The sequence below is a fragment of the Haladaptatus sp. AB643 genome (genome assembly GCF_024136975.1).
Classification (GTDB): domain Archaea; phylum Halobacteriota; class Halobacteria; order Halobacteriales; family Haladaptataceae; genus Haladaptatus.
Map to the genome: position 1 here is coordinate 1 of NZ_JAMYJW010000013.1, position 54883 is coordinate 54883.

The window sequence follows — 54883 nt, forward strand, 5'->3', positions numbered from 1 at the left end:
AAGCGTTGCTTGGCGGTCAACCGGACGGAGTCCGGTGAAACCGTGAACCAGCGGTCGTCCGAAGGTCGCTGCCGATACCGTGCGAGAGATGACGAAGGGAGCGACAGCGACGAAAGGAATCGGCTGGGGAGGTGTGTGGGCGGTGGCGGTTGCGGTCTTCATTGCCGCTCGGCTACTGAAATCACAACAGAACCAGAAAATCGGTTACGTAGCGAGCATGGACTTTCAATGCTACCGTTTCGCAACTGCAATCACAAAACAACCCAACCCGTCTCTCCCAACCTATTCCCGACTCACTTGACTCGCACTCGCTCGCCGGGAGGCTTCCAACACAAATTCTTCAGACAGCGCATCGATTTCCCCGGCCTGCACGCGCCAGAGGTTGGCGTACAGTCCGTCGTTGTCGAGCAACTCTTCGTGCGTGCCGCGCTCCACGATTTCCCCTTCCTCCACGGAGAGGATGGTGTCCGCGCCCTTCACCGTCGAGAGGCGGTGGGCGATGATGAACGTGGTTCGGTTCTCGGTGAGTCGGTCGAGACTGCGCTGGATGAGCATCTCCGTCTCCGTGTCCACCGCGCTCGTCGCCTCGTCCAACACGAGCAGTTCGGGGTCTGCCAGAATCGTCCGAGCAATCGAGATGCGCTGGCGCTGACCGCCCGAGAGTTTCAGGCCGCGCTCGCCGACCCGCGTGTCGTAGCCGTCCGGGAGGTTGGTGATAAAATCGTGTGCCTCGGCGGCCTTCGCGGCGGCCACGATGTCGTCGCGGGTCGCGTCGAACGCCCCATACGAAATGTTCTCCTCCACGGTGCCGTCGAAGAGGAAGGTGTCCTGCCCGACGTAGCCGATGTGCCCGCGTAGGCTCTCGACTGTGAGTTCCCGCACGTCGTGGCCGTCCACCCGAATCGCGCCGCCCGTCACGTCGTAGAGGCGCGGGAGGAGTTTGCAGATGGTGGACTTCCCGGCACCGGTCGGGCCGACGAGGCCGACCGTCTCGCCGGGGTCGGCGGTGAACGTCACGTCCGAGAGGACCTCGTGGTCGTCCTCGTACGCGAAGTCGACGTGGTCGTATTCGACGCGGCCGTCCACGGAGTCGGCATCCAGCGCCACGGCGTCCGGGTCGCTCGTGATGGCCGGTTCGATGGAGAGCAGACCAAAGATGCGTCGTGCGGAGGCCTTGGCGTCCTCGTAGCGGTCCACCACCTCGCTCATCTGCGTGAGCGGTTCGACCATGCGCTGGGTGAGGATGAGAAAGGTGACGAGGTCGCCAATGCGGAGAGTACCGCCCGAAAAGCCGAGCGGCGGGCCGGAGAGGAGCCACAGTCCCCCGACGACGAACGTCGCGGCGAACGCGATTGAGGTGAGCAACTGCATTCCCGGTCGATAAATGAAATTCATCCGGAGCGCCTGCCAATCCCGGCGGAAGTAGTCGTAGGAGACCTTCCGAACGCGCTCGTCCTCGAACGACTCCGTTCCGCTGGTTTTGATGACCTCGATTCCGGCGAGGTTGTTCTCCAGTCGCGTGTTCAGGTTCCCGACCGACGACCGAACCCCCGAGTAGAACTTCTCGATCCGCTTCATGAACCACCACGTGAACAGCGCCGCGACGGGAATAACGGCCATCGTGACGAGCGCGAGTTGTGGACTGGTCAGGAAGAGAATCGCGCCGATGCCGACGATGAGGACGAACAACTGGACGGCGCTCCCCATCATATTGTCGAGGAACAGTTCGAGGCGGTTCGCGTCGTTGTTCAGGACGCTCATCAACTCGCCCGTCTTGTGGTCGTCGAAGAAGGTCATATCCAACCGTTGCATCCACTGGTAGGTCGAGGTCCGCACTTCGTGTTTGACGCGATGGGAGAACAGGTTCAGACTGGACGACCGTGCGAAGTTACAGAACGCCGCGAGCACCATCGCCACGCCCATGATTTCGGCCGAGAACCAGAACTGGCCCATCTGCGTCGTCGGAATCCACGACTGAGGGACGAAATAGAGCGAGTACGCATTGCTATTGAACGACTTGGCGAACACCGAATCGATAGCGACGCCGAGCACGAGCGGCGGCACGAGCGACAGCAACCGCGACAGCAGGCTCGTCACCAATCCGATGATGAACCAATGGTAGTGATCCTCCCCGTATTCGGTGAACAACCGAACCATCGGTCGTTCCACTTCCTCCCCCAACTCCTCCGGGTCGACCTCGTCGGCACTCATTCCGTGAACGGTTCAGAAGGAATTCATAAAGAGTCATGGGTCTCGGCAGGCTGGGAAACGCAAGACATAGCTCCCGCCCGTCCCGAAATCCGAATCATGTCGTGGAAGCTGCTCGTCGTCGCCGGACTGTTCGAAGTCGCGTGGGCCATCGGCCTCGAATACTCCGAGGGCTTCTCGAAACTCTGGCCCTCCGTCTTCACCGTCGTCGCCCTCGTCGTCAGCATGGCCTTGCTGGCGAAGTCCCTCCAGACGCTCCCCGTCGGCACCGCCTACGCCGTCTGGACCGGTATCGGAGCGGTCGGAACCGCGACGCTCGGTATCGCCCTCTTCGACGAATCCGCCGACGTTCTGCGGATACTGTTTATCGGGGTGATCGTGGTGGGAATCGTCGGCCTGAATCTCGTCTCCGGCTAACCCCACGAGATGATTTGTCCGGAGCAGTGCTGTTAGCAACCTCGATCATGGCTTAGAAAAATCGGAGATTTTTGAACACGTTGGAGCGAATCGGCTGGAGAGGTGCGTGGTCGTTGCGGGCGGTGCGGTGGTGGTGCGGTGGTGGTGCGGTGGTGGTGCGGTGGTGCGGTGGTTTCGTTGCCGCTCGGAAATCGCAGTCACGACAGAGCCAAATCCCGTTTGTAGCGAACGGTCAGAAGTTCTCGAAACCAATCACTGGGCAACTGTAATCACAAAACTCCCCAAGCAGACACGCCCGAGCCGTCCCTATTTTCGGAGAATCAACCGAAGCACGTCCTCGTCCGCGAGTTCGTGTTCCACGCCGACCTGCTGTTCGTCGTGCTTGGCGCTCGGACCGCTGACGCGGGCGAAGCGGAATCGCTGACCCAACTCGCCGCCGAGGTGGTTGCAGGCATCCTCGATGGTACTGCCCTTCGGGAGGACGAGCGGCTCCTCGTAATCGACGCCGCGTCCGGGTTTGTCCATGTAGATCCGCATGAGGCCGAGCTCTTCCCAAATCTTTTCGCGGAGCGCGTCGAGTCCCTTCTCCTTCTCGGCGCTGATGAACACGGCTTCGTCCGGGTCGATGTCGTGGTCGCGGAGTTCTCCGCGGACTTTTTCGGCGTAGTCGTGCTCGATGAGGTCCACCTTGTTCACGGTCACCATCGACGGGAGGTAAACGCGGTTGTCCATGATGCCGTCGATGAGGCGGTCGATGTCCACCTTTTCGCGCAGGGTGACGTTCGCGTTGACGTACCCGCGCTCGCGGAGGACTTCCTTGATCACGTTCTCGGAAATGTCCTGGTCCGCACTGGACGTGACACGGATGCCACCGCGGCCCTTCTTGGCGATGGAGATGCTGGGCGGCGTGGAGTCCAATCGGATCTTGTTCTCGTAGAGCTCCTCCTGCAAACGTTCGTACTGATCTATTTCGAAGACGGAGAGGACGAAGACGACGAGGTCGGCCGCACGAACCACGGAGAGGACTTCCTGCCCGCCGCCGCGGCCGTGGGCGGCACCTTCGATGAGTCCGGGCACGTCGAGGAGTTGGATGTTCGCGCCGTTGTACTGCAACATTCCGGGGTTTACGTTGAGAGTGGTGAAATCGTACGAACCGACTTCGCTCTCCGCGGCGGTGAGCGAGTTCAACAGCGTCGATTTGCCGACGCTGGGGAAACCGACGAATGCGACGGTTGCGTCACCCGTCTTCTCGACGGCGTATCCCTCTCCGCCACCGGCGGAGGACTGGTTCTGTAGCTTCTCCTTTTTCTCCGCGAGTTTCGCCTTCAGCCGACCGATGTGGCTCTCGGTGGACTTGTTGTACGGCGTGTCCGAGATTTCCTCGCGGAGTGCTTCGATTTCCTCCTCCAGTCCCATTAGGAACACGTCAGCCGTGACTGCCGAAAAACTTGTTCCTTCTCGTCAGCGGGATTTTGTCCCTTAATTCGACACGTTAATACGTTTCGGCCTGTCACATGATGTGAAGTCAAATGCCGGATCCTGCCCGTCTCCGCGATAGCACGCAAATCGTCCTCCACCGCGACACGCTCGATGGGATCCGCTGCGAACTCGAACACAACTTCATGCTGACGATCGTTTCGGCGAGCGGCGAATGCGACGAGTGGCTCCGTCTCATCGGCAGTCCGGTCGAGATCAAGAACGCGAGTCGATTTTTGGGACGGCACGGCGTCAGCCTGCCGTAAACGAGCTACAGACGCCGTTCGTTTCCTCCCGCAGACCTAGGGAACCGTTCGTACCCGCGGAGAGCCGATCCCACCGTTCTCCAGCACCCGAAAAGAAATCCTTAAAACTCCGGCGAGATTTCGGATACGTATGGTAGATACGATAGAAGTACTCGTCCCCGGTGGACAGGCCAACCCCGGCCCACCACTCGGCCCGGAACTCGGCCCGACGGCGGTCAACGTTCAGGAAGTCGTCAACGAGATCAACGAGCAGACGGCTGCGTTCGACGGCACGGAAGTGCCGGTCACCGTCTTCGTCGAGGACGACGGCGGCTTCAGCCTCGAAATCGGTGTCCCGCCGACGGCGGCGCTCGTCAAGGACGAGGCCGGATTCGATACTGGCAGCGGTGAACCCCAGAAGGATTTCGTCGCCGACCTCTCCATCGACCAAGTGAAAAAGATCGCCGAACAGAAGAAACCCGACCTCCTCGCCTACGACACGAAGAACGCGGCGAAGGAAGTCGTCGGAACGTGTGCCTCGCTCGGTGTCACCATCGAGGGCGACAACGCACGCGAGTTCAAAGCCAAAGTGGACGCCGGCGAGTACGACGACGCGCTCGCGGCGTAAACTGGATTCTTCTTCATATCCACAGCAGTATCGCGGAGTAGCCACCGGCACCGAGTGCGAACGCCCAGAAGCGACTGCGCCGTTCTTCCGGGAGTTCTTCTTTGATTACGTTGAGGATGACGCCACCGGCGAGGAACGCAAAGAGGGTGTTCACGACGGCTTCGTCCACGTGCGTGGCGATACCGATCCCCCAGCCAACGACGACGGCGGCGGCGAGCACCCAGCGGCCGACCCGGTCGTAGGTGTCCCGGTGGTGGTCCCGAAAGCCGTAGTCGTTGACGATGAAGTGAAGCGCCATGGCCGTCGCGTACAGCAGGAGGCTGATGATTCCCGGTTGCTCCCGATGCACGAGCAGGTAGCCGATGAGCGCGTTGTACGTCGTGAACGCGCCGACGTGAATCCAGAAGACGCTCATGGTCGTCCCCGGTCGGGTGGTCCTTTTCGGATCGATAGAACGATTCTCGTATCCCGATTCCTCCGCGAGTCGTTCCAATCCGTAGAACAGCGCGAATCCGCCGAGCGCGACGAGGAAGACGTGGCGCTCGAAGAATCCGGCGAGGAGCGGAACCGATTCGAGTATCGTCCCGCCCTTGAGGTCGGGGAGGACGTGGACGAAGACGTAGGCGACGGATGCCCCGCCAGCGATCGAGAGCCAGTAGTTTCGCGGTATCCCTCGAAACGCGCGTACCTGCCCGGCGCCGAGGTGCACGGACGCGAGCGTGATGGCCACGAGGCCGGTGAGAAGCGTCGATGTCGTCATCGCTGTCTGCACGTGATTCGTGCCCAAACCGCAAACCAATGGTGGCTCGGCGGGGTATTTCGCCGAAATGGTTCGACGGGTTTAAGTTCCGCATGCGTCAAATTCGGGTGAGACAGGCATGGCCTGTTTCACTGACCCGTAGGAGCATTCCTGCGTACTACGGAGGTGAACGATGGCAAATAATGAGATAGAGCAAGCAGTCTCTCGCGCACTCGAGGACTCACCCGAGCGGAATTTCCGCGAAACGGTGGACCTCGCAATCAACTTGCGCGACCTCGATTTAAACGATCCGTCGAATCGTGTCGACGAGAGTATCGTACTCCCGTCCGGAACCGGCCAAGATACCAAGATTGTCGTCTTCGCGGAGGGTGAGACAGCCCTTCGCGCAGAGGACGTCGCGGACGACGTTCTCTCGGGCGACGAACTGGAAGACTTGGGCGATGACAACGACGCGGCAAAAGACCTCGCGGACGAAACGGACTTCTTCATCGCCGAGGCGTCGATGATGCAAGACATCGGTCGATACCTCGGTACCGTTCTCGGTCCGCGCGGTAAGATGCCGACGCCGTTGCAACCCGACGACGACGTCGTCGAAACGGTCAACCGGATGAAAAACACCGTCCAGCTTCGGAGCGGTGACCGACGAACGTTCCACACGCTCGTCGGCGCCGAAGACATGTCCGCCGATGACATCTCCGAGAACATCGACGTTATCGTTCGGCGTCTTCACTCCAATCTGGAGAAAGGACCGCTCAACGTCGATACTATCTACGTGAAAACGACGATGGGACCGTCGGTGGAGGTTGCCTAAAATGTCCGCAGAAGCCGAACACAAGACAGAGCACATTCCGGAGTGGAAGCGCGAGGAAGTCGCTGAGCTGACGGATTTCGTCGAGAACTACAACAGTGTCGGCGTCGTCAACATCACCGGCATTCCGAGCAAACAGCTCCAGAACATGCGCCGCGGTCTTCACGGAAGCGCGGAACTTCGCGTCAGCCGTAACACGCTGGTGCAGCGCGCGCTCGACGCCGTCGGCGATGGGTTCGACGACCTGGAGGAGTACATCTCCGGCCAGATCGGCCTCATCGGGACGAACGACAACCCGTTCGGCCTGTACAAGGAACTGGAAGCCTCGAAGAGTCCGGCACCGATCTCGGCCGGCGAGATCTCCCCGAACGACATCCTCATTCCCGAGGGTGACACGGGTGTCGACCCCGGACCGTTCGTCGGCGAACTCCAGCAAGCCGGAGCATCCGCACGGATCATGGATGGCTCCATCCACGTGACCGAGGACAGCCTCGTCGCGGAGGAAGGCGACGAGGTTTCGCAAGAACTCGCGAACGTCCTCGCCGAACTCGGCATGGAGCCGAAAGAGGTCGGTCTCGACCTGCGCGCCGTCTATTCGGACGGCGTCATGTTCGAGTCGGACGAACTCGCCATCGACGTGGACGAGTACCGCACGGACATCGAGACGGCTGCGGCCTTTGCCCGCAACCTCTCGGTCAACGCCGTGTACCCGACCGAGCAGACCGCACCGCTGCTCATTTCGAAGGCCACGGGCGAGGCCAAGAGCCTCGGCCTGCAGGCCGAAATCGAGAGCCCGGACGTCGTGCCGGACCTCGTGAGCAAAGCGGACGCACAACTGCGCGGACTTGCCGCACAAATCGACGACGAGGACGCGCTGCCTGAGGAGCTTCGCGGTGTCGAAGCACCTGCAACGGGCGACGCGGCCGAGGAAGAAGAATCGACTGACGAAGAAGCAACTGAAGCCGAGCCTGAAGACGATGACGACGACGATGATGACGACGAAGACGCAGGCGCAGGTCTCGGCGCGATGTTCGGATAATTACTAACCATGGAATACATCTACGCAGCACTCATCCTGAACGAATCGGGCGAAGAGATCAACGAAGACAACCTCACGGACGTGCTCGACGCTGCTGGCGTCGACGTCGAAGAGTCCCGCGTCAAGGCGCTCGTCGCCGCACTCGAAGACGTGGACATCGAGGAGGCCGTCGAACAGGCCGCCGCCGTCCCCGCTGGTGGTGCCGCTGCACCTGCCGGTGGCGACGACGAAGGCGCTGCTGACGAAGCCGAAGAAGAGGAAGCCGCTGAAGAAGAAGAAGAAGACGACGAGGACGAGGACGCCGGTGGCGAGGGCCTCGGCGAACTCTTCGGCTAAACGCGACGACTTCAACTCGAACACTTTCTTTCGGACGCCGCGTGGAGAGCGACGGCGTTCGCGGACGTGACTGTCGGGATGGTTCTGCGGTTTCGATGTGATTGCTGGGGAGTTGACGTTCGTCTTCGAAAGTTGGGGGTGGTGTAGAATTCTATTCCCGCAGATACGCCACGACTTCGTCCGGGTCCGCCGATAGACCGCCGCCCTGTGCGAACGTCGGACTGCCGCCACCGCCGCCGCCGAACTCGGCTGTTACGTCGTCCACCACGTCGCCAGCATCGACTTCTCCCGCAGTACCGACGACGATGAACGTGGAGCCGTCTTTTCCGGCAAGCGCGACCACGTCGGCCGTCTCACCCGCGAGTTCCCGCACCCTGTCGCTCAGTTCGTTCGGTCCGACGCCGTCGATGGTTCCGACCAGCCACTCGTGACCGTTCCGGACGACGGTCTCCTCCGCGAGTTCCGCGATGGTTGCCCCGACGAGTTGTGATTTCGCGTCGGCCAACTCGGCTTCGAGCGCATCGATTTCGTCGGTAAGTCGGGCGATTTCGTCGGGCAAATCCCGAACGCCGGTTCCCGCGATTCGTGCGGCATCCAGCGCGCTCAGTTTTTCCTCCGTCCGCGTACGGATGGCTGGCGGGCCGACGGAGAACTCCACGCGCGTCATGCCCTCGCCGGGGTTCGACCGGTCGAGGATCGTCACCGGGCCGATTTCGCGGGTGTTCTCGACGTGCGTGCCGCCACAGGCCGCCACGTCCCAGCCGTCGATATCGACCACGCGAACCGTGTTCGAACCGCTCAGCACGCCCTCTTCCGTTTTGGTGTTGAACGCGATTTCCTCCCGCTCCAGCGCTTCCTCCTTCGGGACTTCCTCCCACGAAACGGGTATCGAGTCCCATACCGCGCGGTTCGTCAGGCGTTCGAGTTCCGCGAGAACCCCGTCGCCGATGTCCGTCGAGGTCTGGAAATCGACGCGGATTTTCTCCTCGCCGATGTCGAAGCCACCGTAGCCGAGATCGTCCAAGATTCGTCGACCCGCACCGTACAGGACGTGGCTCGCCGTGTGCGAGCGCATGCAGTAGGTGCGAAACTCCTCGTCGATCTGGCCGCTGATTTCGTCCCCCTCGGTGAAGTCGGGCGTCGTTTCGAGGCTGTGAACCACTTCGCCGTGTCGTTTCTGTACGTCCACGACCGGAATCCCGTCGAGCGTACCCCTATCGGCCGGTTGGCCGCCGCTTTCGGCGTAAAAATACGTCTCCGAAAGGATGATATCGGTGCCATCGACGTCCGAAACGGTCGCCTCGAAGCTCGTTCGATACGGCTCTGCTGGCGCGTGAGTCATACCCGTTCGTGCGAAACGGGCGGACAAAAACGCTACGCCGACTCCGACAACGTCAGGTCGAGGCGTTCCTCCAGCGCCTCGATGACCGACCCGCCGACGCTCGCGCGGTTGGCTCGGCTCTGTTCGACTGCGAGCAGGTCGTCTTCATCGATTCCGAGTTCGTCCGCGAGTTCACCGGACTGCAGTCCGGCCTCCTGTCGCGCCTCGACGACGCGGTCGCCGTAGTCGGAGACGAGATACGGGAGCGGGTCGCTGTCGTAGCTCGTCCCCTCCTCTTCCCAGTGGCGTGCATCTCCCTTGCGGGCGTCGTCCATGCGCGCCGTGCGCTGGGCGGCGCGACGCTTGCGGTCCTGCTCGCTCAGCTGATTTCCGCCAGTTTCCCGCTTTTCCTTCGGTTCCGCGGCGTCGTTGTGGCTCGCACAGTCCTTGCAGACCTGCAGGGTCGCGCCTGCGACGCTCGCCTCGCTCAGCGAGTCGGAGGCTTTCCCGCAGAGTTCACAGGAACCGCCGCTACCGTTTCCGGACGAATTCCCGGTCGAGTATTTTGCCATACCCCCGTTAGGAAGGGACTACATTTCAATATCGCGTTTGATTTCCGGAGCAAAGTGCGCCCGAACGCTTATCCACGGCCTCGTCGTGGTCGTTCCGGGGTATCGAAGATGCTCAGCGCACGAAATCGACTCGATGGGAAAGTGGTGGCAGTGGAAACGGGCGACGTGACCGCGGAAGTGATTCTGGACGTCGGTGACGACGAAGTCGCCGCCGTCATCACCCGCGAATCGGCCGAGAACCTCGAAATCGAGGAGGGGATGGAACTGACCGCCGTGGTCAAGGCGACAGACGTCATGGTCCGGTCGGACTGAAACTCATCGCTCCATCGACGCGGCGATTCGTTCGACGGCGCGAACGAATCGCCAGAATAGGTACAATCCGATGAGCGGGAAAACGATACGGAACCACGCGAAGAACCGCTGATTGATGAAAATGCTGTATAGGAAGGTGAGGATTGCGACGCCGATAATCGTCCAAATGAGGTACCGTTCATCGAAATTCTCGGACATATTTATGTCGAATATCAAATCGGATATATAGATGCCGATGCGAGAACGATTATCGGATATCCTGACTTCGGGTCGAAACGGTCCGTGGTAAGTTTGGAACGCCCCCACGAGAATCCGAATCAGGTATTTGATGGGGGTCTCTCCGTAGGAGTACATCATGGAACCAGAAACGTCCGACCGAAAGGACGATCACATCGAGATTATACTCGAAGAGGACGTCGAGACGCCCGGCAGCGGGTTTTCCGACGTGCAGTTGATTCACGAGGCGCTCCCCGAGATTCATCGTGACGACATCGACACGTCCATCGAGTTCTGTGGTCACGAACTCGCCGCCCCCATCGTCATCGAGAGCATGACCGGCGGCCATCCGAACACGACGAAGATCAATCGAGCGTTGGCACGGGCCGCGGGGGAGACCGGGATCGCGATGGGTGTCGGAAGTCAACGTGCAGGGTTGGAGAAACCCGAGGATGAAGCACTCATGGAGTCGTTCACCGTCGTTCGGGACGTCGCGCCCGATGCGTTCCTCTACGGCAACATCGGTGCGGCACAGCTCGCGGAGTACGGGGTCGAGGGCGTCGAACGGGCGGTAGAGATGATCGACGCCGACGCGATGGCGATTCACCTCAACTTCCTGCAGGAAGCCGCACAGCCGGAAGGCGATATCGACGCGCGGGATTGCCTCAAGCAGGTCGAAACGGTCGCGTCCGAGTTGAGCGTCCCCGTCATCGTCAAGGAAACGGGGAGCGGGATTTCGAACGCAACCGCACAGCGGCTTACCGACGCCGGTGCCGACGTCCTCGACGTTGCAGGCAAGGGCGGAACGACGTGGTCCGGCGTCGAGGCGTATCGAGCGAGTGCGGTCGGTGCGGACCGTCACGCAAAGATCGGGAACCTGTTCCGGAGTTGGGGGATTCCGACCGCCGTCAGCACCGTCGAAGCCGCGGACGCACACTCCTGTGTCGTCGCCAGTGGCGGCGTCAGGTCCGGGCTCGATATCGCCAAAGCGATCGCGTTGGGCGCACAAGCGGGCGGCCTGGCGAAACCGTTCCTCCAACCGGCGGGCCGCGGGTCCGAAGCGGTTATCGACCTGATCGGCGACCTCCGCGCGGAACTGACGACCGCGATGTTCGTTTCGGGGGCGAATTCCGTCGCGGAGTTACAGGAGACGGAGTACGTCCTCCTCGGTCGGACCAAGGAGTTCATCGACCAACGTCGAGACGGTGGACAATAGAGCCGTGAACTCCGACGAGAGCGGGACGTATCGAGTGACCGAGGCACACGAGTCCGAGTTCCCCGACCCGATCACGGTTTCGAAGGGCAACGAAATCGAAGTGAGTGAGCGGGATATCGAGTGGGACGGTTGGCTCTGGTGTGTCGATTCGGCGGGCACGGCGGGGTGGGTCACATCGCGGAACCTTCGAAAAACGTGATAGTTCGGCCGGAATCGACAGACGGTTTACCCGCTTGGCGCTACGAGGAGTATGGACGAGTTCGGCTACACGACGGACATCGAAGTACGCTATCGTGACCTCGACACGATGGGACACGTCAACAACGCCATCTACGTGACGTTCCTCGAACAGTCGCGAGTCGATTACTTCGAGGACGTTCTCGGCATCTCACCCACCGACATCTCCGGCGTCATCGCCCATCTCGAAATCGATTATCTCCGGTCGATAACGGCCGAGGACGACGTGACCGTCGCCATGCGCGTCACGGACATGGGAACCACCAGCGTCACGATGGAACAGGAGATTCGCGCGGGGGGCGAACCGGCCGCCACCGCCGAAATCGTGCAGGTCGTGTTCGACGAGAACGGGGAGGAACCGCGACCCATCCCATCCGAGTGGCGCGACAGGATCACCACGCACGAAGGACTCTGACGGCTATCGCTACGTTTTGGGAGTTTCCGTTTCGAAAATCGAGCTAGCCGGTGCTACCGGACGATACTTCGAGAGAAAACTAACCAGCCGAGGCTGGTGAGAAGTTGTTTTCGGTAGGAATTGTGCGTGGGTGATGTCCTCGAAGGAGATCACCTGCATCGTGTTCGGCGGTTACACCGCCTCACGTGTTCGCGGCAAAGCCGCGCATGCGATGCGTGGGACCGGATTTGAACCGGCGGACCCCTACGGGACAGCGCCCTCAACGCTGCGCCGTTGGCCTAGCTTGGCTACCCACGCCCGCTGTGTCTGTCTGCACTCAATGGTAGATGGTGGGCTAATAAAAGGCCTTTCATTTTACTCAGCAACGGCATAGGTTCGCATAGATGTGACAGAGTACGTCCAATACGCTAATTATTGGTCCGAACGATTCTGAATTGATGTCGATTGGCTTCATCTCCCGGCTGAGAAATACACGTGTGGACTACGTTTGCCCGGAGTGCGCCCGCGCGTTCAACCTTCCCTGCGAACGCTGCCCCGCCTGTGACTGTGACCGACTGTACAAAATAGTGAAATAGCGTCGATCGCTTCTCGATGCGATAGCTATTCGTGGCAGTTCGTCCCTTGCTCGTGAATCCATTGAGAGATAGCCGTTAATATTTCTCTAAATTTTTGAATTCTGTATTATGTGGAAAATAATAAAGTATTTATTATCTAAATTATAATTTGATGTCTGATAAAATCAGCAGAGAAGAAAGGACGGACGCGTCGGGCGACAGCAAATTCACACGCCGTGGAATGATGGCACTCACGGGGCTAGCGGGTCTCGGAATCGCAAGTACCGGGATGGCGAGCGCGGCGCAGTCGGGCGACCTCGACATGAACGGGTATCAAATACTGAACGTTAACGACATCAAAGCAGCCAGTAATACGGCCTACTCTTCGTGGATGTCGTCCGGCAGTGGAAGCGGTGCAGTTCAATTGTGGGACAAAAGCGCCGGAACGTATTTCTTACGTGCACAGGAGGACGGCAGCGGCAGTGCTGGACCGATCAACGTCAATTCGTCCATCGAGGACGGACTTGACGTGGACAACCTCTCTATCTCCGGATGGAACGTAGTCGATTTGGTCGAAAAGGGTGCTGACCCGAGTGGCGGTACGTCCATCAACAGCCTTCTCGACCAGTATGCGGGCGACAACACGCTCATCGTACTCCCCGACGGGGAGTACAAGATGGATGGACCGTTTAATCACGACCAGTTCACGAACTTCGGGTTGGTCGGGAAAGGGGACGCGATTCTAAAAGCGACGGGGAACATCACGACACCACTCCTCGGGTTCGGGTACACTGATGACACGAAAACGCGCGAGACGCTGCGTTTGGAAAACCTGACCATCGATATCACGAACTCCGGTTGTCGACCACTCTTCTGTTTGGCCGAGAAGAACATGCTCGTTGAAAACGTCGAAGTCGTCGGAAAACGCCAGGATGGGGTCGGCAACATCGACAGCAACATCTTCGGGATGACCGCTTCCGACGGCTACGGCCGCGTGAACATCCGACTCCCCGATGGTGGGGAGTATCGCTCGGGCAAATCGAGAACCAGCCAGTTCATCGGCGTCGCGGCGGGCGGCGGTCGAAACGTCGGAACACTCGTCTTCGACGGCTGTTACCTCGCGAACTTCCTCAACAACGGCTTGTACCTCAAAGCACACCCGGGGCAGGTGTATGTCAAAAACTGCCACGTCAAGAACTGCGGCCTCACTTCGATTCGACTCGGTGACGGTCATTCGGCACGTGACTGCTTGATAGAAATCGATGACGAAGCGGCGAAATCGAACACGAACGTCCCGTCATCGAGCGACTTTAACCCCGCCGCACAGGCGATTTGGGGAGAGCTCGGAAACACGGTCTACGAGAACATTACCATCGTGCGGAACAACGGCGGTAATCGACTCATCCGCAACGGAACCGACGCCGATGCGTTCATGCGATGCTCGAACCTCAACGTCGAGGATAGCGGTACCGGGGACGTTTTCGAACTCGTATACGATGGCGAAATCGTCATGGAAAACTGCGTCTTCGAGAAGAAAGCGGGGAGCAGTTGGACATCCCAAGTAGAGTCGCCCAACGCTCGCGTCACGATGCGGGATTGCAAATATACGACGACGAAAGACAGCACCAACCGGCGAGGGATTCTCGTCAGGGATAGCGAGCGATTCGTCGCCGAGAACTGCTACTTCGACGCGCAGAACTACACGCTCCAGCCGGTCGATAATCGTAGCTCTGCGGAGATGTATACCCGTATCGTCGGCTGTGAGGTTAACGGCCGCCTCAACATTAAAGGCCCGAAAGTCGCGGTTGTCAAGGACTGTGACTTCTCGAACGGCAACCTCACGTTCGGCGAACACGCCGATACGGAGTTCGTCCGGGACAACTATTCGGCGTAGATACGGCTTCGCAGCAGAGAAGAGCAACTGAAAGACGATTTTTCGAGAAATACGCGAACGCCTGCTGTCAGTGGTAACTGGTATGCAGACGGAGGTTCAATCCGCGCGTGTGAATACGACTGTCCGAAACAACGTCCCGACGCTGACCGCGCTCCTGAGCATCGTCTCGCTCGCGCTGGTGTTCGGTGCGGTACTGGGTGTCGTCCCCGAACACGCCATTCCGCGCGCGCCGAACTCGTTTCTCGCCGCGATTCCTCACCTCAACGCCGCAATCAGCGTGGCGGCCATCGCCATCATCAGCGCGGCGTGGCACGCGATTCAACAGGGTCACCTCCTGCGCCACCGGACCGGGATGATGACCGGCCTCGTCCTGTTCGTCGCCTTCCTCGGTCTCTACCTGTACCGGGTGTCGCTCGAAGGACCGACCGAGTTCCCCGGGCCGAAGGCCGTCAAACAGTTCGTCTACCTGCCGATACTGGCGATACACATGGTTCTCGCTATGGTCTGTATCCCGCTGCTCTACTACGTACTGTTGCTCGCGCTATCCCATCCCGTGAGCGAACTCCCGAACACCAATCACCCCCGCGTGGGACGGATCGCGGCGTCGTTGTGGCTCACCTCCTTCGCGTTGGGCGTGGTCGTTTACGGATTGTTGTACGTGGTGTACTGATTCGAAGATTCCCTCGAATTCGTGGGTTTTAGCGCCGAACGTACCACACGAAACCGAACTAGCCACACGATATATCCACTCCCGACCCGTACATCTCGTTCATGCCAATACCGGGATACGACCCGGACGATTTGGACGAACTGCTCGCGGAGCGACTCGAAGCGCGCGGTGGTCCCTCCCTCACGCCACGACAGTGGCGCGAGTACGAGAACGGAGCGAACCTGTTCGATGTCCTGACAGAATCGGAGATCGAGCGGTTGCTGCACGAGGAATAACGCCGTCGTGTCACGCGTTTGGACGAACTCCGGAAACGAAAAAGCGGTCACAGTACAACTCGGCTAATCGTGGAAACACCCCGACGCCAATGCCCGCAACCACCACGGAAACCACGATGGATACCAGTGGCAATCCCATCGTCTTCGCCACCGAACCGCCCCCGTAAGCCACGACGGCGAGGACCGTGTTGAAGTAGAGAAGGCGAAGGAGCAACAGGGAGGGCGTCAACGACACCCAACCCGGTGTTTCGGTCCCCAACGGAGAGAGCCACCCGCCACGAATCAGGGCCACTTCGACGACCATCGTTGTCCACGCGACCAACGCCGACGTTTTTACTCCGAAAAATCGGTTGGGAATGGAGACCATCACGAACCAGAGGAACGGGACGAGCGGAACGGAAACGTCCGCGAACGCGTAGACGATATCGTCCAGAAAGCGTCCGAAATTACCCTTCTCCTTGGTGTTCGTCTTCCCGTGACCGAACCAACCGCGGCGGCGGCGACTACGGGCGGGACGTGTCGCACGACACGGATGGTCGTTTCTGCCGGATGAAGACGGCATAGATTCGCGAATTACACGGCGGGAACGGTAAAAGTACGTACTACATCGTTAGAGCGGCGTCAGTCGCTCGCACCCTCGATAACAGGTCGCTTCACGTCGCGGTCGGTCTCCTCGTCGTCGATGTCGTAGGGATAGCTTCCGGTGACACAGCCGAGACAGAGGTCGGTCTGCGAGACCGAAAGCGCGTCGGCGATGGCTTCCTTCGAGAGGTAGGCGAGGCTGTCGGCGGCGATGGTCTCCCGTATCTCCTCGACGGACTTGTCGGAGGCGATGAGTTCCTCCCGGGTGGCCATGTTGATGCCCATGTAGCAGGGCGCGACGATGGGCGGCGCGCCGATTCGCATGTGGACTTCCTCGGCCCCGCAGTCCTTGAGCAGTTGGATGAGTTGGGTCGAAGTGGTCCCGCGGACGATGCTGTCGTCGATGATGGTGACGGTGCGCCCCTCGACGGTCGATTTGATGGGGTTGAGTTTCAGACGGACCGCGCGTTCGCGTTCGTCCTGTGTGGGCATGATGAACGTCCGGCCCACATAGCGATTTTTCATCAGTCCCTCCGCGAACTCGACGCCCGACCCGTCCTCCTGTGCGGCCTCGGCGTATCCGGAGGCGAACGCGCGCCCGGAGTCGGGAACGGGCATCACCACGTCGCTCTCGATGCCGCTTTCGTCCCAGAGCTTTCGCCCCAATTCGCGGCGCACCTCGTACACGAGGTTGTCGTCGATGATGCTGTCCGGACGGGCGAAGTAGACGTGTTCGAAAAAGCAGTGGGCGGTTCCTTCCGGTTCGACGAGTTGGTAGGTGTCGTAGCCCTCACCGTTCGGCTGTAGCACCACGAGTTCGCCGGGACGCACGTCGCGGACGAGTTCGCCGTCGATGGTGTCGATGGCCGCCGATTCGGAGGCGACGACGTAGCCGTCATCGACCTTGCCGATGACGAGTGGTCGATTACCTTCCGGGTCGCGAACGCCGAGCACCGTCTCGTCGTGCATGATGGCGAGCGAGTAGGAGCCGTGAATCCGGTTCATCGTTCGCTTGACGGCCCGAACGAGGTCCTCTTCGAGGAGGTTGCGCGCGAGGTCGTGGGCGATGACTTCCGTGTCACCGTCGGACGTAAAGGCGTGGCCCTTCCCCGCGAGTTCGTCGCGGATCTCTTCGGAGTTGACGAGGTTGCCGTTGTGCGAGAGCGCGAGCGATCCGCTCTTGAACGAGACGGTGAAGGGTTGTGCACAGCTCTTGTCCACGCTTCCGGCGGTCGGATAGCGAACGTGACCGATTCCGGCGCTTCCCTTCAGATCGTCGATGTCCTCCTCGGTGAAGGCGTCCCCGACGAGGCCCATCGAGACGTGGTCGTGTTGTTGGAAGCCGTCGTGTGTGACGATGCCTGCCGACTCCTGCCCGCGATGCTGGAGGGCGTACAGCGAGTAGTAGAGGGGGCGAGCAGCGTCCCGACCGGCGAGTGACGCGCCGACGACGCCACATTTCTCGGTCGGTCCGCCGAGGTCTCCATCCCGGCCACTTGACATGGCTACCTGTAGCGGGGGACAGTAGTAAAAACCCTCGTTATCGTGCCGTATTTCCCAGCCCGCAGGCGAGAAATATGCACATCCGTGAATACCGATTCGGGAGACGAAGCCGCCGGCTCGTCGGTGAGAGGTTTAAGAGGGAGAAAATCAACAGCAGGCGATTAGTTGTCGCCGGCTCGACTCTGCCACTCGTAGTCGCGTCGTTTGCTCGATTTACCGAAGCCGCACGACGAGCAAACACCTTTTCTCACGTGATACGATTTCTCACCGCAACGGCGGCATTTCACGTGCGTCGTTTTGTTCTTCTTGCCCTGGCTTGGAGTTCCTGCACCAGTCATGGAGTAATCGAAACGACGTTATCGCCGCGTATAATGGTTGTGTCTTCGTCTTCGATGACGAGGTTCATGTGCTGGTCGTAGCCCGTAAGCGTACCAGTGTACTCCTCTCCACCTTTCAGCTGTACTGTCACTGCCGAGTTCAACGACGCTTCGAGAACGTCGAGTGGTCGTCCGCTCATATCAACAATCCCAGTGTTTGTGTTGATAAACGTACCGGAACGGAAATCGCGTGGTTGCGGTCAGATATCGACCGAAAATCCGTCTCGACCGCTCGCCCCTACCGCAAATTCTGCCAGCAGGTCGGCCGACGCGTCCAAATCGTCCGTGTCGATGACTTCGACGGGCGTGTGCATATAGCGGTTCGGGAGTCCGAGGTTGAGCGACGGGGTGCCGCCACGGGCGGTGAAGAAGGCGTCCGCGTCCGTTCCCGTGTGGATCCCGGCGGCTTGCAGTTGAACGGGGATTTCGGCGTCCTCGGCCGCCGTGCGCACTGCGGCGACGACTTCGGGGTGGTTGGCGCTCCCGCGTGCGACGACCGGCCCGCCGCCGAGGTCGATGGTGAGGTCGGAGAACTGCTCTTCCCCATCGACGTCGGGGCTGTCCATCGCGTGTGTCACGTCGATGGCGACGATGGCGTCCGGATTCAGATCGAACCCGACCATCTTCGCGCCCTGCAATCCGAGTTCCTCTTGAACCGTGCTCACGGCGTACACCGTCGCGTCCACGTCGCGTTCGGCCGCCCGGCGGAGCGCCTCGGCGGCGACCCACGTTCCGACGCGGTTGTCGATTCCCGGCCCGGCGACTCGCGTCCCACGCAGGTCCTTGATGGTCGCCTCGAACGTGATCGGGTCGCCCACATCGACCAGTTCCTCGGCCTCCGCTTCGCTCTCGGCACCGATATCGACGTGTTGTTCCACGATGTCCTCGAACTCGTCGTCTTCGGGGTCGCGCAGGTGGATCGCGCGTTGGCCGACGACGCCGTTGACCACGCCGTTAGCAGTGTGCACTTCGACGTGTTGGCCCTTCGTCACGGTTCGGTCGGTGCCACCGATCCGGTCGATACGGAGGAAGCCGTCCTCGTCGACTCCGGCGACGATGAGACCGATCTGGTCGGCGTGGCCCGCAAACGCGATTTCCGGTCCGTCCCCTTCGACGACGGCGACGGCGTTGCCATACCCGTCGGTTCGAACCTCGTCCGCGAACTCGGAAACGTACTCGACCCACACGCGTTGGCCTTCCACCTCGAATCCGGACGGACTGGGTGTCGTCAACAGAGAATCCAAAAACCCGCGTTGCTTTTCGTCCATATCCGTGAACGGGCGATGGTCCGTCTTCAACCCCCCGAATACCACGAGGTAATGTATGAAAAAATATGTTGACCCAGAATCAATAAGGGGATGAACGTTGAGGAGTGGTGCATGGGGTTTCTAGAACTACACCTTCACGAACCGAACTTCACACTCAACACGGGCGAGGCGGAATCGTCGGGCATGTTCGGATGGAAAAAGCACGAACACGGAAAGCACGGCAAACACAAACACGGAAAGCACGGCAAACACAAACACGGAAAACACGGCAAACATGAAGCGCACGACGAGGGTTCGTCGGTAACGGAGAAACTGGCACCAATCCTCTTTCTCGTCGTGGCCGCTGCGGTCGCACGACGGCTTCGACACCGACGGGAGTGACTGGACAGAAGGATTTTGTCGGCTCGAATACAACGTAGTGGTGTGAATCTTTACCGTAGCGTCCGTGCCGTCACCGGCGCATCCGGAACCGGCCCCATCGATTGGACGGCGGTGGCCGACGCGGCGAAGGCGGCGACGGACCCCGGCTCGATAGACCTCTCACCTGCGGAGCAGGACGGCTATGCGACCGACGTGCGCGACGCCCGAAACCGCGTCCGTGAAGTCTCCGGCGTCTCCTTCGACGTTCCGAGCACCGTCGAAATTCAGAACCGTCACCACTGGATCGACGCGAACATCGCCACATTCGAACGCGTGATGGAACCCATCGAAGAGTACGGCCCCGACGTGCTTCCCGGGATCGCTCGCGTCGTCAACACGGGAACCATGACGTTCATGCTCTCCCTCCTCGGCAACAACGTCCTCGGCCAGTACGACCCGCTCCTACTCGCCGAAGGTGACGACCACGCGCTTTACTTCGTCCATCCCAACATCGCCCGTACCGCGGAGGAGTTGGAAGTCGATGCCGACCGCTTCCGCCGTTGGATCGCCTTCCACGAGGTCACGCACGCCGCCGAATTCGGCGCGGCACCGTGGCTCTCGGATTATCTCGAATCGGAGATGGAATCCGGCATCGAGGCCCTCGCCCACGGGGAAGTGGACCGCGATGCGTTCCAGCAACTCGACACCGCCATGACCGCCGTCGAGGGCTACGCCGAACTCCTCATGGACGAGGCCTTCGACGACGAGTACGAGGACCTCCGCGAGAAGATCGAAGCCCGACGGAAGGGAATGAACCCGCTCTCGAAGCTCATGCGTCGCATGCTCGGCCTCGGCATGAAACGCCGACAGTACGAGCGTGGGAAGGCCTTCTTCGAACACGTCGTCTCGGCGCGGAGCGTCGAGGTCGCGACTCGCGTCTGGGAGAAACCGGACAACCTCCCGACCGACGACGAACTCGAACACCCCGAACGCTGGCTGGCACGAGTCTGATCTTCCTTCTTTACTGCGGGTGAGAGGTCGATCCGGTTCGAACACTCTTTCGACTACTTCTGATTCCATTGGATAGTTCCACGGCAAGCGCCCGACGTGACTCCTCGCCGTCGCCGTCAATGATTTGTCAAATAACGTCGTACGCCCACCATGCGCATGGGGGGTGTAGTGGTCACGATTCTCGTCTGTACCACGCTGTTGGGAGCAGGGGTAACGGTACAGGGGAGTCAGAACGGGTCCGGAATCAGCGTTTTCGCGCCGGAAAACCGGGTCGCTCCGGGACAGGAGACCCGACTGCAACTCGTCGTGGCCAACGACGGGAGCGGTACGAACGGCGGTTCGACGCTCTCGGGCGCGACGGTCGAAGTCGGGGACGCGAACACGCCGATAACGGTGCTGTCGAATCGCGTCCCGGTCGGGACGCTCCCCCCCCGGAACACAACAGTCGGTGCCCGTTCGAATCCGAGTCGGCGAGCGGGCGACGGCGGGTGAGTACGTCCTGCCGGTTCGAGTGACGTACACGACCGATTCCGGCGAACGGACAGTTCTTCGATACGTCTCGGTTCAGGTAGAGCGAAGCCCCCGGTTCCGCGTGGTGAACACGACGGTCAACGGGAGTGCGGGCGAGACGGGAACGCTCTCGCTCGCCATCCGGAACGCGGGGACGGTCGGGGCGTTCGACGCGAGCGTGGTCGTCAACTCGACTGACCCCAGTATTCGGTTCGGGAACAACGCCACGACGGCCGAAACCTCGGTCGGCGAGTGGTTACGCACGGATACGAAGTACGTCCAGTTCCCGCTCCAAGTCGGGCCGGACACCGACGCCCGCAACGTCACCGCACAGGTCCGCGTCGCGTACGACACCCGAACCGGCGAACGGCGGCTTTCGGACCCGCTGTACATCGGGATTCGACCCCAGACGAAGCCCTCGTTCGCGGTTCGAGACGTCACCAGCACGCTCCGCGTCGGCGACACGGGACGCGTTTCGGGCCGCGTCGAGAACACCGGCAACCGGACGCTCGACGACGCGACCCTGATCCTGTCGCCGTCGAACGGGACCGCCCTCCGTCCCGCGGAAACCCAGTTCCCGCTCGGAACCCTGCCGAACAACAGTTCGCATCGGTTCGGGTTCGACTTGGACGCGACGAACGCCACGAACCCCGGTCCACGCGATTTCACCGCCAGACTCACCTACCGCGACGGGAGCGGCGTGCGTCGCGTGACCGATCCGATTTCCGTTCCGGTCCGGGTGAAACCGCGACGCGAACCGTTCGTCGTCACCGCGACGGACGCCAACTTCACCGTTGATTCGAGCGGAACGCTCCGGGTGCGGGTGAAGAACAACGCCGGAAAGCGTCTCTCGAACGTCACGGCACGACTGCTGGTTTCGGATCCGTTGTCGAGCGACGACAGCGAGTCCTACGTCGGCGTCCTCGGCCCCGGAAATTCGTCGTCCACCTCGTTCCAGTTGACCGTGAGCGGGAAGGCGATTCCCGACCGACACCCCGTCGCGGTCGCCATCTCCTACGAGACGCCGAACGGCGATCAGCGCCAGGCCGGGCCGTACGCGGTGCCGGTGAACGTCCAGCGTCAATCGGGTTTCGGATCGTCGCTGATCTCGGTCGGGATCGTAGTCGGTGTGCTGGTGCTCGGGGGACTGTGGTGGCTCCGACGGCGATGACGAGGATGAGGACAAAGTCGTGGGGAGATCGATATCGAAGGTCTCCACCACTCGCTACGAACACGAGTGTTTGGTCGGTGTGGAGTTGCAACTACTACGATGATGACTTCGAAAGCCCCCGCCCGCTCGCGGTTACACCGCTCGCCTGCGAGGTTGCTCCGCACCCTCGTCTGCCACACCCTCCCCAGCCGATTCCTCCGGTCGCTAGCGCTCCCTTCGTCATCCCTCGCACGAATTTTCCGAGGTGACGCGGCCAGCGGTTCGGCCGCGTCACCTCGGCAGCGCGCGCCACTCGAACGGACGGGGGGCTTTCGAGGTAGTCTTCTCAGTCGTTGCAATCGTAGAGTTACCCTCCTCACAACGTCGGAGCACGGGTGGGGGACCTACTGAACTGTCATCACAGTTTCGACTGTCACGAAATCACGAAACACGTCTCGTCGTCACACGTCCCGTCGTTCGAACAGTTCGGCGCTGAGGACCAACAAACCGATGGCGGCGACGGCGAGGATGGCAAAATCGTGGAGCGAAATCGTTCCATCAGTGAGAATCTTCCCGACGTCGAAGTAGCGCGTGAAGGCGAAATCCCCGATCCAGTCGTAGTCGGTATCGAACGTGGTGGAGTCCACGAGGAACATCGCGAATATCCCCCCGACGGCGACCGTCCGGGCGCGGCGAGCCGTGTCGAACCGGACGGAGGCGAGCATGCCGAGGCTCGCACACGCGAGGAAATACACGATAGAGTAGGCGTGCAGGGTGAACAGGTAGGCGGGGTCGAGGTACTCGCCGATGAACTGGACGCCGAGGTAGACCGCGAGGAAGCTGATGGCGTTGACGACGAACATGCTCGGAACGAGCGCGAGATACTTCCCGACGACGAGGCGGGTTCGGGTGACCGGATGGGCGAGAACCAAATCGAGCGTGTCGTTCTCGACTTCGCCCGCGATGCTCGACGCGGCGGCGTAGGCGTAGTAGATGCCGAGGCCGAGGAGCCACGCGATCTGGTAGAACTGCGAGGCGAGGTAGCCGTCGATGGTCGTGATGCTCTCGACGTTGCCGATGAACGCGCGGCGGGCGTCCTCCGGGAGGTTCTGGACGTAGGTGTCGAAATCGGCCCCCGACTGCTGAATCGATGGGAACAGCGCGACGATGAGGACGATGAAGACGACGAGCGATGCCGACAGTAACAGCGTTCCACGGACGCGCCGTCCCATCTCGAAATTCGTTATCTCGAACATCCTGTCTCCCACCTACGACTCCGGTTCACCGCCGTAGAACTGCATGAACACGTCTTCGAGCGACGTCTCTTCGACCTCCAAATCCCGGATCGAGTAGTCGTCGAGAACGTCCACGAGACCGTCGAAGTTACCCGTAACGACCAGTCGATAGTAGCCGTCTTCGTCGCGGCTACTGTCGATGGCCCCGTCGAACAGCAACTCGTCCGAGTCGGGCGTTTCCACGAGGTCGAGGCGGACGATCTTTCCGCTCTTTCGCAACAGTTCACCGATGTTCTCCAGCGCGACGAGGCGACCGTCGCGGATGATACCGACGCGGTCACACACCTTCCGAACTTCGCTCAGGACGTGGGTCGAGAACAACACCGTGACCCCCCGTTCGCGCTCGTCGAGCAGCAATTCGTACAGTTCGTTCTGTGCGAGCGGGTCGAGTCCCGCCGTCGGTTCGTCCATGATGAGGAGGTCGGGGTTGTGCATGAACGCTTGTACCAGAGCCAACTTCTGGCGGTTCCCCCGCGAGTAGGTCTTCACGTTTCGGTCGATGGGGACGGGGAACCTGTCGAGCAACTCCTCGCGGCGCTCGTCGCCGGAGAGTGCCGCGAAGTAATCGAGTAGCTCCGCTCCGGTGACGTTTCCGTAGATCGTCGCGTCGCCGGGGACGTATCCGATCCGATGTTCGACGCTTCTCGTCCGCTCGGTGACGGTGTGCCCGAGCACCCGCGCGGTTCCGCTCGTCGGGCGCAAGAGGCCGAGCAGGACTCGAATCGCGGTCGATTTTCCCGCCCCGTTCGGTCCGAGAAACCCGAAGACTTCTCCCGGTTCGATGGAAAACGTCAGGTCTTCCACTCCTCGAACGTCCCCGTAATACTTGGTCAGTTCCTCGATGGCGATCGGCTCCGGCGCGGACACCGGAAAGTGAACGTTTGCGAACGACTTATACGATTCGCCGAAACACTCGGCGTCGTTCGGCATCGCAGTACCGAGGAATGACGGCGTTCCCAGAACCCTTATTTCATCATCCAACGTACATCTGTATAATGACTTCTCGCCTCGAATTTCAGAACGAGTCGGGCGAGGGTTCCACCGTCCAACACGTGACGTTCATGGAGTGGCTTTCCGGCTTGAAAGCCAGGGGCAGTAACCTTCTCGTCACGGGCGAGGTTCCCAAGGAAACGAGTGCCGAGTTCAGCCGGACGCTGTTTGGACAGGGAGAACGAACGCGAATTCTCGGACTCATCAACCCGACGACGATGGACGCGGAGTCGTATCTCCCGGGTACATCGAACCGGCCAGAGACACAGGTGATCGACCAGCGCCCGGAATACCGTGCGGCGACGGCCGACGATTCGACTGCCGCTCGGCCGACCGACATCGATCGTGAATCGTTCCGCTCGGCGCTGGTTTCGGCGATCGAGGTTCACAACGACCGAAACGGTGGATTCGAGCCTGCCGAACTACGGCTTGGCCTCGATTCGGTCGAGGTGTTGGAGATGAACGACGACCTCGTTTCGCTCACGCAGTTCCTACGGGGGATTACCGCACTCGTTCGTGGGGTCAACGGAATGGCACACTATCACCTTCGCGTCCCGGACGACGACCCGATGGTGGACGAGCTATCGCCCCTGTTCGACGCTCGTATCGAACTACGAAAACGACCGGGGCGAGCAGAACAGCGCTGGCACGTGCCGACGCTCGATGAGACGACGGACTGGGTAGAACTATCGTAGGTAACGGGAAACACAAGGAGAATGGAGTTTCGACGGCACACGGAGCGTGATGGGCTGGATATCCACGACCCCATCGAAAACGTCAGGTTTGCGTTGTTTACGTCGAGTTCCGTCGATTTGACGCCTGCCGACACGTCGATGTTTTACTTTCCGGTCGATGCCGCCGTCGAAATCGAGACGACCGCTCTCGAAGTGCCGAAATCGGTTCCGGTCACGATTCGCCACGGTGATGGCACGATGGTGGCGGAGACCTCGGACGAATCGGACTGTTCCTTCGAACCCGGGGCGTATCTGGTCGAGCTGAGTTCGACACCGATGAAGCTGTATCTGCTACTCGATAGCTCGGTGCAAATCGAATACGAGGGAGATGGGGCCTTCTTTTCGTTCGACCCCGACACCACCGTTTACGTCGGAACGCGCTCGTTTCACGACCAGCCAGCGGGGACGATCACCGTCACCGACGATATCCGGGACGTGATGCGCGCCATCTCGCTGTTTGGATCGGCACTGAAGACGCTCTCGCCCGAGCGCTCGTATCCGACGTTACGGGGACATCCGCCGCTCATCGAGTACGGTGAGGGATTTTCCGCGCCCGACGCCCTCGAACCCGTCGATTCGGGTGTCGAACTCGTCGTCCCACCGGACCGCGAACACGTCTATCCGATAGCGCCGCTCGCGTACTATCTCGGTGCGACCGTGATCCCAGGGGACGACCCACGTCTCGTCGCCGGATCGTTCGAGCAGCCCCTCGTCGGTTCCGAGGGGTACGGCGAAACCGTCAACCGCGTCCTCCGACAAACGTTTCTGCTGGACTGTCTGACCCGGACGGAAGGCTACTACCGGATAGAACTCCACGAGCGAGAACGAGTCGAACCGCTGGTCGATTTCGACTTCGCCGAACTCTATACTACCCCGCTTCCGGAACGACTCGCGGCATACCTTTCGGTGCCGTTCGAGACGCTCGAACCGTTCGTCCCGAACTGGCAGTTGGGGGTCGATCTCGCCCCGACGGCGAGCGGTATCGAGTACGTACCGTACCTCGCCCGTGACCTCGCGCTCGTCAGAATTCCGGACGAACCAACCCCCAAAGCAGCCAATTCGATGTCCAACGCCCAGACGGAGTTCTTCCGATCACCGGTATCGGGTGCCTTGACTCGCGGGGCGAGCGGGTGGGAAGCGGTGGACGAGCACGACATATTTCAGGTGGACGCGATGCCGAACGTAGTCGAGCAGGCGTGGGCAGGCCCGGGATACCCACTGAAGGTCAACAAACTGGATGTAAGCGCGCTTCGAGGGCGTATCGATCGTCGCCCTTCTTCGGACACCATCACCATTCACGTCGTCTGTAACGACGAGGGGATGATGGACGAGAACGTCGTTCGTGAGATATACGGATTACAGGACATGCTCGACTTCGACGTGATCGCACACTACGATCTATCGCGTGGCGAGCTCGCAGATCTGCTGGCCCAGCCAGCTGATTTCATCCACTACATCGGCCACGTAGATGAGAACGGATTCCTCTGTTCCGATGGGTCGCTCGATGTGCGGTCGATTCCGGAGGTCGGCGTGTCCGCATTTCTGTTGAACGCCTGCCAATCCTACGAACAGGGGCACGAACTCGTCAAGAAGGGGAGTCAGGGTGGCGTCGTAACGCTCTCCCCGGTCGGCAACCCGATGGCGACGGAACTCGGGCAGACGTTGGCTCGTCTTCTGAACCGTGGATTCACGCTTCGAACCGCGTTATCGATCGCCCAACGCCATTCGGTACACGGCTACCAGTACACGGTCATGGGCGATGGAGGTGTGTCACTCGTCCAGAACGAGAAGGGGAATCCGCGGTATCTGAAGATAAAGCGAGTCGGCGAAGACCGGTTCGAGGTCGAGATAAGCGTGTGTTTGACCTATCTGTTCGGACTCGGCACTCACGTCAATTTCCACCACGACTGGTCACAAAAACGGTTTTTGGGGTCTGCGCCAGTGACGACGCTGACACTGACTGGTGAGTCGCTCCAAGCCGAACTTTCGAAACAAGTCGTTCCGGTCGAGGTGAACGGTGAACTCGTCTGGAGCGATGAAATACAGGTATCCGATTTGGAATAGTTACGGTCCGGGGTTCGATCCGCCACCTGCGAGCACGGCACCGAACTGCGTTACCAGCAGGATAAGGGCGAACAGTACTCCGATCAGTCGAGGATGCTCCGTTAGCTTTGCGCGTAGTGCATTGTTTTTCGACATCGCGAACGAACAATTCCACCATCACGAATTATAATTTTTTTAATAGTTCATGAAAAACATCAATTGAGGTTATGTTTGATTAATCATATTATTTCCAAAAATGCGTTCTCACTGCGTAAAACCGCCAATAGCGTCCGATATCGGATTTTTGAGTTCGTGAATAACGTCGTCGAGTTCGTCGGACAATCGCTGTAACAGTCGCGCGTGTGTCGTCGTGGCGAGCGTATACTCCGGGTGTGCACCGTCGGCATCGACCGTTTCGACCAGTTCGAGGTCGAGTAGTTCGTCGCGGTGGTTCGTCCACGTACTCGGTGCGGTTCCCGCGTGGTCCGCCAACTCCGTCGCGCTGAAACTCCCGTCCGGGTCGTCGGCGAGCACGGCGAGAAATTTCATCCGTGCGGGATAGACGAACACCTGCGCGAGCGGTGGTGACGTGAGATCGTTGTTCCGGGGACACATATGGTATGTTATCACATGTTTGTTTGAAGACAGTGTTGGAGTTCGTTTGAAGAAGGACGGACTGAACATAATGTCAGAAAAAGTGAAGATCTTAGACGGCAGCGGTAATAATCACGGACTGGATGCGTGAAATTCACACGAATCGCCGATGCAAACGTACGGCTTCCAGGACCGGTCACCGCCACTCAACCTGTCCGGGAGTTCGGCGAACTGCGACACATCGTCGGCCGTCGTGTCGGCACGCATCCTGTCGCTGCCAACCGATCAGGCCTCTGCACCCTTGATCGGTTCCACTTTATCGGTCTCGCTGACGATTTCGTACGTCGGTTCCTCCCCGCCGGACCCGGATCCTGATTATCCGGTAGCGAACGATATGGAGTCCATTTCTCGTCCATCGAATCAAATGTATTTTTAAAGGATGGAGACTGGAGTTTAGAACGATGGTCGAGGCGTTTGCGGTTGCGAGCGGCAAAGGAGGCACCGGCAAGACCACGAGTACGCTCTCGCTCGGGATGGCGCTGGCCGAGGAGTACGACGTAACGGTCGTGGATACCGACACCGGAATGGCGAACTTGCTGTTTCACACCGGCCTGACCGACGCGGAGACGACGCTTCACGATCTGCTCATCGGCGACCGTGAGGCGTCCGTCGAGGACGCCGTCTACGAACGATTCGGAATGAAGGTCGTACCCTGTGGGACGAGCCTTTCGGCGTTCGAGCGCGCCGACCCCGACCGGTTACAAGCGGTCGTGGCGGAGTTGGCGGCTGAAACGGACGTGCTCCTGCTCGACTCGCCCGCCACGCTCGGTAGCAAGAGCGCGATCCTTCCGATCGTCCTCGCCGATCGGATCGTCGTCGTTCTCCAACCGACGATTCCGTCCCTCAGCGACGGTCTGAAGGTCCAAGAGTACGCCCGTTCCTACGGAACCGGGACGGCTGGCGTGCTGTTCAACAAGGTGCACGAGGACGAGACCGTGGACCCGATTTCGGAGAAAAGCGAGCGTTACTTCGACGGACCGACGCTCGCCGCCGTCCCCGACGACGAGGCCGCACGTGCAGCACGGCGCGCGGGAAAACCGCTGCTCGCACACGCACCCGATAGCGCGGCCGCGAACGCCTACCACGACGCCGCAGGGGCGCTTGACGTTCGTGCTGGCGAATCGGAGCGGGTCGCGGAACGCTTCCGGAGTGCGGTCATTCCCGACTCACCATGACGTCTCCTCGTGGCGAACTCGTTCATTCCCGCGTCGTCAGCAACCCCGCAACAGCGCTCACCACCGCGCTCGAACAGCGTCTCACTGGCTGTGTCGTCTTCGAGCCGCAGGATTCGCTGCTCCTCGACGCGAACGGATACGGGGTGTTGACCTTCGAAGACGGGATTCCGATACAAGCTCACCATACCGGCACCGGGCGGGGAGGTCCCGAGGCGGTGGCCGACCTCGCCGTCCCAGGCCCGTACAGCGTCGAACTTTATCGGCAGTCACCGGACGAGCGTGACACGGACTTCCGCACGGACGAACGACGTATTCCGCCGGAAATGCCCGCCGAGCGGTTGGCTGGTGATCCGGCGTTGGCAGAGAAAACGCGAGAACGCGCACCGGAACGGGCGTCTGCGGGGCCGGAAACGACGTCAACCAGCGCCGTGGAGGCGTTTCTAGAGGACGAGGAGAAGATCGCAGCGATCCGTGAACAGGCACGACAGGAAGCCGAACGACGGGCATCTGAGTGGGGGTTGGACGACCAACTTTCGTGACGGTTTGTCCGACAATCACACCTATCGAAGGAGAAACGATACGCTTCGACGTTCGGACGACGTCGATGGTTCCCGAACGCTAACGACCGTTACTCCTGGTCGATGTCCGATTTCAGCGCGGCGAGGATGTCCGCGTTCGTTTCCGCGACGACTTCTCCGAGGAACTCCGGGTCGGATTGCGTCGGGTCACCGAGTCCACCCTGTTCCGTGATGTCGTCGAAGTACGTGTACTGACGGGCCTCGAAGTCGGCCTTTCTGACCTGTGGTTCCTTCTTCTCCGTTCTGACGAGGTCGGGATAGAACAACTCGATGGCGCTGGTTTCGTGGTCGCCCGCGTGTCCCCATTCCTCGCCGAAGCGCTCTTTCAGCCTGTCGCGGGCGAAGTCGGTCCAGTGGACGAACGAGGTTTTCACCCCGTGGTCGCGCTGGATCCTGTCCGCCGCGAGGGTGAGCGGCGCGCGGTTGCCACCGTGGCAGTTGAGCACGAGGAGGCGCTCGGCACCGTGATTCGCCATCGACTCGCCGATTTCCACGACGACTCGTTGGTAGGTGTCGCCCGACAGCGTGACCGTCCCGGGGTAGTTCATGTGGTGTTCGGAGTACCCATATGGAAGCGTCGGGAGTCGAACCATCGAAAGGTCGTGGTCGGGTGCCGCCTCGACGATTTCCCGCGAGAGCGACTCCGCCCGGAGTGTATCGACGGTGACGGGAAGATGGAGGGAATGCTGTTCGACGCTCCCGGTCGGGAGGACGACGAAATCCGCGTCGGGAATCGCCGTCTCCGCGTCCTCCCACGTCATCCCGCCGAGGTCGTATGGTTCGTAATCGAGTCGGACCGTCATCGGTCGGCCTCCGCCGCCGTCGTCCGCCCCTCGCCGTCGAACGGCCACGTGCCGGAGTTTCGCATTCCGGGTTCGAACCCCTGTTCGACCGTCGCCTCACGGATTTCTGCGACGGACTTGTGTGGTATCTCCCGGTCCGCTTCCGCGAGTTTGTACACCCCCGCGGTGAAGACGACGGCGAGGTCACGGAGGTCGCGCACGTCGAGTTTGTCCAGCGTATCCCCGTGCGTGTGACCCCACCCGCGGCCGCTTTCGCCCGCGATGGACCGACCTTGCATGCCAGCGACGCCCTTCTGTACGAACGGCCAGTGGTCGCTGTGCGGCCGGATTTTGTCGTGAATCTCGACCGGAACGTCGAACTCCTCGCTCACTTCCGCGAACGCTTCGCCCATCGGGTCGAAGCCGTGGGTGTACACGTCGGCGGTACGGGAGTAGCCCGCGCCGTCCATGTTGAAGATGCATTTCACGGCGTCCATATCGTGCGTTTCCGCCCAGTGGTACGCGCCGAACAGGCCGACCTCCTCGGATCCGAAGACGAGACAGCGAACGCGTGTTTCCAGGTCGTCCTCCATCTCGACCAGTAGACGACCGATTTCGGCGACGAGCACCGTTCCGACACCGTTGTCGTTCGCACCTTCGCCCACGTCGTGGGCATCGACGTGCGCGGTGACGAGCACTTCCTCGTCGGTATCCGGTCCGACGACGGCCTCGATGTTGCGGGAGGTCGCCGGTTCGTTTCGGCAGTTCACGGTCAGTCTGGCGGTCGTCTCGCCGCTCCCGCAGTATCGAACGAGTCGGTCGCCGACCTCCTTCGAGACGCCGACGGCCGGAATGTCGCCGGGACCGTCCTCCTTGCCGATGCTTCCGGTGGGGGGAAGGTTGCCATCCAGATGGTTTCGGAAGAGGAACCCGACCGCGCCGCCGCGTGCCGCCGCCCCGTATTTTTCGGCGCGGTGAATCCAGCGCCCGTAATCGTCCGGCGTCATGCTGGAAGCCATGACGAGTTTTCCCTCCACGTCCGCCTCCTCGAAATCCGTGGGCAGGCCGTAACCGACATCGACCAGTTCGGCGTCCACATCGCCGCTCGGCGTCCCGGGGAGGGCGACGGTCTCGTGCTGTGCGTCGAACTCGTGGGTCCGGTCGTGTTCGACGGTCAGCGAACTCGACTCGCGCCACCAACCGGGAATTCCGAACTCGTTGATGGCGACTTCGCGGAGACCGTGCGTTTCGAACGCGTCCTTTACCAACTCCGCTCCTTCGACCTCACCCTCCTGTCCGGCCATTCGGTTGTCGAGATCGACGAGATCACAGAGCAAGTCCCAGTGGTGTGTACTCGTGTACGCATCACCGACGAGATTCGTGTGTAGTGTTGTCATAATTCGTGGTAGGATTTACGATTGGCGGGCCGAACGATGTAAGTTTGGTTCGAAGAAATCCGCGCATATGTAGAACATATTTTAGGTGATTCCGACCAAGTGGACCGTCATGGACGAGACGACGGACGGGACGAACGCCCCGGCGGACGGGCTCGATGCCGCCGAGTGGCTGCTCTCTCGGTTCGAATCCGACGACGAAGTCGCCTTCGCGGAAGTCGGGTGCCTCGACAGGGACCACACGACCGGATCGACGACCCCGTCCGAGGTTCGGTTCGCGGACGACCTCTCGCACGTGGGCGTCTGGTGGCGCGTGTTCGCGGAAGGGAGCGCCGACTACCGATTTACTACCTCGTTTTCCGAATCCCATCTCGAAGACCTCGTTGAACGGTCGATTCGCTCGGCACGGGTGTTGGACCAGAACGATCCGGCACAGTACGACGTCGGGACGATGCATCGGGCGATCCATCCGGGATGGACGACCGGCGAGTCGCTCTCCGACCGAACGGCCGATGAAAAACTCGCTACCGTCCAGTCCGCCTTTGCGGGGTCACTGGACGGCTTGACGTTCGACCGGGCGGTGACTTCGTACCGCGACGAACGGCTTCGGACGACGCTACTGACGACGACAGGGACGACGGTCCGCACGTCCATCGAGCGAGCGTCGGTCGAAGCGGTCATCACTCCGGCCGGGGCGGAACCGGTACAGCGCCATTTCGGCGCGACCACCGGAGCCACGTTCCTCGATTCGCTTCCCGAGCGATTCGACACCATCGTGTCGACGGCCCGACGACGATCCGAGTGGCCGATGCTCGATCGGGATTTGGCCATCGGAGACCGCGTCGAACTGGTGTTCTCCCCGCGAGCGGCCGCGGAGTTGTTCCACGGGTTCACCCACTATTTGGAGGCGGATTCGGTGTACTTCGGGTCGAGTCCGTACGCCATCGGCGACCGATTCGGGCCGTCGATGCTCGACATCGAGGACTGTGTCCACGCCGGGTCGTGGGGGGCACTGGCGTACGATATCGAGGGGAGACCGGCGATGCCGGTACCGCTGGTGTCCGACGGTATCGTCCGAAACTACCTCCACGATACGGTGTCCGCGCTTGAGGAAGGGACCGTCCCGATGGGGTCGGTCGTCCCGAGCGTCGGGTACGAGCGACCGCCACGAATCCACGCTCGCCACGTGGATGTCGCTCGGGGGAACGATTCCGATGCCTCGTTGCTCGATGGCGCGGACCTGTACATCGAAGCGGTCGAGTCGCCGAGGATCGACAACGAGGCGACGCGGACGAAGCGGGCGAGTTCCATGCCGCCGAGCGTCCCCTACGCCAAGGATATCGCGGCGACGACACCGTCCGAGTTTGCAGACGAAGCGACGAGCCAGACCCTGTCGTTTCCGGTTCGGTTCGGCTACACGATCGACGATGGGGAACGTACGAGAGGAATAACGGACGGACTCGTGACCGTTTCCCCGTCGGACGTTCGCTCGATGTCGGCCATCGGGAACGTGCGTGAAACGGTGACCGGCGTCTGTTCGAAACACCGGTCGATGCTCCCCTATGCCGTTACTTCTCCGGCGGTTCGGGTTTCTGCACGGTTCTCGCACGAATAGCGACGATTGTGTGATGTCCCACAGTATTATTCGATATTGAGAGAATTTTTTCCGGCAATACTATACGATTTGTAATATATTGTTAGTTTTACTTATATAGTAGGGCTTCATGGGAATCTATGTCAAATGCCAATTGATAACATGGGTGTCAACCGACGAGACTTTCTCAAAATGACGACCGCGGCCGGTGCTGGTGGTATGGCTGCCCTCGCCGGTTGTAGTGGTTCGAAAAGCGACGGAAGTGGTGGCGGGTCCGATAATGCGGGGGACAAATTACCGACGTACTCGTACCTCAACAACCCCGCGAACTACAACCCGGCACGCCACGACGCCATCAACCTGGTCGGCGACCAACTCAAAAAGGTAGGGCTGAACACGAACGTGCAGGTGTTCGAATGGGGGACGCTGTACACGAAGATTACGGAGGAGTTCAACTACTCCTTTGCGACGTGGTCGCGTGGTCTCGGAATCGACCCCGGTCGCCGGATGCCGGAGCAGTTCCACTCGTCGAACACGGGGAAGGGCCAGGGCAACTTCACCGGCTACACCAACAAGGACCTCGACCCGAAGCTGATGAAACAGCTTCAGATCAAGGACGAACAGAAGCGTATCGACATGCTGTTCGACATCCAGGAGACCCTCAACGAGGACGTCCCGATGCATCCCATCGTCCAGATGCCGAACATCGTGGCGTACAACTCCGACCAAGTCAGCGGCTGGACCGACCACATCGCCGGGTACTTCCACTTCGAATCGATGACGAGCGTCGAGGTGAACAACAGCAAGAAGGAGCTTCGCGGGTCGTGGGCCGAGACCCTCGGCACCTTGAGCGTCCTCGGATACAACAACGAGACGAAACTCATCCACCAGTTCGAGATGCTGTACGACAAACTCGTGCGTATCAACTCGAAACTGGAAGCCGACCCGGAACTCAGTCTGGCGACCGAGTGGGAGCGTCCGGATACCAAGACGGTGAAGTACAAGATTCGGAAGGGGCACAAATGGCACGACGGGAAGAGCCTGACCCCGGACGACGTGAAGTTCACGCTCGACTACATCAAGAAACACGAAATCCCGCTCTACGCCACGCAGTGGGAGATGTACGACACGGTTTCGGTCGACGGGCAGTGGGTGACGGTGAAGTTCAAGGACCCAGTCGGCCCGGTCCACAAACTGTTCTCCAACCAGATACCCATCATTCCGAAGCACAAGTGGGAGAGTCGGAGCAAACCGGCCAAAGCGACCATCAAGGAACCGGTCGGAAGCGGGCCGCTCCAGTTCGACTACTGGGACAAGGGGAGCGAACTGAGCCTGAAGAAGTTCGACGCCCACTGGCACCCGGTCAAGTTCAACCGCCGTATCTGGCGAATCATCCCGGAGAGTTCGACCGTCTGGTCGCTGCTGAAGAAAGGGACGCTGAACTACCTGCCGTACACCCGTATCGGCAAACAGCTCAACGACAACCAGGACGAATCGAACATCGGCGTGAAATCCGCCCCCGGCGACGGATGGTGGCACTTCAGCCAGAACACGCGAAAGAAGGGACTCGACGACAAGGCCGTCCGACAGGCCGCCGTCAACGCGATTCCGAAGAAGGCCATCAACCAGCAGATACTCTACGGTTTCGCGACGGAAGGGTGGAACCTCGTCGGGGAATCCTTCGGCAAGTTCAGCAACCCGGACGTGAAGAAATACCAACCGGCGGACGGCGTGAAAGCAGGAAAGAAGACCCTCAAAGACGCTGGCTACGTCTTCGACGGAGACGGGATGGCTCACTTCCCGAAATCGAAGTCGGAGTAACCGACGACACAACAGCCACAACACTTCACATAAATGGGAAAATTAGACTTCTTCGTCAGACGCACGGTGCAGTTGGGGATAACGCTCTGGGCAGTCGCAACCGCACTGTTCCTCCTGTTTCGACTCATGCCGGGCGACCCGACATCGTACATCATCTCGCCCGGGATGACGCCGGAGGTGAGACGGCGACTCATCCAGAGTTACGGGTTGAACGACCCGATGTGGATGCAGTACGTTCGATACATCCAGAACCTCGCCACGCTCAACCTCGGTCGTTCGTTCAAGACGCACGAGCGCGTCGTGAACATGCTCGTCACGTATCTCCCGAACACGCTCATCCTGATGCTGACCGCCTTCGTCGTGGCGTACATCATCGGCATCTCGCTGGGAGTGCTCACCGGTTGGTATCGTGGAAGCCGTTTCGAGAAGACGACGGTCGTCACCGCGCTCATCGGACGGAGCGTTCCCAGTTTCTGGATGGGTATCCTCGTCCTCTGGATATTCGGCGCCAAGTTGGGCGTCATCCCCATGAGCGGAATGACGAGTTTCGGGTCCGGCCCCAAGCACTTCTGGACGATGGTGTTCTCGCTCGACTTCCTCAAGCACATGGTCGCACCGGTCCTCGTGCTCGCGTTCTACTACATGGGCTACCCGCTGCTCATCATGCGTAACAGCATGCTGGAGACGCTCTCGGAGGACTTCATCGACCTGTGCCGTGCGAAAGGATTGACGGAGCGCAAGATCATGTTCAACCACGCCGCCCGGAACGCCCTGCTTCCCGTCCTGACCGCGGCGGCCATCGCCATCGGCTACGCGGTCGGCGGCAGCGTCCTCATCGAGACGGTGTTCGGTTGGCCGGGCATCGGACGCGAGATGATCCGGGCCGTGCTCCGACGTGACTACCCGGTCGCACAGGGGACGTTCCTCGTCCTCGCGCTCTCGGTCATCGTGATGAACTTCGTCGCCGACCTGCTATACGGCGTTCTCGACCCACGGGTGACCTATGACTGAAGCGATGAACCAAGAGCGGGAGTCGTCGATATTCGCGGATATCGACGAGGAGAGCGAGGAGCAGTTCAGCGCGTGGCAGCGCAATCTCCGCCTCTGGAAGCGGACGATATCCGAGCAGTTCGACATGCTCACCGACGACCCGTTGGTCGTCGTCGCGATGTGTATCCTGGCGTTCTTCGCGCTCGTCGCCGTCTTCGCGCCGTTCATCGCGCCGTACGGCCCGAAGGACCGACTGATGACGAACGCCCTCTTCGCCAAGTGGATCAAACCGTCGTTCCTCGGCGGTCAGGGCGGCTACATCCTCGGCACGACCGCACAGGGCTACGACATCTTCAGCCAACTGGTGTACGGGGCACGTCCCGCCATCATGGTCGGTCTGGTGGCCGCCGTGATGACGGTCGGTCTCGGAACGCTCGTCGGACTGGTCAGCGGTTACTACGGCGGCCGCGTCGACGACCTCCTCATGCGCCTCGTGGACTTCGTCTACGGGCTACCGCTCCTCCCGACGGTCATCGTCCTCGTGACGGTGCTCGGGCCGGGACTGGAGAACATCGTCCTCGCGTTCGTGCTCCTGCAGTGGCGCACGTCAGCCCGCGTCATCCGCGCGCTCGTCCTCTCGCTCCGCGAACGCTCGTTCGTCAAGGCGGCGAAGGTCTCCGGCGCGAGCAACTGGCGCATCATCTCGCGACACATCGCGCCGAACGTCCTCCCGATGGCGTTCCTGTACGGTGCCTTCGCCATCGCATGGGCCATCCTCACCGAGGCCGGAGTGTCGTTTTTGGGACTCGGCGATCCGAACAGCGTCTCGTGGGGCATGATGCTCCAGAGCGCCCGCGTCTACAGCGCCATGACCGAAGGGACGTGGTGGTGGTTCGTGCCGCCAGGAGTCTGTATCGCCCTCGTGGTCATCAGCGGCTTCCTCATCGGCCGCGGCTACGAAGAAATCGTCAATCCGGAACTACAGGTGGAAGGATGAACGTATTCGAACGATTCACGCACGCACGGTTCACGCTCGAACGGTTCATGCACGCACGATTCACGCACATGGGATTCATGTACTCGGACGAAACGGAGGCCCGCTGAATGGCACTGCTCGAAGTCGAAGACCTCGAAGTCTACTACGACAGCGAGGACGGTCCCGTCAAAGCCGTCGACGGCGTCAGTTTCGAGATCGAAGCCGGTGAGACCGTCGGCATCGTCGGCGAATCCGGCTGTGGCAAATCGACGCTCGCGAAGGCGCTCATCGGAATCCTTCCGAAGAACGGCTACATCAACGGCGGGAAAATCCTGTTCAAGGGTGAAGACCTGACCGATATGCCCGAAAAGCGACGTCGGGAACTCCGCTGGGACGAGATTTCGCTCATCGCCCAGTCGGCGATGAACGCGCTCGACCCCGTCTACACCATCCGCGAGCAGATTCTGGAAGCCATCGACGCCCACTACCCGAAGATGGGTCGGACCGAGGCCCAGGAGATAATCGACGAATCGTTCGACATCGTCGGATTGGACCGCGAACGCCAGACCGACTACCCGCATCAGTTTTCGGGCGGGATGCGCCAGCGGGCGATGATCGCCATGTCGCTCGTGCTCCAACCGTCGCTCATCCTCGCGGACGAACCGACGACGGCGCTCGACGTGATAATGCAGGATCAGATCCTCAAGCGAATCAACGGGATTCAGCGCGAGAGCGACACCGCGATGATGGTCATCACGCACGACGTGGCCGTCGTCGCCGAGACCTGCGACCGCGTCGTCGTCATGTACGCGGGCGAACTCGCGGAGGAAGGCCCGGCCGAGTTCATCTTCGGCGAACCGTACCACCCGTACACGCTCGGACTGAAGAGCGCGTTTCCGGACATTCGGCTGTCGGAACAGGACCTCGTGAGCATCGGCGGCCATCCACCGGATTTGAGCAACCCACCGAGCGGTTGTCGGTTCGCGGAGCGCTGTCCGCTGGCGACCGAAATCTGCACCCAGCAGGATCCGCCGATGGTCGAACACGGCGAACTACGATCGTTCTGTCACCACACCGACCGCATCGACTCGGAACTGCGTTCCGTCGCCAGCAGCGCACGGACGTGGCAGAACGACGCGTCGATGGAGGTGGGCGATGACTGACACCGAGCAGGAGACGCTCGTTCGCGTCGAAGGGCTCGAAAAGGAGTTCCCGGTCGGGAGCGGTCTCGTGACGGACCTGTTGAACTCCATCCGCGGCGAAGAGGGCGATGCGGTGCACGCCATCGACGGCATCGATTTCGACCTCCGCGAGGGCGAGACGTTCGGTATCGCGGGCGAATCCGGCTGTGGGAAGACTACGACCGGGATGTGCCTGACGAAGCTGTACGAACCGACGGGCGGGAGCATCTACTACGACGGCGAGGACATCGCGGACAAGAGCGGGTCGGACCTCACGAACTTCCGGCAGAACGCCCAGATGATCTTTCAGGACCCGTTCGAGAGCCTGAATCCGCGCATGACGGTGTATGACACGGTGGTCGAACCGCTCCGGATTCACGATATCCCGAACCAGCGCGCTCGGGTCCGTCGGGCACTCGAATTCGCGGAACTGGAACCCGCCGAATCGTTCTTCGACCGCTACCCGCACGAACTGTCCGGCGGGCAACGACAACGTCTCGCCATCGCTCGGGCGCTGGTCATCGACCCGGAGTTCATCGTCGCGGACGAACCGGTGTCGATGCTCGACGTGAGCCTGCGAGCGGGCGTGCTCTCCCTGCTGGAGCGCATGACCGACGAATTCGGTCTCTCCGTGGTGTACATCAGCCACGACCTCTCGCTCCTGCGCCACATGTGCGACCGACTCGCCATCATGTACATGGGGAAAATCGTGGAGCAGGGACCCACCGAGGAGATAATCACGAACCCCAAACATCCCTACACGCGGGCGCTCATCGACGCCGTTCCGGTCCCCGACCCTACGGCAGGCAGGGAGCGCGTCGAACTGCAGGGCGAGGTCGGCGACGCCATCAACGTCCCGTCCGGTTGCCGGTTCAAGAATCGTTGTGAGAAGTACATCGGCGGCGTTTGCGATGCGGTACAACCGCCGCTCGAACGGAAATCCGACGTCGAGGACGAACGTGAAGTCGCGTGCCACCTCTACGAGAGCGCGGAAGGCTTCGACCCGTACGCGGGGATAGAGGACGAACGCGAGGACGCCGCCGAACCGGTGGAGTCGTCCGCCGACTGATTCGGGGTCGGATCCTTTTACACATCGAACCGGCCGAAGCGTACAGTACGGCGGCCGTCGTGTGCTGAACGGTCGGGGAACCGACGTGATTCAGCATGTCCGAGGATGGGGAACGGGAGAAATCGGAATCGAACGACGGACGACACGAGCGCCAGTTTCATTTCGGCGGGTTGACGGTCGAACTCTCCGGGGTGTCAGCCGACATCGAGGAGGCGAGGGTCGGGCTGGAACCGATAGAACTGGATTCCTCGACTGCCGAATCAGGGGATGGGAGTTCGGAGCGGGACGAGCGGCGGAACCGGCGCTCGACCGGTCGGTCGAACGCGGGATACGGCGCGCGACTGGGGGCGTTTCTCGGCCGCGAAATCGGGTTGTTCCTCGGGCGAATCCTCGACCGCGGCGTGCGTGTCCTGTGGAATCGGTTCCGAGCGCGTCGAGGGAAGAACGGCACGGAAGGGAGATCAGCCGAAACGGAGGGGTCGACGGACGACTCGGCGGAGTTCGACGGCGAACTGCTCGCTCGGCTTGCACGCGTGACGAACCGCGACGGGATGGAATAACTACTGGCGGCGCTTTCGCCGGTTTTCCTCCGCCTCGGCTTCGAACCGCTCGGCGCGAATCTGGTCGGTTCGTTTCCGTCGCCACTCCCAGATTCCGGCCACGATGACGACGATTCCTACTGCTGCACCCTGTACGGGCGACCCTTGAATCCAGAGGAACACGAAGACGACGACCGCGAAGAGTATCGAGATACCGAGGGTTATCTTCGCCCACCCGCGCTGTGGCCCTCGGAAACGGCGCATACTCCCCCCGTCGGATGGGAGGGACGTGAACGTTACGGGAACCGAGCGGCGGGCGGCGAATGGAGTTACCGCGGGCGGCGAATCTCGTCCCGACTCGGGAACTCCCGCTCCAGCGCGGACAACAGCACGTCCGCGGTTTCGTCCGCGTCCTGCATGGAGATTGTCTCGACTGGGGAGTGAGTGTAGCGGCAGGGAACCGCGATTGCCCCGGCGTGGCGGCCGCCGCGGACCTGTTGGAGTTCGGTCGCGTCGGTCGTGCCGGTCAGCATCACGTCGTGTTGCACGTCCACGTCGACCGCGTCCGCCGCCTCGCAGAGCCACGTTCTCGTCTGGCGGTCCACGATGACGCCGCCGAAGAAGTACTCGGAAGACCCGTCCCCGAACTCGACGACCGGACCGCCGTCCAGCGTCGCCTCCGCGCCGTCCGTTCGCCCGGCGGGGTAGTCGTCAACCGGGAAGATTTCGAGCGCGATGCCGACGTCCGGGTCGAGGTCGTAGCCCGCCGTTCTCGCGCCGCGGAGACCGACTTCCTCCTGTACCGTGGCGACGTAGTGAACCGTCGCGTCCACGTCCGCCTCGCGGGCGAGTGCGAGCAGGATGGCGAGCGCTATCCTGTCGTCCAGTGCCCGCCCGGCGACGCGGTCGTTTGCGAGGCGGGAAACGTCGCCGTCCCACGTCGCGTAATCGCCGGGTTCGACGTTCAGGTCGGCGACTTCTTCGGGGGAGATGGCACCGACGTCGATTCGGAGGTCGTTCGGGAGGGAGTCTTTCTCCTCGTCGCTCATGTAGTGGCGACAGCGCGGGCCGATGACGCCGAGGACTCCATCCGGGCCGACGCGGACGCGTTGGCCCGACAGGTTGCCCTTGTAGTGACCGCCCAGCATGTGGAAGGTGAGAAAGCCATCGTCGTCCACCGTGTCGATCAGGAAGCCGAGTTCGTCGGTGTGGGCCGCGAGCATTATCTCGAAATCGCTTCCCTCGCTCGTGGCGACGACGTTCCCCATCGCGTCGAACGAAACGGTGTCAACGTGCGGTTCTATCAGTTCGGCAAAACGGTCGGCGACGGCGTATTCGTTCCCCGGTGCACCGGGGGCATCGACCAGCGCTTCGAGGTCCTCGAACGAAACGTGCATGCTGGTATCGGGTGTGTACGGAGGATAACCGTTCGGGTCGAAGCAATCCGAACCGTCGGTCGTCCCGTTTCGGTTCCGGCAAACCACTCGCATTTCTCGACATGTTCTGTTTATGATTCTCTGTTCATTTCCCAAATCTAAGAGGATGAAGAGTAATTTTCCGTATATAATTCCATAATTATGAATCTCTACCATCTATTTTTGAACAAAACCCAAACAACGATAACCCCGCACTACGACCCACGATTGGGTAGTATGACCTCAACACGACGCACGTTTCTGACAGCGGCAGGTTGCGCGGGACTCCTCGGACTCGGTGTTGCCGGGACGAGCGGAAAGAGCGAAGCGGACGTTTCGCGTGACTCGTTCACCATTCGGAGCGGGACCGACCAAGCGACGAAAGTGTACGTAACGACCGCCAACCAGTCCGGACCGACGGTGATGGTCACTGGTGGAATGCACGGCAACGAGGAAGGTGGCTACACGGCCGCCGGAAAAATCGCCGATTGGGACATCAGTCGCGGTAGGCTCGTGACGATTCCGAGGGCGAACGCCGCGGCCGACAGGCAGGATTCGCGTGTCGCGGACGGCGGCGTCGATCTGAACCGCCAGTTCCCGACAGGGAGCGAACCGGAGACGAAACTCGCTCGCGCCATCTGGGACGTCGTCGAGAAGTACGAGCCCGATACCGTCATCGACCTCCACGAATCGCAGGAAATCTACGACGGCGATATGGTCGGCGGCGTCGGCCAAGTGATTTTCCGCTCGCGGGACAAGAAAACGGAGAACGATGCCACCGCGGCGGCCGATTACGTGAACGAGAACTACGTCTCGCGTGACGGCTACGACTTCACCGTCGACGTGTTCTCCTCGTCCTCCAACGAACCGACGGGTCTGTTCACGCACAAGGCAGCACGCGACACCGATGCTATCGCATATCTCGTCGAAGCGACTTCGGAGGACACGCCCCTCGACAAACGCGTTCAATGGCACACCAAAGTCGTCCAGCAGCTCGTCGAGGACGACATACTCACCGGCGGTAGCGGCGGCGATGGCGGCGACGGTAACGATGGCGGCGACGGTAACGATGGCGGCGACGGTGGAGACGGGAACAACGGCGACGAACAGAACAAACCACCGGTCGCACGGATCGAAACCACGCCGTCGGACACCACCGGACTCGGCCGGGGTGCCACGGTCACGCTCGACGCGTCCGCCTCCACGGACGACGACGGCGACATCAGCGAGTACATGTGGGACATCGACGGCGACGGGACGTTCGAGAAGAGCGGCGAATCGATCCAGATGACCCTCTCGAACTGTGGCCGCTACCAAGTCACCCTCCAGGTCACCGACGACAAGGGTTCGACGGACACCGACACCGTGGTCCTCTCGACGGTCTAATCGGACCGCGAGAACGACAGTATTGCCGATATTTTCAAATTTTTCATCACTAACGACGTTGATTGGTATATATTTGGCCAATAGTGAGATATACCCCGGGTTGTAACCGGCGAGACGCAATGAAACGACGCACGTTCATCGCCGGTGTCGGAACCACGAGCACGCTCTTCCTCGCGGGGTGTAACTCCAATGGGGACGACTCCGGACCCTCCACCGAAACGTCGTCGGGCGAAACGACGACCGGAACAGGGGGGACCACGAGTGGTACAGGGTCGACGAGTACGACGAGCGACGCGGACGAAACGACGAGCGAAACCACCACGGACTCCGAGACGACGACCGACGACGAGACGACGACCGATTCCTCGGGAACCACGACGTCGGAATCGAAGACCGTCTCGTTCGGCGAACACACGACCGTCGCCGACGACCTCAGCGTCGCCGTGACGGAAGCCGATACGTCCGACTCCTACTCGCATAACGGAACGACCGACGAGGCGGACGACGGTTCGACCTACCTCCTTGTCACCTTCGAGACGAAAAACACCGGTGGGTCGTCTCAATCGCTCCCCGACGACGCATCGCTCTCGCTTCACGCCAACGGGAACGAGTACAGCATGACCGACTCGGCGAAGAGCGCGTGGAAGGAGTACGTCTCGTCCGACGTGAACGGCAACGGATCGTCGTCGAAGACCGTCGCCTTCGACGTACCGAAGGACGCCCTCGCTTCCCTCGGCGTGACGGTCACGCTGTCGTACACTGATTCCGGGTCGAAGAAACTGATCCGGTGGAGCATGGAGTAACCCCGAACGCTCCGTTTCTCGTCGCTGTCGGTGGGTCCTCCGAAAAGTGAGAAGATCGAAAGGGGTCGTATCGCTATTCGTCCGAGCTAAAGCCGAGTTCGTGAAGAGTTTCCTTGGAGACACCCGCATCGAGAATCCGCCGATAGAAAGCCCGTCGCTCGGTATCGGAGAGATCAAGAGATGTCCCGGTGCCGGAAGCGTCATCCGTGGAACGGCCACTCTGGGCCGTCTCGTAGGCGTCACGGATGAGTTCGGCTTCTAGTTTCGGGACCGATTGGGGAATCTCCGGTGAGTTTCTGATTCCTGACATCGTTTCCCGCCACTCACAGGAGGGTGTTAAAGTTATTTTAGACCAACAGATCTGTTTTTTCCCAGTCCAACGTTCCTCTTTGGTGGTACGTTCGACTGGGTAAGCGTAGGGTTGTCAGGGGGTTCTACTTTCGGTATCGAGAAAAACAACGAAACGACAACGAGGCTGAAAATACGCCGTCGGCCGCCGTTCAATCCACGAGCAGCGGTATCTCGGTGGCTTCCGTCCGAACCTCGTCCATGTCGGGGACGGTGGTTCCGGGGACCGTCACGACGCGGGACGCGACGGTGATTCCGACGCGGAGCGCGATACGGTCGGATTGGCCGCGAGCGAGCGTCGAGAGGACGCCAGCGAGCAGACCGTCCCCGGCACCGACCGAATCGACCACGTCCACGTCGAGTGGCTTCGCGTGGAAGACGCCCTCGTCGGAGGTGAGAAGCGCACCGTCGTCCCCGAGCGAGGTGATGACGCGGTCGAATCCCTTCTCCCGAAGCGCGTGGGAGGCTTCGGCGCACTCCTCGATACTGTGGACCGGCATACCGGTCGCGCTCGCCAGTTCGCTCCGGTTAGGTTTGCAGAGCGCGTAGTCGCCCGCAACGCCGGTCAGGAGGTCGCCCTGCACGTCCACGACGGTCTCCCACGGCCCTGCCCCTGCGATACGGTCGATGGTCGCCGGACCGAGGTTCGGCGGGAGGCTCCCGGCGATGACGACGATTTCGGGTTCGTACTCGCGCACCTTGGCGATAAGTTCGCGGACGGTTTCGTCCTTGACTCCCTGGCCGGACTGATTGAGTTTGTACTCGCCGTCCTCGCCCAGAATCGTGGTGTTAAGCCGGGTGCACACGTCCATCTCCACGAAGTCGTTCGGCACCTTTCCACGGGTGAGTTGCTCCTCGATGTAGCGACCGAGGAAGCCGCCGACGAAGCCCGTTGCGAGCGTGTCGACCTCCAACCTGGAGAGGTATTTCGAGACGTTGATGCCCTTGCCGCCGGGGTCGTACTGGGTCATGCTCGACCGCATGACGCCACCCGGTTCGACGTCCGAATCGACGGAAACGGTGTAATCGACGGCCGGATTGAGCGTGACGGTCAGGATCATTCCCCCACCTCCTCGATGATTTCGACGCCCATCGTCTCGAACGGTTCGCGGTACTCCGCCGGAACGGGGGCGTCGGTGACGAGCGTATCCACGTCCTCGAACGAGGCGAAGCGGAAGAAGCTTCGGCGGCCGAACTTGCTGTTGTCCGCGACGAGCACGACGCGACTCGCCTTCTCACACATTCGGGATTTAATGCGCGCTTCGTCCTCGTTCGGCGTCGTCAACCCGGCATCCGGGTGAATCCCGTTCGTTCCCAGAAACAGCACGTCGAAGTTGGTCCGGTCGAGAAAGCTCTCGCCGGTCGGTCCGACGAGCGACCACGTGGAGCGCCGAAGCGTCCCGCCGGTGACCTTCACCTCGATACCCGCCTCGGCGAGTTGCATCGACACGAGTGGCGAGTTGGTCGCGGCGGTGATGGTCACGTCGTCGGGGACGTGTTTGGCGACTTCGATGGTCGTCGTTCCCGAATCGAAGAAGACGACCTGCCCGTCTTGGAGGGTTTCGGCGGCGCGTTCTCCGATGATCCGTTTCGCGTCCCGCCCTTGGACCTGCTTCTGTCCGTAGGTTCGCTCCTCGCCGACGGTTTTGACGGGGAGCGCGCCGCCGTGTGACCGCTCGATGCGCCCGTCGTCCTCCAGGTCGCGGAGGTCTCGTCGGATGGTCGCCTCCGAAACGTCGAGCCGACCCGCGAGGTCGGCGACGGTACTGCCGTTCTCTTCGGTGACTATCTCGGCTATCTCTCGTTTCCGTTCGTCAGGCAACATATGTTCGTATCATACCGACTCGACCGTGAGCCGGGAGCGTCTCGTTCGTCTCTCCTGTAGGCAATTCTACCCAATAACGTCTCTGGTGTGGGAGGGCGAGGTCGGTTCGAATGCGGGGAGTGGGGCGGTTCGGCATCATCTCAGCCGGTGAAGACGAGAAACAGCAACGCGATACCCGCCCCCACGGTCGCGACGATGGTCCCGCCGTACGAGCCGACGAGATAGTTGTACGCCGCGATGAGGGCCAACAGACAGCAAGCGGACACCAGCAGGATGTCCCGCTCGGGCACCCACGACGTGATCGTTTGTGCCATCGGTCAGTGCGTCGCCTCCACCCGCTTCGATTCCTTGGACGGGGAGTACGTCAGTGATTCACCGCTGCTGGCGTCGAAGTAGTGGAGCGACCGTCGGTCGAATTCGACGTTGACGCGGTCGTTGAGTTCGACCGGAACGCTCGGTTCCACGGACGCCTTGATGGTGATGTCGTCGCCGAGGTCGAGTTCGAGGACGGTCTTCTCACCCTGCGGTTCGACGACTTCCACGAGTGCGGGAAGGCCGTCCGGTCGGAGCGTGACGTTCTCCGGGCGGACACCGACGACGATTTCCTCGCCGAACTTGTCGTCGAGCGCGTCTCGATAGGATTCGGGCACCTCGTGTTGGAACGGTCCGACGTCCACGACGGGCGTTCCGTCGCGGTTGGTCAGCGTCCCCTCCACGAAGTTCATCGACGGGCTTCCGAGGAAGTCGGCGACGAACTGGTTCCGTGGATGCGTGTAGACGTACGTCGGGTCGCCCACCTGTTGAATCTCGCCGTCGTTCATCACGGCGATCTGGTCGGCGAGCGTCATCGCCTCGATCTGGTCGTGGGTGACGTACACCGTCGTCGTGGACAACTGCTCGTGCAGCTTGTTGAGTTCGGCGCGCATCTGCACCCGCAGTTTGGCGTCCAGGTTCGACAGCGGTTCGTCCATCAGGAACACGTCGGGTTCCCGGACGATGGCGCGGCCGAGCGCGACGCGCTGTTGTTGCCCGCCGGAGAGCTCCGCCGGACGTCGGTCGAGCAGGTCGTCGATCTGGAGGAGGTCCGCGGCGTCGGACACGCGTTCTTCGATGATGTCGTCGTCCACGCCGTGCTGTTCCAGCCCGAATCGCATGTTCTCGCCGACCGTCTTGTGCGGGTAGAGCGCGTAGTTCTGGAACACCATCGCGATGTCCCGCTCGTAGGCGCGGTGGTCGTTGACCATCGTGTCGCCGATGTGAATCTCGCCGTCGGTCGCGCGTTCGAGTCCGGCGATGAGCCGAAGGGTCGTTGTCTTCCCACACCCGGACGGACCGACGAATACCGTGAAGGACTCGTCGGGGATGTCGAGCGAGATTCCGTCGACCGCGACCACTTCGCCGAACCGTTTTTCGAGCGTGTCGAGCGTTACTTCAGCCATCGATACCACCGTCGTTTGGATTGAATCGCATTTGTAGATCTGTTTTCGTCATTCTTTCACTGCTCCTTGCGTGAGACCGCTGACGATGTAGCGCTGGAAGAACAGGCCGAACAGGATGCCCGGCAGAGCCGCAATCATGCCACCGGCAGCGAGGTGTGCCCAGTCGATGAAGTCGTCGGCGACGAACAGGGAGACGCCGATTGGCAGCGTCTGTGCGACGTTCGAGGACGTGAGAACGAGCGCGAAGACGAACTCGTTCCACGAGAAGATGAAGGCCAGAATGGCCGTCGCCGCGATGCCCGGTTTTGCCACCGGGAGGATGATTTTGAAGAAGCCCTCCCACGTCGAACAGCCGTCGACTTGAGCCTGCTCGTCCAACGAGTTCGGGACGCCGTCGAAGTAGTTCTTCATGATCCACACCGCAAAGGGCAGGTTGAAGAACGTGTACGTCAGGATGAGCGCGATCTTCGTGTCGTACAGGCTTCCCGTGACCGCGCCGATGAGCGGCGGGTGCGACATGATCTCGAAGAACGGAACGATGAGCGCGATGGGCGGGATCATCCGCGCGGCGATGATGGACAGCAACAGCGCCTTGTTGCCGAGGAAGTCGTATCGGGAGAACGTGTATCCCGATAGCGTTCCCAGCGTGACACAGATTATCGTCGTTGTTCCGGCGACGATGAGGCTGTTCAGCGTGTACGTGCCGAACGGGCGGTTCTGGAAGATTTCGACGTAGTTCGAAATCGTCGGGTGGTGCGGGTAGAACGTGATGGGGAACGACAGCGTCTCGGACGGTGCCTTCAAACTCGTGATGAGGATGTAGTAGATCGGGAACCACACTACCACGACGTAGAGACCGAGCAGTCCGTAGGCGACCAGTCGCTCGCGGATCACGCTTGGCCACTCGTCTTCCGCGTTCAAGTTCAATCCGCGCCGCAGTCGGCTCATCGTGTCTGTTTTCGTACTCATGTTTCGTAGGGGGTCCCTCCGAAGACCTGATAGAGAACCGCAACGATGGCGAACGTCGTAGCGAGCATGACGACGCCGAGGGCGGCACCTTCGCCGGTGTCACCGAACACCATCGCGGTGCGGTAGAGCCACGAAGCCCACACTTCGGTGGACTTCCCGGGACCGCCGTGGGTCATCACCCAGACGAGGTCGAGCGCCCGGATGTCGAAGATGATCCGGATGGTGAGCGCGACCAGGATCGACGGTTTGAGGAACGGGTAGGTGACGTTCCGGAACCGCGACCATCGACTCGCGCCGTCCACCTCGGCCGCATCGTACAACTGCTCGGGAACGTTCTGGAGTCCCGCGAGGAGGATGATGATGATGAAGGGCGTGAACACCCACACGTCGGCGATGATGAGTGCGATCATCGCGAGGGTTCCGTCCGAGAGGAACGGGATCTGTTTCGATATGACGCCGCCGCCGACGAGGACGCCGTTAATCGCACCGTACTGCGTCTGGAACATCCAACGCCACATCAGACCGCTCATCACGTACGGCAGGATCCACGGCACGATGACTGCCGTCCGGATCCAGCCACGTCCCTTCAGATCCTTGTTGAGCAGCATCGCGATGCCGAGTCCCAACAGGAACGAGATGGTGACGCTGAAGCCGACGTAGATGACGGTGTGTTTCGTGAACCGGACGATGTCGGGGTTGACCGTCCCGAACCAGTGGCCGTGCTCGAACAGAAGCGAGGCGAAGTTGTCCAGTCCGACGAACTGTTTTTGCTGTGTGATCGGGTTCGTATAGAACAGACTCGACCACAGGAGTTGGAGCGTCGGATAGAGGATGATGCCGGCTATCCAGATGACCGTCGGTCCCACCGTGAGCGGGATGAACAGCCTATCGAGCCGTCGCCGAAGCGAGCGTGTATTCTCTGCCATATATGCGTGACTCTACAGAATCTTGTTCTTCTTGTACAGCGACTTGATGTCCTGTTGGGCAGAGGTGAGCGCGTCGTGAGCGTCCTTCTTGCCGAGGAAGACGGGCGTGATGTTGGACGAGAGGATGTCGTCGACCTGCGGTTGCAGGCGGTAAATCTCGCTCGTCGCGTGCTTGAGGTTGTACTTCATGTTGTCGCGCAACTCCTTCGGATACTTCTTTTTCACCTCGTCGGAGTCGTACACCGACGGCATGACCGCCGGGTTCCCCTCGACCACCATGTCGGTCTTGCACGATTCCTCCTCGCTCATGAACTCCGCGAACTTCTTCGCGGCCTTCTTGCGCTTCGAGAACGCCGAGACGCCGACAGCGTTCGAATCCTGGAACGTCGCACGCGACGCGGGCCCTTTCGGCGGTTTGGCGATGCCGAGACGGTCCTTCTTCCAGTCCTCGTCGAGCGCACGGGAACCGAGTGGCGTCCATCCCTCGACGGTGGCGAACTTGCCGCCGATGAAGGCGTCGCCGACGTTCCCCTCGTTCATGCTCTGGACGCCGCTCGGGAGGAGCCCCTTCTTTCGAAGCGGCGTCAGGAACTCGTCGAAGACCTTCACGCCTTTGTCCGCGAAGACGGGTTCGTGTTTGTCGTTGAACACCTGGCCGCCCGCCTGCCAGAGGAACTGTTTGAACATGAAAACGTCCTTGTTCGCCCACGTGAACCCGAACGCCGACCGGTCGTTGCCGACCTTGTCGCCGAGTTTGAGAACGTCATCCCACGTGTCCGGCGGCGAGGAGATTCCCTGCTTCTCGAAGTACTGCTTGTCGTAGAGGAAGTTGCCCCATTTGCCCAGTTGCGGGGCCATGTACGGCTTCCCGTCGAACATGACGAGTTCCTTGAGATTGTCGGGGAACTTGTTCAGGTGTTTCTTCGTGAGCGGAAGCGGTTCGACCCAATCGGCCGCGACGAAGTCGGCGAGCCACCACGTCGGCCCGTTGAAGGCGTCCACTTTGCTGCTCTCGTTTCGCCACTGCGTAATGAGCGTCGTCTTCAGGTTGCTCCATGGAACCTCGTTGACCTCGACTTCGATGCCGGTTTTCTTCTCGAACCGGTCGATGTTCTTCTTGGTTCCGGGGTCGTCCTTGAGACTCCCCGCGTTGAAGAATTTGATCTTATCGGCCATCTCGCCGCTGCCTCCGTTTTTGCCTCCGTTGTCGCTCTTACTCGAAGAGGTACAACCGGCGAGCGCAGTGGACCCTGCGATACCGAGTGCCCCTGTCGTTTGCATAAATCGACGCCGTGTATGGTTGTGTTCATCACCCATGACATCCATAACCAAAACAAACGACCATAATAAATGTTCTGCAAAAACGTTCAAACTCGTTCAAACTCGTTCACTCATTCAGCGGTCGAATACGCAAAAATGAACAGTTGCGGAACGAAACACCCCGCGAGAATTCGGGGAAACCGCCGGAATTAGACCGTATTGAGTGGTAATTCACGATGCCGTGCGTACGACTGACCAGTCGTGTTCAAATCTGCACGGATTGCTTCGATCGTTCGTTTCGACTGGAAACGTCACGGCGAGATTATTCATTTGCGCGATATTACGAAGTCGTGCTGGCGGAACAGTTCGGGCCAAATGAAATACCGGACGAGGAAGGAACCAGCGATGAGGACGACGGTGACCAGCGACCAGAGCACTTCGGTCGAACCCAGTCCGACCATCGCAACACTAAGTGCGACGAGTGCGACGACGGGGAGCGCGTACCCGCCGGGGGCGCGAAACGGCGGCGTTACGTCGGGGCGGTAGTAGCGCAGTCCGACGAACGAGACGATGTTGAGCGCGTACGGAAGTCCCGTTCCGACCACGGACGCGATGACGAGCAGTTCGTAGAAATATTCCGGAAAGGCCGTCAGCGCGGCGGCGACGAGGGACACCGTCACGAGTCCGACCCACGGAACCTGAAAGCGCGAATCGACCGCCGCGAAGAACGAGGGGAGCGTGTCGTTCCGCCCCAGTGCGAGGACGATGCGACTGGCGCTCATGGTCCCGACCAGCATGGTCGTGAAGATGGCGACGATCGCGCCGAGCGGGAGGAGATATCGTTGAACCACCGGTAGTCCGAGTTTCGCCGCCGCAACCCCGAGGGGAACTTCGATCACGGCGTTACCGCTTTGGAACGCCGACGTCGGGACGACGCCGTGGAGCACGACGACGACGAGCGTGTAGCCTCCCGTCGTCACGAGAAGCGAGAGTAAAATAGCCCGCGGGACGGTTTTGGCCGGTCGTTTCACCTCCTCCGCGACGGACGGAATCGCCGTCCACGCGCCGTATCCCGTGAGCGCCAGTTGAACGGCCGCGAAGAACTTCGTCGGTCCGCCCGTGAAAAATGGCTCGTAGTTCGTCGGTTCGAACTGCGTCAGTCCGGCGGCGACGAAGACGAGGAGAACCGTGAGCAGTAGCGAAGATAGAACGAGGTTCGTCCGACTCGTACTCGTCACGCCGACGAGGTTGACGAGGAAACTCGAGACGATCGCGACGAGCGCTATCGGAACGACGTACCCCTTCATGCTGGGAAACGCGATCCCCAAATACTGGGCGATTGCGAGCGCCGAAATCGTGATACTGAACACCATCCCGATGCAGTAGGACACCCCTTCGATGTAACTGGCGAAGAGACGGACGAACGGGTTCTGGCCGAACGTTTCGGCGGGAAAGACGGCGGGACCGCCAGCCTTCGGGAACGCAAGTGCGAGTTCCGTGTAGCAGAGTGCGATTACCATCATCAACAGCCCAGCGACCAACCACGCGAGCGTCGAGGCGGGACCGGCCAACCGTCCGGTCGAACCGGGGAAGACGAAAATCGCGGACCCGACCATCCCGCCGACGCTCAACAGCACGCAATCGAGCAACCCCAACTCGCGGGTGAGTCCGCCGTCCCCCGAACTCGCCTCGCCGCGTTCGCTCATCGTGATAGCACCATGTCGTTCGATGCTACAGAGAGATCCTATTTAACCATTCTCAAAACAGGTTAGCGTAACGAATTTGTGATGGGGATGGCCGCTCACAGTCCGAAGGATCGAGAGCGACCGCTCTCCGTCGAATCTACTCGCGAAAAGGTCGTCCGTTCGAGGACCTATCGCCACTCGTCCAACGGCATCGTGTCCATCTCGTCTACCGCGACCCACGCGTCGTCCCGCGTGATGTCGGCAATGATCGCCCGGTTCGGACACCGCTCGTCCGCGGTCTCGTCGATCGCGAAGACGATTTCGGGCGTATCCGATTCCACGTGCCGTCCGTCAGGTACTGCGTTAGTCATGGTCGTTGGTTTGGTCGCTCGTTCGGCGATTCTCCTCATCCGGACGTTCGAGAGGGGGTTAAAAAGGCGTTCTGACCGGTCTCTCGAATCACCGCGGTTCGAAATCGTCCGGATCGAACCGATACTCGCCGTCGGGTACCGTCGGCCTCGGTTGCATCGGCAGGTCAGGCATGAACATCCAAATCAAGACGAGCATGCCAACGAAAGCGGGGAGGACGGTAAAAAATGGAACGGTCGTACCGAGCCATCGAACTCCCTCCCAGAATCCCAACACCGTGAGTATTGTTCCCATACGTCGCTCGCTTGATAGCTCACACTGCTATGGTATAATGATACCGATTTTTAATCCAAAATAGTGATTCGGGATTCAGTCGTCGAGTCGCGGCATACCGGTCAATACCCCTTGAAGGTCCTCCATCGGTTCGCCGACTCTGACACCGTTTTCCGTTATCTCGAACTCGCGGAGGAGATGCTCGTAGTCGCTGGTCCGCTTTTTCAACACGCTGATGGATTTTCGCATCTCGCCGGAGACTTCGAGGTGTTGGAGGAGAACGATGTTGTCCGCGAGGTAGCTGATCCCCTTCCCGGTCGCCTTGACTTGACCCGTCATCGAGTCGTGTTCCGAGACGAGGATGACTGTGATACCGTTGTTCTTGAGATATCGACAGAGCGCTTGTAACCGCTCGACGAGGTTCTGTCGCTCGTCACACAGGGAGAGGGTGTACCCCTCGATGCCGTCGATCATCACGATGTCGGTCTCGTTGGTTTCGACCTCGCGGCGGACCATATCGACGAACTCGACGGCCGAGCGCTTGACCGGTTCGACCTCCACGAGATGAAGCCGCCCTTCGTCTTGCATCTCGGCGACGGGAACGTTGATGGCCCTGCTCCGTTCACGAAACGTTTCGGTCGACTCCTCGAACATGTAGATGACCGACCGCTTGCCGCGGCCCGCCGCTTCCTTCATGAACTGCGTCCCGAACGTCGTCTTTCCGACGCCGGTCGGGCCGCTGAGGACCGTGACCGTCCCCCGCTCGATACCACCGTCGAGGAGCTGATCCACTTGTGGGATCCCGGACGAGAGTTGAACGGGGTTGAAATCGCGGTCGTGAACCGTGGGGTCGAGCGCGGGGAACACGGCGATGCCGTCGTCCGAAATTCGCATCCCGTGTCGCCCCTTTCGCACGTTTTTCGGGAACTTCGGCACGAGGAGTGTTCGTGTTCGGTCGGTGCGCTGGAGTTCGATTCGACCGTCGTCCACGACGGACAGGTCGTCGTTGAGTGCGGTACGGCCGGTAAACAGCACCGTCGTACCGTCCTCTTTTAGATATCGCGCGAGACCGATGACTTCCTCCCGAAACCGTTCCCGACTCGAAAGGAGGTCCCGAAGCCGAGTCGAAGAATCGATGACGACTCTGTCGGGCGAGAGCGAGTCGATTCGGTCGGCGAGGCGACCGACGAGTTCGTCGTCGTCGGCGTTCCCAGCGAACGTGTTTCGTTCCCCGCCGCTTTCGGCCTGTTCGGCGCGTAAATCGAGGAACGAAAGGGCGTCCGCGTCGATATCGACTGCGTTCGCCTTCTCGCGGAGCTCGTCCGCCGTCTCGGAGCAATGGACGAACAGCCCCGTTTGGTCCCGCTCGGTTCCCGCTTCGAGAAAACGCAATCCGAGCACGGTCTTTCCCGTGCCTGCTTCACCGTGGAGGACGTACGACCGGTTCGGAATCAGTCCACCGTTCAACACGATGTCGAATCCGCGAACGCCGGTCGATTGTCGTTCGACAGCCATTATCGTACTCCTGAAGCGCTATCGGAAAACAATTATGAATCCTGGTAGTACCAGAAACAGCACATCGACACGCGACTCCACGCTCGATTCGACTGACGAGCGGTCAGTCGGGTGTCGTCTGGACGGTTTCGTTTCGAGGGAGTTCGTCGTCCTCGGTCGCACAGGCGTTCCCCGCACGGACAGCACTCCTGTCGAGACAGGCGATGCAACCGTGGACTTCGTCGGTGTTGTCCCCGAACACGCGGGCGAAGCGCGCCGTCACGAACCCCCCGCAGTTCAGGCACCGTCTCGATGACGACCTGCGGTTCGGCGGTCGGACGCGGATTCCGTTCTCGCTGCTGGCCAAGTTCGCCATCAGAGCCCTCGCACGTTGTTCATGCGAACCGCGGTCGTTCTCCCACATCCCGTACACGTACTGACTCGGTACGGTTCGCGCGAGAACGCCGCGTTGTCGCTGTGTTCGTTCTCGGTTCGAATCTCTATCTCGACCTCATG

The 54883-nt window shown here is 60.8% G+C and carries 63 protein-coding genes and 1 tRNA gene (1 of these 64 cut by a window edge); 30 read left to right on the top strand and 34 right to left on the bottom strand.

The window, feature by feature from the left end; translation table 11 throughout:
• Positions 1-282 precede the first annotated feature (282 nt).
• Positions 283-2211 (bottom strand): ABC transporter ATP-binding protein, encoded by a 1929-nt coding sequence (locus tag NKF25_RS20285; protein ID WP_253228457.1) that lies wholly within the window; start codon positions 2209-2211, stop codon positions 283-285.
• Positions 2212-2307: 96 nt separating this feature from the next.
• On the opposite strand from NKF25_RS20285, the gene sugE reads away from it, so the two are divergent.
• Complete coding sequence (gene sugE, locus NKF25_RS20290) at positions 2308-2625, top strand: quaternary ammonium compound efflux SMR transporter SugE (protein ID WP_253228458.1); 318 nt, start codon at positions 2308-2310, stop codon at positions 2623-2625.
• 306 nt (positions 2626-2931) lie between these two features.
• Here the strand turns inward: sugE and NKF25_RS20295 are convergent, their stop codons facing one another.
• Positions 2932-4041, bottom strand: a complete 1110-nt coding sequence (locus NKF25_RS20295) for a GTP-binding protein (RefSeq protein WP_253228459.1) — start codon at positions 4039-4041, stop codon at positions 2932-2934.
• Between the two features lie 113 nt (positions 4042-4154).
• On the opposite strand from NKF25_RS20295, the gene NKF25_RS20300 reads away from it, so the two are divergent.
• Together NKF25_RS20300 and NKF25_RS20305 are read left to right on the top strand one after the other, a co-directional pair.
• Positions 4155-4367 (top strand): hypothetical protein, encoded by a 213-nt coding sequence (locus tag NKF25_RS20300; RefSeq protein WP_253228460.1) that lies wholly within the window; start codon positions 4155-4157, stop codon positions 4365-4367.
• Between the two features lie 130 nt (positions 4368-4497).
• On the top strand, positions 4498-4974 hold the full coding sequence (locus NKF25_RS20305; RefSeq protein ID WP_253228461.1) for a 50S ribosomal protein L11: 477 nt from the start codon (positions 4498-4500) through the stop codon (positions 4972-4974).
• Positions 4975-4987: 13 nt separating this feature from the next.
• On the opposite strand, the gene NKF25_RS20310 is transcribed toward NKF25_RS20305, so the two are convergent.
• Entirely contained in the window at positions 4988-5734 is a 747-nt protein-coding gene (locus NKF25_RS20310) for a hypothetical protein (protein WP_253228462.1), read from the bottom strand.
• 172 nt (positions 5735-5906) lie between these two features.
• Between NKF25_RS20310 and NKF25_RS20315 the strand changes: the two genes are divergently transcribed.
• From NKF25_RS20315 to rpl12p, 3 genes are read left to right on the top strand one after another with little or no spacing between them, the layout of a single operon-like run.
• The gene (locus tag NKF25_RS20315) at positions 5907-6545 is read left to right on the top strand and encodes a 50S ribosomal protein L1 (protein WP_253228463.1); all 639 of its coding nucleotides are present in this window, start codon (positions 5907-5909) and stop codon (positions 6543-6545) included.
• 1 nt (position 6546) lies between these two features.
• Positions 6547-7581, top strand: a complete 1035-nt coding sequence (locus tag NKF25_RS20320) for a 50S ribosomal protein L10 (RefSeq protein WP_253228464.1) — start codon at positions 6547-6549, stop codon at positions 7579-7581.
• 9 nt (positions 7582-7590) lie between these two features.
• Positions 7591-7917, top strand: coding sequence for a 50S ribosomal protein P1 (gene rpl12p, locus NKF25_RS20325; RefSeq protein WP_253228465.1), 327 nt, complete (start codon positions 7591-7593; stop codon positions 7915-7917).
• A gap of 151 nt (positions 7918-8068) precedes the next feature.
• Here the strand turns inward: rpl12p and NKF25_RS20330 are convergent, their stop codons facing one another.
• Both NKF25_RS20330 and NKF25_RS20335 read right to left on the bottom strand, forming a co-directional pair.
• Positions 8069-9259, bottom strand: coding sequence for a DHHA1 domain-containing protein (locus tag NKF25_RS20330; RefSeq protein ID WP_253228466.1), 1191 nt, complete (start codon positions 9257-9259; stop codon positions 8069-8071).
• Positions 9260-9291: 32 nt separating this feature from the next.
• Positions 9292-9810, bottom strand: a complete 519-nt coding sequence (locus NKF25_RS20335; protein ID WP_253228467.1) for a multiprotein-bridging factor 1 family protein — start codon at positions 9808-9810, stop codon at positions 9292-9294.
• 108 nt (positions 9811-9918) lie between these two features.
• On the opposite strand from NKF25_RS20335, the gene NKF25_RS20340 reads away from it, so the two are divergent.
• Positions 9919-10122 (top strand): TOBE domain-containing protein, encoded by a 204-nt coding sequence (locus tag NKF25_RS20340; protein WP_253228468.1) that lies wholly within the window; start codon positions 9919-9921, stop codon positions 10120-10122.
• Positions 10123-10125: 3 nt separating this feature from the next.
• On the opposite strand, the gene NKF25_RS20345 is transcribed toward NKF25_RS20340, so the two are convergent.
• A complete protein-coding gene (locus NKF25_RS20345) occupies positions 10126-10320 on the bottom strand; it encodes a hypothetical protein (RefSeq protein ID WP_253228469.1) in 195 nt (64 codons plus the stop codon).
• Between the two features lie 157 nt (positions 10321-10477).
• On the opposite strand from NKF25_RS20345, the gene fni reads away from it, so the two are divergent.
• The 3 genes from fni to NKF25_RS20360 are packed head-to-tail and all read left to right on the top strand — an operon-like array spanning position 10478 to position 12206.
• Positions 10478-11554, top strand: coding sequence for a type 2 isopentenyl-diphosphate Delta-isomerase (gene fni, locus NKF25_RS20350; RefSeq protein ID WP_253228470.1), 1077 nt, complete (start codon positions 10478-10480; stop codon positions 11552-11554).
• A gap of 4 nt (positions 11555-11558) precedes the next feature.
• Positions 11559-11753: an SH3 domain-containing protein gene (locus tag NKF25_RS20355; RefSeq protein WP_253228471.1), complete on the top strand. Its 195-nt coding sequence runs from the start codon at positions 11559-11561 to the stop codon at positions 11751-11753.
• Between the two features lie 51 nt (positions 11754-11804).
• Positions 11805-12206 carry a thioesterase family protein gene (locus NKF25_RS20360; protein ID WP_253228472.1) on the top strand — a complete coding sequence of 134 codons (402 nt, stop codon included), beginning with the start codon at positions 11805-11807 and terminating at the stop codon, positions 12204-12206.
• Positions 12207-12418: 212 nt separating this feature from the next.
• On the opposite strand, the gene NKF25_RS20365 is transcribed toward NKF25_RS20360, so the two are convergent.
• A tRNA-Leu gene (locus NKF25_RS20365) sits at positions 12419-12503 on the bottom strand.
• Positions 12504-12932: 429 nt separating this feature from the next.
• Here NKF25_RS20365 and NKF25_RS20370 point away from each other — a divergent pair.
• The 3 genes from NKF25_RS20370 (at position 12933) to NKF25_RS20380 (ending at position 15599) form a co-directional block, all read left to right on the top strand.
• On the top strand, positions 12933-14654 hold the full coding sequence (locus tag NKF25_RS20370; RefSeq protein WP_253228473.1) for a hypothetical protein: 1722 nt from the start codon (positions 12933-12935) through the stop codon (positions 14652-14654).
• 82 nt (positions 14655-14736) lie between these two features.
• Entirely contained in the window at positions 14737-15324 is a 588-nt protein-coding gene (locus NKF25_RS20375; RefSeq protein ID WP_253228474.1) for a DUF420 domain-containing protein, read from the top strand.
• A gap of 101 nt (positions 15325-15425) precedes the next feature.
• A complete protein-coding gene (locus tag NKF25_RS20380) occupies positions 15426-15599 on the top strand; it encodes a hypothetical protein (RefSeq protein WP_253228475.1) in 174 nt (57 codons plus the stop codon).
• Between the two features lie 10 nt (positions 15600-15609).
• Here NKF25_RS20380 and NKF25_RS20385 read toward each other — a convergent pair whose 3' ends face one another.
• The 5 genes from NKF25_RS20385 to NKF25_RS20405 form a co-directional block, all read right to left on the bottom strand.
• On the bottom strand, positions 15610-16161 hold the full coding sequence (locus tag NKF25_RS20385) for a hypothetical protein (protein WP_253228476.1): 552 nt from the start codon (positions 16159-16161) through the stop codon (positions 15610-15612).
• A gap of 59 nt (positions 16162-16220) precedes the next feature.
• Positions 16221-17684, bottom strand: coding sequence for an amidophosphoribosyltransferase (gene purF / locus NKF25_RS20390; RefSeq protein WP_253228477.1), 1464 nt, complete (start codon positions 17682-17684; stop codon positions 16221-16223).
• A gap of 161 nt (positions 17685-17845) precedes the next feature.
• Positions 17846-18022, bottom strand: a complete 177-nt coding sequence (locus NKF25_RS20395; protein WP_082837985.1) for a 50S ribosomal protein L37e — start codon at positions 18020-18022, stop codon at positions 17846-17848.
• Positions 18019-18201, bottom strand: a complete 183-nt coding sequence (locus NKF25_RS20400; protein WP_007977665.1) for an LSM domain-containing protein — start codon at positions 18199-18201, stop codon at positions 18019-18021. The genes NKF25_RS20395 and NKF25_RS20400 overlap by 4 nt, the downstream gene beginning before the upstream one ends.
• Before the next feature lie 60 nt (positions 18202-18261).
• A complete protein-coding gene (locus NKF25_RS20405; RefSeq protein WP_253228478.1) occupies positions 18262-19329 on the bottom strand; it encodes a M20/M25/M40 family metallo-hydrolase in 1068 nt (355 codons plus the stop codon).
• A 111-nt stretch (positions 19330-19440) separates the two neighbouring features.
• On the opposite strand from NKF25_RS20405, the gene NKF25_RS20410 reads away from it, so the two are divergent.
• The 4 genes from NKF25_RS20410 (at position 19441) to NKF25_RS20425 (ending at position 22381) form a co-directional block, all read left to right on the top strand.
• A complete protein-coding gene (locus NKF25_RS20410; protein ID WP_253228479.1) occupies positions 19441-19710 on the top strand; it encodes a hypothetical protein in 270 nt (89 codons plus the stop codon).
• A 42-nt stretch (positions 19711-19752) separates the two neighbouring features.
• Positions 19753-20700, top strand: coding sequence for a zinc-dependent metalloprotease (locus NKF25_RS20415; RefSeq protein WP_253228480.1), 948 nt, complete (start codon positions 19753-19755; stop codon positions 20698-20700).
• A gap of 156 nt (positions 20701-20856) precedes the next feature.
• Entirely contained in the window at positions 20857-21192 is a 336-nt protein-coding gene (locus tag NKF25_RS20420; protein WP_253228481.1) for a hypothetical protein, read from the top strand.
• On the top strand, positions 21149-22381 hold the full coding sequence (locus tag NKF25_RS20425; RefSeq protein WP_253228482.1) for a sialidase: 1233 nt from the start codon (positions 21149-21151) through the stop codon (positions 22379-22381). Before NKF25_RS20420 ends, NKF25_RS20425 begins: the two co-directional genes overlap by 44 nt.
• Before the next feature lie 440 nt (positions 22382-22821).
• Here the strand turns inward: NKF25_RS20425 and NKF25_RS20430 are convergent, their stop codons facing one another.
• Both NKF25_RS20430 and NKF25_RS20435 read right to left on the bottom strand, forming a co-directional pair.
• Positions 22822-23616 (bottom strand): ABC transporter permease subunit, encoded by a 795-nt coding sequence (locus tag NKF25_RS20430; RefSeq protein ID WP_253228483.1) that lies wholly within the window; start codon positions 23614-23616, stop codon positions 22822-22824.
• A 12-nt stretch (positions 23617-23628) separates the two neighbouring features.
• Positions 23629-24585: an ABC transporter ATP-binding protein gene (locus tag NKF25_RS20435; protein WP_253228484.1), complete on the bottom strand. Its 957-nt coding sequence runs from the start codon at positions 24583-24585 to the stop codon at positions 23629-23631.
• 65 nt (positions 24586-24650) lie between these two features.
• Between NKF25_RS20435 and NKF25_RS20440 the strand changes: the two genes are divergently transcribed.
• A complete protein-coding gene (locus NKF25_RS20440) occupies positions 24651-25340 on the top strand; it encodes a hypothetical protein (protein WP_253228485.1) in 690 nt (229 codons plus the stop codon).
• 21 nt (positions 25341-25361) lie between these two features.
• Positions 25362-27443: a hypothetical protein gene (locus tag NKF25_RS20445; RefSeq protein ID WP_253228486.1), complete on the top strand. Its 2082-nt coding sequence runs from the start codon at positions 25362-25364 to the stop codon at positions 27441-27443.
• Here NKF25_RS20445 and NKF25_RS24285 read toward each other — a convergent pair whose 3' ends face one another.
• Together NKF25_RS24285 and NKF25_RS20450 are read right to left on the bottom strand one after the other, a co-directional pair.
• Entirely contained in the window at positions 27444-27578 is a 135-nt protein-coding gene (locus tag NKF25_RS24285; RefSeq protein ID WP_256487061.1) for a hypothetical protein, read from the bottom strand. It abuts the gene before it with no gap.
• 108 nt (positions 27579-27686) lie between these two features.
• A complete protein-coding gene (locus tag NKF25_RS20450) occupies positions 27687-28037 on the bottom strand; it encodes a helix-turn-helix transcriptional regulator (RefSeq protein ID WP_253228487.1) in 351 nt (116 codons plus the stop codon).
• A gap of 440 nt (positions 28038-28477) precedes the next feature.
• Here NKF25_RS20450 and NKF25_RS20455 point away from each other — a divergent pair, with 440 nt between their 5' ends.
• Together NKF25_RS20455 and NKF25_RS20460 are read left to right on the top strand one after the other, a co-directional pair.
• Complete coding sequence (locus NKF25_RS20455) at positions 28478-29251, top strand: AAA family ATPase (RefSeq protein ID WP_253228488.1); 774 nt, start codon at positions 28478-28480, stop codon at positions 29249-29251.
• Complete coding sequence (locus tag NKF25_RS20460) at positions 29248-29790, top strand: hypothetical protein (RefSeq protein ID WP_253228489.1); 543 nt, start codon at positions 29248-29250, stop codon at positions 29788-29790. The genes NKF25_RS20455 and NKF25_RS20460 overlap by 4 nt, the downstream gene beginning before the upstream one ends.
• An 89-nt stretch (positions 29791-29879) precedes the next feature.
• Here NKF25_RS20460 and NKF25_RS20465 read toward each other — a convergent pair whose 3' ends face one another.
• Both NKF25_RS20465 and NKF25_RS20470 read right to left on the bottom strand, forming a co-directional pair.
• A complete protein-coding gene (locus tag NKF25_RS20465; RefSeq protein ID WP_253228490.1) occupies positions 29880-30632 on the bottom strand; it encodes a creatininase family protein in 753 nt (250 codons plus the stop codon).
• On the bottom strand, positions 30629-32008 hold the full coding sequence (locus tag NKF25_RS20470) for a M28 family metallopeptidase (protein WP_253228491.1): 1380 nt from the start codon (positions 32006-32008) through the stop codon (positions 30629-30631). Before NKF25_RS20470 ends, NKF25_RS20465 begins: the two co-directional genes overlap by 4 nt.
• Before the next feature lie 109 nt (positions 32009-32117).
• On the opposite strand from NKF25_RS20470, the gene NKF25_RS20475 reads away from it, so the two are divergent.
• The 7 genes from NKF25_RS20475 to NKF25_RS20505 all read left to right on the top strand — a co-directional run bounded on the left by NKF25_RS20475 (position 32118) and on the right by NKF25_RS20505 (position 40196).
• Positions 32118-33620, top strand: coding sequence for a metallopeptidase TldD-related protein (locus tag NKF25_RS20475; RefSeq protein WP_253228492.1), 1503 nt, complete (start codon positions 32118-32120; stop codon positions 33618-33620).
• 141 nt (positions 33621-33761) lie between these two features.
• A complete protein-coding gene (locus NKF25_RS20480; protein ID WP_256487110.1) occupies positions 33762-35420 on the top strand; it encodes an ABC transporter substrate-binding protein in 1659 nt (552 codons plus the stop codon).
• 33 nt (positions 35421-35453) lie between these two features.
• A complete protein-coding gene (locus tag NKF25_RS20485) occupies positions 35454-36431 on the top strand; it encodes an ABC transporter permease (protein WP_253228494.1) in 978 nt (325 codons plus the stop codon).
• Positions 36424-37407 (top strand): ABC transporter permease, encoded by a 984-nt coding sequence (locus NKF25_RS20490; RefSeq protein WP_253228495.1) that lies wholly within the window; start codon positions 36424-36426, stop codon positions 37405-37407. Before NKF25_RS20485 ends, NKF25_RS20490 begins: the two co-directional genes overlap by 8 nt.
• A 107-nt stretch (positions 37408-37514) precedes the next feature.
• Positions 37515-38549, top strand: a complete 1035-nt coding sequence (locus NKF25_RS20495; protein ID WP_253228496.1) for an ABC transporter ATP-binding protein — start codon at positions 37515-37517, stop codon at positions 38547-38549.
• Positions 38542-39636, top strand: a complete 1095-nt coding sequence (locus tag NKF25_RS20500; protein WP_066148066.1) for an ABC transporter ATP-binding protein — start codon at positions 38542-38544, stop codon at positions 39634-39636. Before NKF25_RS20495 ends, NKF25_RS20500 begins: the two co-directional genes overlap by 8 nt.
• Positions 39637-39731: 95 nt before the next feature.
• Positions 39732-40196 (top strand): hypothetical protein, encoded by a 465-nt coding sequence (locus tag NKF25_RS20505; protein WP_253228497.1) that lies wholly within the window; start codon positions 39732-39734, stop codon positions 40194-40196.
• Here the strand turns inward: NKF25_RS20505 and NKF25_RS20510 are convergent, their stop codons facing one another.
• Together NKF25_RS20510 and NKF25_RS20515 are read right to left on the bottom strand one after the other, a co-directional pair.
• Positions 40197-40439, bottom strand: a complete 243-nt coding sequence (locus tag NKF25_RS20510) for a hypothetical protein (protein ID WP_253228498.1) — start codon at positions 40437-40439, stop codon at positions 40197-40199.
• Positions 40440-40504: 65 nt separating this feature from the next.
• Positions 40505-41572 carry a M20/M25/M40 family metallo-hydrolase gene (locus NKF25_RS20515; protein ID WP_253228499.1) on the bottom strand — a complete coding sequence of 356 codons (1068 nt, stop codon included), beginning with the start codon at positions 41570-41572 and terminating at the stop codon, positions 40505-40507.
• 255 nt (positions 41573-41827) lie between these two features.
• On the opposite strand from NKF25_RS20515, the gene NKF25_RS20520 reads away from it, so the two are divergent.
• Both NKF25_RS20520 and NKF25_RS20525 read left to right on the top strand, forming a co-directional pair.
• A complete protein-coding gene (locus tag NKF25_RS20520; RefSeq protein WP_253228500.1) occupies positions 41828-42976 on the top strand; it encodes a PKD domain-containing protein in 1149 nt (382 codons plus the stop codon).
• Positions 42977-43095: 119 nt separating this feature from the next.
• The gene (locus NKF25_RS20525) at positions 43096-43779 is read left to right on the top strand and encodes a DUF4352 domain-containing protein (RefSeq protein WP_253228501.1); all 684 of its coding nucleotides are present in this window, start codon (positions 43096-43098) and stop codon (positions 43777-43779) included.
• Positions 43780-43852: 73 nt separating this feature from the next.
• On the opposite strand, the gene NKF25_RS20530 is transcribed toward NKF25_RS20525, so the two are convergent.
• The 14 genes from NKF25_RS20530 to NKF25_RS20595 all read right to left on the bottom strand — a co-directional run.
• Positions 43853-44089: a hypothetical protein gene (locus tag NKF25_RS20530; protein ID WP_253228502.1), complete on the bottom strand. Its 237-nt coding sequence runs from the start codon at positions 44087-44089 to the stop codon at positions 43853-43855.
• 190 nt (positions 44090-44279) lie between these two features.
• Positions 44280-45188, bottom strand: a complete 909-nt coding sequence (pfkB, locus tag NKF25_RS20535; protein ID WP_253228503.1) for a 1-phosphofructokinase — start codon at positions 45186-45188, stop codon at positions 44280-44282.
• Positions 45185-45952, bottom strand: coding sequence for an HTH-type transcriptional regulator GlpR (glpR, locus tag NKF25_RS20540; RefSeq protein ID WP_253228504.1), 768 nt, complete (start codon positions 45950-45952; stop codon positions 45185-45187). Before glpR ends, pfkB begins: the two co-directional genes overlap by 4 nt.
• Before the next feature lie 140 nt (positions 45953-46092).
• Positions 46093-46266, bottom strand: a complete 174-nt coding sequence (locus NKF25_RS20545) for a hypothetical protein (RefSeq protein ID WP_253228505.1) — start codon at positions 46264-46266, stop codon at positions 46093-46095.
• Between the two features lie 3 nt (positions 46267-46269).
• Positions 46270-47391: an ABC transporter ATP-binding protein gene (locus NKF25_RS20550; RefSeq protein ID WP_253228506.1), complete on the bottom strand. Its 1122-nt coding sequence runs from the start codon at positions 47389-47391 to the stop codon at positions 46270-46272.
• Positions 47392-47439: 48 nt separating this feature from the next.
• Positions 47440-48360, bottom strand: coding sequence for a carbohydrate ABC transporter permease (locus NKF25_RS20555; protein WP_253228507.1), 921 nt, complete (start codon positions 48358-48360; stop codon positions 47440-47442).
• Positions 48357-49286, bottom strand: coding sequence for a sugar ABC transporter permease (locus tag NKF25_RS20560; RefSeq protein ID WP_253228508.1), 930 nt, complete (start codon positions 49284-49286; stop codon positions 48357-48359). The genes NKF25_RS20555 and NKF25_RS20560 overlap by 4 nt, the downstream gene beginning before the upstream one ends.
• A 12-nt stretch (positions 49287-49298) precedes the next feature.
• Positions 49299-50567 (bottom strand): extracellular solute-binding protein, encoded by a 1269-nt coding sequence (locus tag NKF25_RS20565; protein WP_253228509.1) that lies wholly within the window; start codon positions 50565-50567, stop codon positions 49299-49301.
• A 305-nt stretch (positions 50568-50872) separates the two neighbouring features.
• Positions 50873-52252: an APC family permease gene (locus tag NKF25_RS20570; protein ID WP_253228510.1), complete on the bottom strand. Its 1380-nt coding sequence runs from the start codon at positions 52250-52252 to the stop codon at positions 50873-50875.
• 167 nt (positions 52253-52419) lie between these two features.
• Positions 52420-52602, bottom strand: a complete 183-nt coding sequence (locus NKF25_RS20575; RefSeq protein WP_253228511.1) for a hypothetical protein — start codon at positions 52600-52602, stop codon at positions 52420-52422.
• An 88-nt stretch (positions 52603-52690) separates the two neighbouring features.
• Positions 52691-52894 (bottom strand): hypothetical protein, encoded by a 204-nt coding sequence (locus tag NKF25_RS20580; protein ID WP_253228512.1) that lies wholly within the window; start codon positions 52892-52894, stop codon positions 52691-52693.
• Between the two features lie 75 nt (positions 52895-52969).
• Positions 52970-54388, bottom strand: a complete 1419-nt coding sequence (locus tag NKF25_RS20585; RefSeq protein WP_253228513.1) for an ATPase domain-containing protein — start codon at positions 54386-54388, stop codon at positions 52970-52972.
• A gap of 103 nt (positions 54389-54491) precedes the next feature.
• Complete coding sequence (locus tag NKF25_RS20590) at positions 54492-54743, bottom strand: hypothetical protein (RefSeq protein ID WP_253228514.1); 252 nt, start codon at positions 54741-54743, stop codon at positions 54492-54494.
• Positions 54743-54883 carry the 3' portion of a hypothetical protein gene (locus NKF25_RS20595; RefSeq protein WP_253228515.1) on the bottom strand. 78 nt of this gene lie beyond the right edge of the window, so the window shows 141 of its 219 coding nt (coding positions 79-219); the start codon falls outside the window, past its right edge; it ends in the stop codon at positions 54743-54745. The genes NKF25_RS20590 and NKF25_RS20595 overlap by 1 nt, the downstream gene beginning before the upstream one ends.

Bases quoted from the DNA above. Each gene is read 5' to 3' on its own strand.
- NKF25_RS20285 (WP_253228457.1), bottom strand. From the start codon at position 2,211: ATGAGTGCCGACGAGGTCGACCCGGAGGAGTTGGGGGAGGAAGTGGAA.
- sugE (WP_253228458.1), top strand. From the start codon at position 2,308: ATGTCGTGGAAGCTGCTCGTCGTCGCCGGACTGTTCGAAGTCGCGTGG.
- NKF25_RS20295 (WP_253228459.1), bottom strand. From the start codon at position 4,041: ATGGGACTGGAGGAGGAAATCGAAGCACTCCGCGAGGAAATCTCGGAC.
- NKF25_RS20300 (WP_253228460.1), top strand. From the start codon at position 4,155: ATGCCGGATCCTGCCCGTCTCCGCGATAGCACGCAAATCGTCCTCCAC.
- NKF25_RS20305 (WP_253228461.1), top strand. From the start codon at position 4,498: ATGGTAGATACGATAGAAGTACTCGTCCCCGGTGGACAGGCCAACCCC.
- NKF25_RS20310 (WP_253228462.1), bottom strand. From the start codon at position 5,734: ATGACGACATCGACGCTTCTCACCGGCCTCGTGGCCATCACGCTCGCG.
- NKF25_RS20315 (WP_253228463.1), top strand. From the start codon at position 5,907: ATGGCAAATAATGAGATAGAGCAAGCAGTCTCTCGCGCACTCGAGGAC.
- NKF25_RS20320 (WP_253228464.1), top strand. From the start codon at position 6,547: ATGTCCGCAGAAGCCGAACACAAGACAGAGCACATTCCGGAGTGGAAG.
- rpl12p (WP_253228465.1), top strand. From the start codon at position 7,591: ATGGAATACATCTACGCAGCACTCATCCTGAACGAATCGGGCGAAGAG.
- NKF25_RS20330 (WP_253228466.1), bottom strand. From the start codon at position 9,259: ATGACTCACGCGCCAGCAGAGCCGTATCGAACGAGCTTCGAGGCGACC.
- NKF25_RS20335 (WP_253228467.1), bottom strand. From the start codon at position 9,810: ATGGCAAAATACTCGACCGGGAATTCGTCCGGAAACGGTAGCGGCGGT.
- NKF25_RS20340 (WP_253228468.1), top strand. From the start codon at position 9,919: ATGCTCAGCGCACGAAATCGACTCGATGGGAAAGTGGTGGCAGTGGAA.
- NKF25_RS20345 (WP_253228469.1), bottom strand. From the start codon at position 10,320: ATGTCCGAGAATTTCGATGAACGGTACCTCATTTGGACGATTATCGGC.
- fni (WP_253228470.1), top strand. From the start codon at position 10,478: ATGGAACCAGAAACGTCCGACCGAAAGGACGATCACATCGAGATTATA.
- NKF25_RS20360 (WP_253228472.1), top strand. From the start codon at position 11,805: ATGGACGAGTTCGGCTACACGACGGACATCGAAGTACGCTATCGTGAC.
- NKF25_RS20370 (WP_253228473.1), top strand. From the start codon at position 12,933: ATGTCTGATAAAATCAGCAGAGAAGAAAGGACGGACGCGTCGGGCGAC.
- NKF25_RS20375 (WP_253228474.1), top strand. From the start codon at position 14,737: ATGCAGACGGAGGTTCAATCCGCGCGTGTGAATACGACTGTCCGAAAC.
- NKF25_RS20380 (WP_253228475.1), top strand. From the start codon at position 15,426: ATGCCAATACCGGGATACGACCCGGACGATTTGGACGAACTGCTCGCG.
- NKF25_RS20385 (WP_253228476.1), bottom strand. From the start codon at position 16,161: ATGCCGTCTTCATCCGGCAGAAACGACCATCCGTGTCGTGCGACACGT.
- purF (WP_253228477.1), bottom strand. From the start codon at position 17,684: ATGTCAAGTGGCCGGGATGGAGACCTCGGCGGACCGACCGAGAAATGT.
- NKF25_RS20395 (WP_082837985.1), bottom strand. From the start codon at position 18,022: ATGACTGGTGCAGGAACTCCAAGCCAGGGCAAGAAGAACAAAACGACG.
- NKF25_RS20400 (WP_007977665.1), bottom strand. From the start codon at position 18,201: ATGAGCGGACGACCACTCGACGTTCTCGAAGCGTCGTTGAACTCGGCA.
- NKF25_RS20405 (WP_253228478.1), bottom strand. From the start codon at position 19,329: ATGGACGAAAAGCAACGCGGGTTTTTGGATTCTCTGTTGACGACACCC.
- NKF25_RS20410 (WP_253228479.1), top strand. From the start codon at position 19,441: ATGGGGTTTCTAGAACTACACCTTCACGAACCGAACTTCACACTCAAC.
- NKF25_RS20420 (WP_253228481.1), top strand. From the start codon at position 20,857: ATGGGGGGTGTAGTGGTCACGATTCTCGTCTGTACCACGCTGTTGGGA.
- NKF25_RS20430 (WP_253228483.1), bottom strand. From the start codon at position 23,616: ATGTTCGAGATAACGAATTTCGAGATGGGACGGCGCGTCCGTGGAACG.
- NKF25_RS20435 (WP_253228484.1), bottom strand. From the start codon at position 24,585: ATGCCGAACGACGCCGAGTGTTTCGGCGAATCGTATAAGTCGTTCGCA.
- NKF25_RS20440 (WP_253228485.1), top strand. From the start codon at position 24,651: ATGACTTCTCGCCTCGAATTTCAGAACGAGTCGGGCGAGGGTTCCACC.
- NKF25_RS20445 (WP_253228486.1), top strand. From the start codon at position 25,362: ATGGAGTTTCGACGGCACACGGAGCGTGATGGGCTGGATATCCACGAC.
- NKF25_RS24285 (WP_256487061.1), bottom strand. From the start codon at position 27,578: ATGTCGAAAAACAATGCACTACGCGCAAAGCTAACGGAGCATCCTCGA.
- NKF25_RS20450 (WP_253228487.1), bottom strand. From the start codon at position 28,037: ATGTGTCCCCGGAACAACGATCTCACGTCACCACCGCTCGCGCAGGTG.
- NKF25_RS20455 (WP_253228488.1), top strand. From the start codon at position 28,478: ATGGTCGAGGCGTTTGCGGTTGCGAGCGGCAAAGGAGGCACCGGCAAG.
- NKF25_RS20460 (WP_253228489.1), top strand. From the start codon at position 29,248: ATGACGTCTCCTCGTGGCGAACTCGTTCATTCCCGCGTCGTCAGCAAC.
- NKF25_RS20465 (WP_253228490.1), bottom strand. From the start codon at position 30,632: ATGACGGTCCGACTCGATTACGAACCATACGACCTCGGCGGGATGACG.
- NKF25_RS20470 (WP_253228491.1), bottom strand. From the start codon at position 32,008: ATGACAACACTACACACGAATCTCGTCGGTGATGCGTACACGAGTACA.
- NKF25_RS20475 (WP_253228492.1), top strand. From the start codon at position 32,118: ATGGACGAGACGACGGACGGGACGAACGCCCCGGCGGACGGGCTCGAT.
- NKF25_RS20480 (WP_256487110.1), top strand. From the start codon at position 33,762: ATGGGTGTCAACCGACGAGACTTTCTCAAAATGACGACCGCGGCCGGT.
- NKF25_RS20485 (WP_253228494.1), top strand. From the start codon at position 35,454: ATGGGAAAATTAGACTTCTTCGTCAGACGCACGGTGCAGTTGGGGATA.
- NKF25_RS20490 (WP_253228495.1), top strand. From the start codon at position 36,424: ATGACTGAAGCGATGAACCAAGAGCGGGAGTCGTCGATATTCGCGGAT.
- NKF25_RS20495 (WP_253228496.1), top strand. From the start codon at position 37,515: ATGGCACTGCTCGAAGTCGAAGACCTCGAAGTCTACTACGACAGCGAG.
- NKF25_RS20500 (WP_066148066.1), top strand. From the start codon at position 38,542: ATGACTGACACCGAGCAGGAGACGCTCGTTCGCGTCGAAGGGCTCGAA.
- NKF25_RS20505 (WP_253228497.1), top strand. From the start codon at position 39,732: ATGTCCGAGGATGGGGAACGGGAGAAATCGGAATCGAACGACGGACGA.
- NKF25_RS20510 (WP_253228498.1), bottom strand. From the start codon at position 40,439: ATGCGCCGTTTCCGAGGGCCACAGCGCGGGTGGGCGAAGATAACCCTC.
- NKF25_RS20515 (WP_253228499.1), bottom strand. From the start codon at position 41,572: ATGCACGTTTCGTTCGAGGACCTCGAAGCGCTGGTCGATGCCCCCGGT.
- NKF25_RS20520 (WP_253228500.1), top strand. From the start codon at position 41,828: ATGACCTCAACACGACGCACGTTTCTGACAGCGGCAGGTTGCGCGGGA.
- NKF25_RS20525 (WP_253228501.1), top strand. From the start codon at position 43,096: ATGAAACGACGCACGTTCATCGCCGGTGTCGGAACCACGAGCACGCTC.
- NKF25_RS20530 (WP_253228502.1), bottom strand. From the start codon at position 44,089: ATGTCAGGAATCAGAAACTCACCGGAGATTCCCCAATCGGTCCCGAAA.
- pfkB (WP_253228503.1), bottom strand. From the start codon at position 45,188: ATGATCCTGACCGTCACGCTCAATCCGGCCGTCGATTACACCGTTTCC.
- glpR (WP_253228504.1), bottom strand. From the start codon at position 45,952: ATGTTGCCTGACGAACGGAAACGAGAGATAGCCGAGATAGTCACCGAA.
- NKF25_RS20545 (WP_253228505.1), bottom strand. From the start codon at position 46,266: ATGGCACAAACGATCACGTCGTGGGTGCCCGAGCGGGACATCCTGCTG.
- NKF25_RS20550 (WP_253228506.1), bottom strand. From the start codon at position 47,391: ATGGCTGAAGTAACGCTCGACACGCTCGAAAAACGGTTCGGCGAAGTG.
- NKF25_RS20555 (WP_253228507.1), bottom strand. From the start codon at position 48,360: ATGAGTACGAAAACAGACACGATGAGCCGACTGCGGCGCGGATTGAAC.
- NKF25_RS20560 (WP_253228508.1), bottom strand. From the start codon at position 49,286: ATGGCAGAGAATACACGCTCGCTTCGGCGACGGCTCGATAGGCTGTTC.
- NKF25_RS20565 (WP_253228509.1), bottom strand. From the start codon at position 50,567: ATGCAAACGACAGGGGCACTCGGTATCGCAGGGTCCACTGCGCTCGCC.
- NKF25_RS20570 (WP_253228510.1), bottom strand. From the start codon at position 52,252: ATGAGCGAACGCGGCGAGGCGAGTTCGGGGGACGGCGGACTCACCCGC.
- NKF25_RS20575 (WP_253228511.1), bottom strand. From the start codon at position 52,602: ATGACTAACGCAGTACCTGACGGACGGCACGTGGAATCGGATACGCCC.
- NKF25_RS20580 (WP_253228512.1), bottom strand. From the start codon at position 52,894: ATGGGAACAATACTCACGGTGTTGGGATTCTGGGAGGGAGTTCGATGG.
- NKF25_RS20585 (WP_253228513.1), bottom strand. From the start codon at position 54,388: ATGGCTGTCGAACGACAATCGACCGGCGTTCGCGGATTCGACATCGTG.
- NKF25_RS20590 (WP_253228514.1), bottom strand. From the start codon at position 54,743: ATGGCGAACTTGGCCAGCAGCGAGAACGGAATCCGCGTCCGACCGCCG.